The organism is Pedobacter sp. GR22-6, assembly GCF_037402555.1.
GTDB lineage: Bacteria > Bacteroidota > Bacteroidia > Sphingobacteriales > Sphingobacteriaceae > Pedobacter.
Map to the genome: position 1 here is coordinate 57672 of NZ_JBBEUC010000004.1, position 57671 is coordinate 115342.

Annotated in this window: 49 protein-coding genes and 4 tRNA genes (2 of these 53 cut by a window edge); 27 read left to right on the top strand and 26 right to left on the bottom strand. The window is 44.3% G+C overall.

Annotated elements, in window-relative coordinates:
• Nucleotides 1–495 carry the end of a TolC family protein gene (locus WAE59_RS18510; RefSeq protein ID WP_337857466.1) on the top strand. 936 nt of this gene lie to the left of the window's left edge, so 495 of the gene's 1431 nt are visible here — the last part of the coding sequence; the start codon falls outside the window, past its left edge; its stop codon occupies nucleotides 493–495.
• Nucleotides 496–560: 65 nt separating this feature from the next.
• Here the strand turns inward: WAE59_RS18510 and WAE59_RS18515 are convergent, their stop codons facing one another.
• From WAE59_RS18515 to WAE59_RS18545, 7 genes are all read right to left on the bottom strand, one after another.
• The gene (locus WAE59_RS18515) at nucleotides 561–1682 is read right to left on the bottom strand and encodes a TlpA disulfide reductase family protein (RefSeq protein WP_337857467.1); all 1122 of its coding nucleotides are present in this window, start codon (nucleotides 1680–1682) and stop codon (nucleotides 561–563) included.
• Nucleotides 1683–1701: 19 nt separating this feature from the next.
• Nucleotides 1702–3246 carry a PKD-like family lipoprotein gene (locus WAE59_RS18520; RefSeq protein ID WP_337857468.1) on the bottom strand — a complete coding sequence of 515 codons (1545 nt, stop codon included), beginning with the start codon at nucleotides 3244–3246 and terminating at the stop codon, nucleotides 1702–1704.
• Nucleotides 3247–3273: 27 nt separating this feature from the next.
• Nucleotides 3274–4119, bottom strand: a complete 846-nt coding sequence (locus WAE59_RS18525) for a DUF4843 domain-containing protein (RefSeq protein WP_337857469.1) — start codon at nucleotides 4117–4119, stop codon at nucleotides 3274–3276.
• A gap of 15 nt (nucleotides 4120–4134) precedes the next feature.
• Nucleotides 4135–5622 carry a RagB/SusD family nutrient uptake outer membrane protein gene (locus tag WAE59_RS18530; RefSeq protein ID WP_337857470.1) on the bottom strand — a complete coding sequence of 496 codons (1488 nt, stop codon included), beginning with the start codon at nucleotides 5620–5622 and terminating at the stop codon, nucleotides 4135–4137.
• Nucleotides 5623–5640: 18 nt separating this feature from the next.
• Nucleotides 5641–8976 (bottom strand): SusC/RagA family TonB-linked outer membrane protein, encoded by a 3336-nt coding sequence (locus tag WAE59_RS18535; protein WP_337857471.1) that lies wholly within the window; start codon nucleotides 8974–8976, stop codon nucleotides 5641–5643.
• Between the two features lie 163 nt (nucleotides 8977–9139).
• Nucleotides 9140–10306, bottom strand: coding sequence for a FecR family protein (locus WAE59_RS18540; RefSeq protein WP_337857472.1), 1167 nt, complete (start codon nucleotides 10304–10306; stop codon nucleotides 9140–9142).
• 60 nt (nucleotides 10307–10366) lie between these two features.
• Complete coding sequence (locus WAE59_RS18545) at nucleotides 10367–10954, bottom strand: RNA polymerase sigma factor (RefSeq protein ID WP_337857473.1); 588 nt, start codon at nucleotides 10952–10954, stop codon at nucleotides 10367–10369.
• A 351-nt stretch (nucleotides 10955–11305) separates the two neighbouring features.
• Here WAE59_RS18545 and WAE59_RS18550 point away from each other — a divergent pair, with 351 nt between their 5' ends.
• Entirely contained in the window at nucleotides 11306–11911 is a 606-nt protein-coding gene (locus WAE59_RS18550) for a 2'-5' RNA ligase family protein (protein WP_337857474.1), read from the top strand.
• A 40-nt stretch (nucleotides 11912–11951) separates the two neighbouring features.
• On the opposite strand, the gene WAE59_RS18555 is transcribed toward WAE59_RS18550, so the two are convergent.
• The 4 genes from WAE59_RS18555 to WAE59_RS18570 form a co-directional block, all read right to left on the bottom strand.
• Nucleotides 11952–12023 (bottom strand) — tRNA-Glu (locus tag WAE59_RS18555).
• Between the two features lie 41 nt (nucleotides 12024–12064).
• A tRNA-Met gene (locus tag WAE59_RS18560) sits at nucleotides 12065–12140 on the bottom strand.
• Between the two features lie 48 nt (nucleotides 12141–12188).
• Nucleotides 12189–12260: transfer RNA gene (locus WAE59_RS18565), tRNA-Glu, on the bottom strand.
• 41 nt (nucleotides 12261–12301) lie between these two features.
• Nucleotides 12302–12377: transfer RNA gene (locus tag WAE59_RS18570), tRNA-Met, on the bottom strand.
• Between the two features lie 110 nt (nucleotides 12378–12487).
• Between WAE59_RS18570 and era the strand changes: the two genes are divergently transcribed.
• Nucleotides 12488–13366, top strand: a complete 879-nt coding sequence (gene era, locus WAE59_RS18575) for a GTPase Era (RefSeq protein WP_337857475.1) — start codon at nucleotides 12488–12490, stop codon at nucleotides 13364–13366.
• Between the two features lie 47 nt (nucleotides 13367–13413).
• Nucleotides 13414–14715 (top strand): ribosome biogenesis GTPase Der, encoded by a 1302-nt coding sequence (gene der / locus WAE59_RS18580; protein WP_337857476.1) that lies wholly within the window; start codon nucleotides 13414–13416, stop codon nucleotides 14713–14715.
• A gap of 3 nt (nucleotides 14716–14718) precedes the next feature.
• On the opposite strand, the gene WAE59_RS18585 is transcribed toward der, so the two are convergent.
• Nucleotides 14719–16296, bottom strand: coding sequence for a S41 family peptidase (locus tag WAE59_RS18585; protein ID WP_337857477.1), 1578 nt, complete (start codon nucleotides 16294–16296; stop codon nucleotides 14719–14721).
• Between the two features lie 181 nt (nucleotides 16297–16477).
• Between WAE59_RS18585 and murQ the strand changes: the two genes are divergently transcribed.
• The 3 genes from murQ to WAE59_RS18600 are packed head-to-tail and all read left to right on the top strand — an operon-like array spanning nucleotide 16478 to nucleotide 18660.
• Nucleotides 16478–17290, top strand: a complete 813-nt coding sequence (gene murQ / locus WAE59_RS18590; RefSeq protein ID WP_337857478.1) for an N-acetylmuramic acid 6-phosphate etherase — start codon at nucleotides 16478–16480, stop codon at nucleotides 17288–17290.
• A gap of 2 nt (nucleotides 17291–17292) precedes the next feature.
• The gene (locus tag WAE59_RS18595) at nucleotides 17293–17862 is read left to right on the top strand and encodes a hypothetical protein (RefSeq protein WP_337857479.1); all 570 of its coding nucleotides are present in this window, start codon (nucleotides 17293–17295) and stop codon (nucleotides 17860–17862) included.
• A gap of 48 nt (nucleotides 17863–17910) precedes the next feature.
• Nucleotides 17911–18660: a Bax inhibitor-1/YccA family protein gene (locus WAE59_RS18600; RefSeq protein WP_337857480.1), complete on the top strand. Its 750-nt coding sequence runs from the start codon at nucleotides 17911–17913 to the stop codon at nucleotides 18658–18660.
• 76 nt (nucleotides 18661–18736) lie between these two features.
• Here the strand turns inward: WAE59_RS18600 and WAE59_RS18605 are convergent, their stop codons facing one another.
• A complete protein-coding gene (locus tag WAE59_RS18605; RefSeq protein ID WP_337857481.1) occupies nucleotides 18737–19357 on the bottom strand; it encodes a class I SAM-dependent methyltransferase in 621 nt (206 codons plus the stop codon).
• Between the two features lie 486 nt (nucleotides 19358–19843).
• Between WAE59_RS18605 and metH the strand changes: the two genes are divergently transcribed.
• From metH to WAE59_RS18620, 3 genes are read left to right on the top strand one after another with little or no spacing between them, the layout of a single operon-like run.
• On the top strand, nucleotides 19844–23503 hold the full coding sequence (gene metH / locus WAE59_RS18610; RefSeq protein WP_337857482.1) for a methionine synthase: 3660 nt from the start codon (nucleotides 19844–19846) through the stop codon (nucleotides 23501–23503).
• A 21-nt stretch (nucleotides 23504–23524) separates the two neighbouring features.
• On the top strand, nucleotides 23525–24478 hold the full coding sequence (metF, locus tag WAE59_RS18615) for a methylenetetrahydrofolate reductase [NAD(P)H] (RefSeq protein ID WP_337857483.1): 954 nt from the start codon (nucleotides 23525–23527) through the stop codon (nucleotides 24476–24478).
• A gap of 50 nt (nucleotides 24479–24528) precedes the next feature.
• Nucleotides 24529–24963 carry an META domain-containing protein gene (locus WAE59_RS18620; RefSeq protein ID WP_337857484.1) on the top strand — a complete coding sequence of 145 codons (435 nt, stop codon included), beginning with the start codon at nucleotides 24529–24531 and terminating at the stop codon, nucleotides 24961–24963.
• Here WAE59_RS18620 and thrC read toward each other — a convergent pair.
• From thrC to thrA, 3 genes are read right to left on the bottom strand one after another with little or no spacing between them, the layout of a single operon-like run.
• The gene (gene thrC / locus WAE59_RS18625) at nucleotides 24950–26254 is read right to left on the bottom strand and encodes a threonine synthase (protein WP_337857485.1); all 1305 of its coding nucleotides are present in this window, start codon (nucleotides 26252–26254) and stop codon (nucleotides 24950–24952) included. The genes WAE59_RS18620 and thrC overlap by 14 nt on opposite strands.
• A 6-nt stretch (nucleotides 26255–26260) precedes the next feature.
• Nucleotides 26261–27196: a homoserine kinase gene (locus WAE59_RS18630; RefSeq protein ID WP_337857486.1), complete on the bottom strand. Its 936-nt coding sequence runs from the start codon at nucleotides 27194–27196 to the stop codon at nucleotides 26261–26263.
• A gap of 2 nt (nucleotides 27197–27198) precedes the next feature.
• Complete coding sequence (thrA, locus tag WAE59_RS18635; protein ID WP_337857487.1) at nucleotides 27199–29646, bottom strand: bifunctional aspartate kinase/homoserine dehydrogenase I; 2448 nt, start codon at nucleotides 29644–29646, stop codon at nucleotides 27199–27201.
• 261 nt (nucleotides 29647–29907) lie between these two features.
• On the opposite strand from thrA, the gene rsgA reads away from it, so the two are divergent.
• From rsgA to WAE59_RS18655, 4 genes are all read left to right on the top strand, one after another.
• Nucleotides 29908–30828, top strand: a complete 921-nt coding sequence (gene rsgA, locus WAE59_RS18640) for a ribosome small subunit-dependent GTPase A (protein WP_337857488.1) — start codon at nucleotides 29908–29910, stop codon at nucleotides 30826–30828.
• Nucleotides 30829–30831: 3 nt separating this feature from the next.
• A complete protein-coding gene (gene dtd / locus WAE59_RS18645) occupies nucleotides 30832–31284 on the top strand; it encodes a D-aminoacyl-tRNA deacylase (protein WP_337857489.1) in 453 nt (150 codons plus the stop codon).
• 85 nt (nucleotides 31285–31369) lie between these two features.
• Nucleotides 31370–31696 (top strand): nucleotide pyrophosphohydrolase, encoded by a 327-nt coding sequence (locus WAE59_RS18650; RefSeq protein ID WP_337857490.1) that lies wholly within the window; start codon nucleotides 31370–31372, stop codon nucleotides 31694–31696.
• 4 nt (nucleotides 31697–31700) lie between these two features.
• Entirely contained in the window at nucleotides 31701–31925 is a 225-nt protein-coding gene (locus WAE59_RS18655) for a hypothetical protein (RefSeq protein ID WP_337857491.1), read from the top strand.
• Between the two features lie 34 nt (nucleotides 31926–31959).
• On the opposite strand, the gene WAE59_RS18660 is transcribed toward WAE59_RS18655, so the two are convergent.
• Together WAE59_RS18660 and greA are read right to left on the bottom strand one after the other, a co-directional pair.
• Entirely contained in the window at nucleotides 31960–32361 is a 402-nt protein-coding gene (locus WAE59_RS18660) for an HIT family protein (RefSeq protein ID WP_337857492.1), read from the bottom strand.
• Nucleotides 32362–32366: 5 nt separating this feature from the next.
• Nucleotides 32367–32840 (bottom strand): transcription elongation factor GreA, encoded by a 474-nt coding sequence (greA, locus tag WAE59_RS18665; protein WP_337857493.1) that lies wholly within the window; start codon nucleotides 32838–32840, stop codon nucleotides 32367–32369.
• Between the two features lie 189 nt (nucleotides 32841–33029).
• Here greA and WAE59_RS18670 point away from each other — a divergent pair, with 189 nt between their 5' ends.
• On the top strand, nucleotides 33030–34904 hold the full coding sequence (locus tag WAE59_RS18670; RefSeq protein WP_337857494.1) for a M1 family metallopeptidase: 1875 nt from the start codon (nucleotides 33030–33032) through the stop codon (nucleotides 34902–34904).
• Here WAE59_RS18670 and WAE59_RS18675 read toward each other — a convergent pair whose 3' ends face one another.
• Both WAE59_RS18675 and rsmA read right to left on the bottom strand, forming a co-directional pair.
• Complete coding sequence (locus tag WAE59_RS18675) at nucleotides 34905–35831, bottom strand: 2-hydroxyacid dehydrogenase (RefSeq protein WP_337857495.1); 927 nt, start codon at nucleotides 35829–35831, stop codon at nucleotides 34905–34907.
• Nucleotide 35832: 1 nt separating this feature from the next.
• The gene (rsmA, locus tag WAE59_RS18680; RefSeq protein ID WP_337857496.1) at nucleotides 35833–36615 is read right to left on the bottom strand and encodes a 16S rRNA (adenine(1518)-N(6)/adenine(1519)-N(6))-dimethyltransferase RsmA; all 783 of its coding nucleotides are present in this window, start codon (nucleotides 36613–36615) and stop codon (nucleotides 35833–35835) included.
• 99 nt (nucleotides 36616–36714) lie between these two features.
• On the opposite strand from rsmA, the gene pdxA reads away from it, so the two are divergent.
• From pdxA to WAE59_RS18740, 12 genes are all read left to right on the top strand, one after another.
• Nucleotides 36715–37794, top strand: coding sequence for a 4-hydroxythreonine-4-phosphate dehydrogenase PdxA (gene pdxA / locus WAE59_RS18685; RefSeq protein WP_337857497.1), 1080 nt, complete (start codon nucleotides 36715–36717; stop codon nucleotides 37792–37794).
• A gap of 65 nt (nucleotides 37795–37859) precedes the next feature.
• Entirely contained in the window at nucleotides 37860–38393 is a 534-nt protein-coding gene (locus WAE59_RS18690) for a YceD family protein (protein WP_337857498.1), read from the top strand.
• A 22-nt stretch (nucleotides 38394–38415) separates the two neighbouring features.
• Nucleotides 38416–38607, top strand: a complete 192-nt coding sequence (gene rpmF, locus WAE59_RS18695; protein ID WP_337857499.1) for a 50S ribosomal protein L32 — start codon at nucleotides 38416–38418, stop codon at nucleotides 38605–38607.
• Between the two features lie 98 nt (nucleotides 38608–38705).
• A complete protein-coding gene (gene plsX, locus WAE59_RS18700; protein ID WP_337857500.1) occupies nucleotides 38706–39647 on the top strand; it encodes a phosphate acyltransferase PlsX in 942 nt (313 codons plus the stop codon).
• Between the two features lie 8 nt (nucleotides 39648–39655).
• Nucleotides 39656–40645, top strand: a complete 990-nt coding sequence (locus tag WAE59_RS18705) for a beta-ketoacyl-ACP synthase III (RefSeq protein ID WP_337857501.1) — start codon at nucleotides 39656–39658, stop codon at nucleotides 40643–40645.
• Nucleotides 40646–40717: 72 nt separating this feature from the next.
• Complete coding sequence (gene accB, locus WAE59_RS18710; RefSeq protein WP_337857502.1) at nucleotides 40718–41194, top strand: acetyl-CoA carboxylase biotin carboxyl carrier protein; 477 nt, start codon at nucleotides 40718–40720, stop codon at nucleotides 41192–41194.
• Nucleotides 41195–41229: 35 nt separating this feature from the next.
• Nucleotides 41230–42570, top strand: a complete 1341-nt coding sequence (gene accC / locus WAE59_RS18715) for an acetyl-CoA carboxylase biotin carboxylase subunit (RefSeq protein WP_337857503.1) — start codon at nucleotides 41230–41232, stop codon at nucleotides 42568–42570.
• A 91-nt stretch (nucleotides 42571–42661) separates the two neighbouring features.
• Nucleotides 42662–43552, top strand: coding sequence for a twin-arginine translocase subunit TatC (gene tatC / locus WAE59_RS18720; protein WP_337857504.1), 891 nt, complete (start codon nucleotides 42662–42664; stop codon nucleotides 43550–43552).
• 45 nt (nucleotides 43553–43597) lie between these two features.
• Complete coding sequence (rpiB, locus tag WAE59_RS18725) at nucleotides 43598–44038, top strand: ribose 5-phosphate isomerase B (protein ID WP_337857505.1); 441 nt, start codon at nucleotides 43598–43600, stop codon at nucleotides 44036–44038.
• Nucleotides 44039–44051: 13 nt separating this feature from the next.
• Entirely contained in the window at nucleotides 44052–45659 is a 1608-nt protein-coding gene (locus WAE59_RS18730) for a M28 family peptidase (protein WP_337857506.1), read from the top strand.
• 110 nt (nucleotides 45660–45769) lie between these two features.
• Nucleotides 45770–47158: a LutB/LldF family L-lactate oxidation iron-sulfur protein gene (locus WAE59_RS18735; protein WP_337857507.1), complete on the top strand. Its 1389-nt coding sequence runs from the start codon at nucleotides 45770–45772 to the stop codon at nucleotides 47156–47158.
• Nucleotides 47159–47167: 9 nt separating this feature from the next.
• Nucleotides 47168–49144 carry an alpha-ketoacid dehydrogenase subunit alpha/beta gene (locus WAE59_RS18740; RefSeq protein ID WP_337857508.1) on the top strand — a complete coding sequence of 659 codons (1977 nt, stop codon included), beginning with the start codon at nucleotides 47168–47170 and terminating at the stop codon, nucleotides 49142–49144.
• On the opposite strand, the gene WAE59_RS18745 is transcribed toward WAE59_RS18740, so the two are convergent.
• From WAE59_RS18745 to sov, 6 genes are all read right to left on the bottom strand, one after another.
• Entirely contained in the window at nucleotides 49141–49758 is a 618-nt protein-coding gene (locus WAE59_RS18745; RefSeq protein ID WP_337857509.1) for a SprT-like domain-containing protein, read from the bottom strand. The genes WAE59_RS18740 and WAE59_RS18745 overlap by 4 nt on opposite strands.
• A gap of 18 nt (nucleotides 49759–49776) precedes the next feature.
• The gene (gene feoB / locus WAE59_RS18750; protein WP_337857510.1) at nucleotides 49777–51894 is read right to left on the bottom strand and encodes a ferrous iron transport protein B; all 2118 of its coding nucleotides are present in this window, start codon (nucleotides 51892–51894) and stop codon (nucleotides 49777–49779) included.
• A gap of 1 nt (nucleotide 51895) precedes the next feature.
• Nucleotides 51896–52114, bottom strand: a complete 219-nt coding sequence (locus WAE59_RS18755) for a FeoA family protein (protein ID WP_008240420.1) — start codon at nucleotides 52112–52114, stop codon at nucleotides 51896–51898.
• Between the two features lie 282 nt (nucleotides 52115–52396).
• Nucleotides 52397–52801 carry a VanZ family protein gene (locus WAE59_RS18760; RefSeq protein ID WP_337857511.1) on the bottom strand — a complete coding sequence of 135 codons (405 nt, stop codon included), beginning with the start codon at nucleotides 52799–52801 and terminating at the stop codon, nucleotides 52397–52399.
• A 3-nt stretch (nucleotides 52802–52804) separates the two neighbouring features.
• Nucleotides 52805–53185, bottom strand: a complete 381-nt coding sequence (gene gcvH / locus WAE59_RS18765; RefSeq protein WP_337857512.1) for a glycine cleavage system protein GcvH — start codon at nucleotides 53183–53185, stop codon at nucleotides 52805–52807.
• 92 nt (nucleotides 53186–53277) lie between these two features.
• On the bottom strand, nucleotides 53278–57671 hold the 3' portion of the coding sequence (gene sov / locus WAE59_RS18770) for a T9SS outer membrane translocon Sov/SprA (RefSeq protein ID WP_337857513.1). 2815 nt of this gene lie beyond the right edge of the window; only the last 4394 of its 7209 coding nucleotides appear in the window; its start codon lies off the right edge, out of view; the stop codon is at nucleotides 53278–53280.

Consider the following 57671-nt stretch of genomic DNA (forward strand, 5'->3'; position numbering starts at 1 on the left):
GTAAAGGTGGCAAGGGCAGAATTTTATCCTTCTTTAGGTATTTCTGCTGCATTCGGATTGCAAGCCTTTAACCCCTCCTATCTGGTAAAATTTCCAGAGTCGATGTTGTATTCATTAGCAGGGGACCTTGCCGGACCGCTAATCAATAGGGCTGGTATCAAAGCAGAATTCCGAAATGCGAATTTGCGTCAGCTGCAGGCAATGTATAACTATGAACGCGTTATTTTAAATGCCTATCTGGAAGTATCCACGCAACTCTCAGGCATCAATAACCTGCAGAGCAGCTATAACCTGAAAGCGGAGCAAGTCGCAGCGCTGAACAAGTCTATCGACATTTCCAATGACTTGTTTAAGTCTGCCCGGGCAGATTACCTCGAAGTCCTGATGACACAAAGAGATGCACTGGAAGCTAAGCTGGAACTGATAGAGACGAAGAAAAAGCAGCTCAGTGCTGCAGTAACAGTTTACCAGGAACTGGGTGGAGGCTGGAAATAATACTTAAAAACAAAGCTGCCTTACGAAGAGTAAAGCAGCTTTGTTTTTTCATAGGTAAATCTCTATTACTTAGTCAGATCCTTAATCTTGTTATAAAGCGTCTCTGCCCGAAGATTGGTGGCTACAACTTTGCCTTTACTGTCTACCAGCACATTCTGTGGGATGGCACGGATATTATAAAGTACTGCTGCGGGCTCCTTCCATCCTTTAAGGCTGGAAACATGGTACCAGGGCATGCCATCTTTTTCTATAGCTGCTTTCCATTTAGCTCCATCATCGTCCAGAGAAACACTAAATACAGTAAAACCTTTTTCCTTAAATGCATTAAAGGCTTTCACTACGTTCGGATTTTCTTTCCTGCATGGCCCACACCAACTTGCCCAGAAATCGACCAGTGTATATTTATTTTTGGTGATCACCTCTTTCAAGCTCAACTGTTTGCCTTCTGGGGTGGTGGATATAAAGTCCAGAAAAGGTTCTCCAGTCAGTTTCCCTTTGGTGGCCAGCAACCTTTCTCCAAATCGTTTGCCAAGGACCGTAGCTTTCAGTTCAGGGCTCAGCAACGCATAGTGCGGATAAGTGGTTTCATAATTTGCAAGCACTCCGGGCGCACTTTTATCTAAATAATAAAGTGAGATGTAAGAAGCGGGATATTCCTTTGCAAACTGATGGATGGTTTTGTTTCTGAAACTGGTGTAAGCATCCACCCCTGACATTACTTTGGTCAGGTAAGCTTTCTTCTCTTCTCCCTCCGGCATCTTTTTCCAGGCACTGATCGCATTGAAGAACTTGTCCTCTTCCGGTCTGAGCCTTTTTGCCAGTTGTTCATGCTCAACCGCCAATTTGGTGCCGCTGATGTTGGCGCGGTGAATGGAATCTTTCGCGGCCAGCTTTACCGTTCCCTCGGATAAAAACAGGTCAATTCTATCGCCATCTTCACGACCTCCCAGGCTCAATATGCCCACCGTAGCTGCGCTTACAGTGCCGGTCAATTTAAATGTCCCCTTTTTCACTACTACACTATCAGCTTTCTTGACTTCTGCATCTTCATAAAAAAGCTTGATGAATTTGCCCTCAGATTTCTGGTTTATTTTACCTTCAACAGTAAATGTCTGGGATTGGGAAAATGCCGACAGCGATACGAAAGAAAGCGCCAGAATGATCTTCGTTGATTTTATTAAGTTCATGTTCTTTATTTAAATTTATTTAGTTAACCGCTCTCCAGTTGATGTCTTTTATCTTAACCAGGCCCGACCAGCTACTTTTTAATGGTGCGGTCAGCTCTACTACATTTGGATTTGTACCCACCGTAAAACGACGCAAGGTTCCCTTCGTGGTAGCATTATAGGTGGCCACATAAAGGCTGTTCTGTAAATAATCTACCTGAGTATCAAATTTCAACATGGTAATCTGGTCGCCACCGGTCTGTGTATATTCATAGAACCGCTCATTTCCGGGGTTGTAATCGTAAGCATATAGCCGGTTACCCACTGCATAAAACACCACTGTTCTATTAGATGAAAAGGCGTAAAAGCTGGCTTTATCAAAATCTCTTGCAATCGGTGACACCACGTATGCTGCACGTTTTGCAGGAGTTGCTACTGCATAGAATTTATAGATGTGGTGCACATTGGCCGGATCTTTCATGATCGCAAAGGTATTGCCATTGGTAGAACCGCCATCTATGTTTCTGGTGTTTTCTGCATATACCAATTTTCGGCCGGTTGCGGCCTGGTTCCAAGGGAAGGGATCAGCGGGGGCATCCGTGAGGACTGTCGACGCTATACCCAATCCAAAATTCGAATAGTTGAGGAAACGCTGGTTTACGGTATCATACCACATTACAGTCGTCATGTTAGCTGTAGAATAGAGTAAATAAGGTGCAGCGGGAATCCGGACATTCTGTGCAGCAGCCACACGGTTAATGGGGTTGTTATAAAAATCTCCACCGTTGATTGCTAACCATGCGGCAAAAATATCTCCTGCTTTAGTCAACATCACCCGGTAACTAGTTGTACTGATATTACCTGCTGCCGTTCTGATCTGGGGCGCTATCACAATAGGATTGGAGGTTTGCGGATCTATAGTTTCAGAGGTGTACAAAAGTTTACTCATGTTATTGCCAGGTGTAGCTTTCATAGTCACGCGATCGAAATAGTAAGAGCCGCTCCTGGTCATGGTCCAAAGCTTCACGTACTCATCGAGCCCACCTCCGGTGTGTTGCATACTCACTGGCTCCCGAAGTCTTGGTAATCCGCTTTCAGAAAGAATATTTTTCAGGAGCAGGGTATCGTTTTGCATAGAGAGCATTTCTGCTTCGGCAAAGCCCTGTTCGTCTTCCCCCATGATCATCCAGCCGCGGGAGTATGGTGTCCCGATGGTTAGATCGGCATTTGCCTGCCACTCTACTCCAGTCTGCTTATCGCGTATGCGATAATACAGTTTGTAGGAGAGAGGCGCAAGAGTTACAGGGTAGTTCAGATCCTTGAAACGCCCGATGGTATCTATATTGAGTCCTTCTCTTGCCATCCAAAGGTAGCGGTACCTTGTGGTGTCCCCTCCGTCCATTGTAGCTGACAGGTTTGGCTTGATCCGCAGCGTATCAACTCCCCGACGGGCAGTATATGCACTATTAACGCCGGTTATCTTCACGTCGTTAATTTCATGATAATCATAGTTCCCCAGGTCCTTAGAGCAGGAACTAATCAATAAGGCAAAAACGAATAGAATGGTATATTGATATGTTTTCATGTTGATTTTCTATTTAAGGGTTAAGAATTAAGGAGCGTAGGGTACACCGATAATAGAGGTCCAAGGCACACTGCCCATCCACATTAACCTTCCGTCTGAGTCCAGAACCGGAGTTCCCGCGTCCTTAAGCCGTACAAGTATAGCAGTAGCATCACTTGCAATCCCTAGCATTCTTATCATCGGCATGTTCGTAGGGCTGGAAAAATCTTCGTATTTCAAACCCAGATACTGGTTCAGGAATTCCATTTTCTTTCTCGAAAAGATTCCGAACAGTCCAGATTCTTTATTTCCGGGTTGTATGGAACCAGACCATACAGCGGGAGTTACCATCATATCGCTTATCCTTACCGTATGAAGACTGGCGTCAAATTTGGGAACAACCGTTCCGGAGGTATATTCCGGTATGGCATCCCATTCCGGAAAAGACAAAGAAAAATGCTGGGTGGCCACTAAACGTAGGCCTACTGTTTTTATCCGATCCAGCAAATCCGGTCTTCGTTTAACTTTTAAGATGACATTGGTACTAATGGCCCCTGCGGGAATTGTCCAGTTTTCATTTGGGATGTTATAATGTTCCCCTAATATTGCAGTCGTTGAATCCGGGTTTATTTCTACACGAAATATACGGTCGTAATCCTTTACCGGACCTGTAATAGAGACGACTAGTGGCACATCTACTTCATCTTTTGTGAGTTGTGAGAATTCAACAACACTGAAAGGCTGGTAAGGCCAGCGGTTGGTCACAAATTGCCCCCCATGTCTTACAGCAAAGTAAACGCCCTCTTTGCCTTCGTAGCCCATAATGTCCTTTTCGCAGGCTGAGAATGAGACAAGCAAGTGAGCAAAAATCAGGTATATCAATATTCTTTTCATGCTTATATCTTTAAGTTATTTCCTTTGTGAAATTTCACTATCCGGTAGTGGAACCACGTAATTAGTTAATACCATCGCTTTAGTTCCGGTAACCGCTGCATGGTTTGGTATAGTCTGCTGAGCAGTACGCTTATAGAAATAAAACTGCTGCCCTTCACCGATCGTTTCTTTTCTAAACTCATTCATAATTGCAGTTTGCAGCGCAGCCGGTGTTGCTGGATTGAGGCTCAAACTATTACGGCTAGTCCTTACTTTGTTCAAATAAGTAATACCTGTAGCCAAATCCGGCTGACACTCGGCTGCAATCAGCAACACTTCCGACAACCTGATCAGCGGGAGCATAAATCTGCTGGGAACATTGGCCCCGTCTGCATATTTCAGATTCGTTAGTGCTGTGACAGTCCCTGATGAGGCATTCTGCCAGATCCGGCGACGGTAATCATTGGCATCGTCATACAAGGCATTTACACGACCCTCATTGGAGTCGCCGTTACTAAATGACAACTTATTGTTGTTGTCGAGATTGACATTAAACTGGCGATCAAACATCTGAAGCCGGTTGATATCATAGACCGCAAACATCACCTCCGTGGTAAAGAGGCGATCGGCAGGGATGGCCGGGATGTTGCCAGAAGCAGGTGTGCCTATAGCTCCGACGCTAGTGACATAGGGGAATACATTCTTTGTGCCCTGTACTTCATTTAACAGTGCTTCTGCCTCAATCAGCGCATTCACTTTATCGCCCTGCCACAGGTATGCCCTTGCCAATAGTGCTTTAGTTGCGTAGTAGTTTAGTCGATATTGCCTGTAATATAGATCATTAGGCCCTGAAGGGTTACTGCCATTTCTTACACCGGAAGTACGGATCGGATCGGTATTTTCAAGAAGCGCCAAAGCTGTTTTCAGGTCATCAGTAATCTGCTTCATCACCTGTTCGGCGCTCAGTATCGGCGAGATCTCAAAGCCGATTTTGCTTACATATGGAATGGCCGGTTTTGTCTTGTTTGCCTCAGTATAGATGGGGCCAAATAGGCGGAGCATATCCAGATGTAAAAAAGCACGAAGTGCAATGGCTTCCCCCTTGATCACACCGTAATAGGGCTCCGGCAATTTCTGACTCGGAGCATCACCACATTTTTCAATGATCACATTGCAATTGGCCACCAGCTCGTAGGCTTTTTTCCAGGCAGCTTCAAAGGTCGGCTTCACTTTGCCACTCGTGTATACAAAAGTGGTGTGGTCATAGTAACGGTGGGTAGAAGATGTGAGCACGTAGCATTGTGCAAGCACGTCTACGGCACCTGTTGTCATCTCCTGACCGTAGAGATCTTTATTGGCCATTTCTACATAGACGCCATTGATCGCTTTAGTATAGCCCGCGGGATCCACAAACAGCTGGTCTTCGCCCAAACGATCTGTAGGTTTTACATCAATCCATTTACTGCAGGATAGCGAAACCACACTAAGAAGGAGGCAAAAGCATATTTTATATTGTGTTTTCATCTGTTATATCATTAATTGTTAAAAGCGGACCGCGGCTGAAAAAGAAACAGAACGGGCAAAGGGATAGTCCAGACCACGTTCATTTTTGATTGTAGACACGTAGAATATGTCATTCATATAAGCTCTGAAAGTAATCGAAGAAGCCCGGACTGCCCTCAGCCAGGAAGCTTTGCTGGTTTCGTAGCCAAGAGAAAATGATTCTCCGACAAGCATATTGTTGTCGGCTACAAATCGTGACGACATCGGTGTATATTCTGTTGTTGAAATGGATTTGAAGCGTGCATTATCTCCTGGTTTCTGCCAGCGATCGTATAATGCGCGTTTGTCCTGGTTCAACACGACGCTTTGACTTCCGATATTTTCCACCTTATCATATAAGGTTTTCAGAAATTCCTGTCCACCTAAACGGTACCGTAAGTTGACCGAAGCCAGAAAACCTTTATACATAAAACTGGTGCCAATCACACCATCCAGACCTGGCCGGCTATTGCCTACCACTACCTCGTCCTCATAATTGTAAACAAAGGTCTGCTCATTGTTCTTGTTCAGAAAGATCTCCCTTCCCGTAGCTGGATCTATACCCAGGGAACGTACCGACCACAAATCTGTAGGACTTCCCCCATCGTAATAGCGGGTCATGTTCAGGCTCCTGTTGCCCAGGTTGAAATTATTCAACTGATTGCCCATTTTGCGGTATTCCACACGCTCGTGCCGCAGGTTTAGGTTTACACGCCAGTTCATATCGGTACGGTGCAACAGCGTGTAATCAGTAGTTAGATTTAAACCATTCGTCTGTTGTTCGCCAAAATTTTGCGCTACCCTTGCTATTCCAGTAGACGATGGAAGTGTGAGCAATATCAGCAGGGGATCGGTATTTTTCACAAAATAATCGACGGTAAGTCGGAATTTATTCTCCAGGGTACTGAAGTCCATACCAATATTCCGGTCGAGCGTAGTCTGCCAGCGCAGGTTGCTGTTTCCCATATTGCTGATGATGGTACTGGCACCAAATGGATTCCGGTTTTCATTGTTATAGCGGTAAATCCTCATTGAGATGTAATCATCAAAATTCTGATTTCCCGGGTTACCAATGGATCCTCTAAGGCGCAATTGGTTAATCCAACTATAGGAACTCAGGAATGATTCTTTATGCGCATTCCAGGCAAGACCGATCGACCATATATTCGAAAATTGCCTGCTCGATCCGTAAATTGAGGATCCATCAGAACGTAATGTAGCATCCAGCAGGTAGCGTTGATCGTACGAATAACCCGTGTTCATAAAGAAACTGGCACTACGGCGTTTAGATTCCTGGTATCCTGCACGCTGGCCTGCTCTATATCCCAATGCAAAATTAGGATTGGAAAACTCGTCATCAATAAAACCGCTCACACCGAAACTACTTTGGTTGCGAACGTTCTGTTCCATACGCATCCCCGCCACTGCATTGATCATGTGCTTAGCTGCGAACTGTTTACCGAAAGTAAGACTCAGATCACCATCATAGTTTACATTTTTTCCATTGCTTTCATCGTACTTGCCCCTTTGCAGAACATCCGTTTGCATAAACTCGGTATTAAATGGCGACCTGAATATTTCATCTTTCGTTCTCAAACTGCGGAGGCCGAAACGTGCACGCGCACGCAGCGACTCCATAAGGCGCCATTCCGTCTCGAAGTTGTTAGTGAAACCTTCAGATTCAGAGGTGTTGATGTTCAGGTTGCTTTGATTGTATAGCGGGCTGTATATTGGTGCTTCATTTCCCCCGCGAGCCTTAAAATCTTCCAGTATCATCCTTACATTTCCCTGCTCGTCATATTTCCGGTAATACGGGTTCGCACGCGAAAAGTCAGAGAATGGCTGCGGTTCGCGGTTTGCTACTACATTATCAATACTTAAGGTATTCGTAAATGAGACATTCCCTCTTCTGTACAGCAAACGTACGTTCCCATTGGTGGCAGTTCTATCCGAGCCTTTCATCACACCAGGGGTGAGGCCGTAATTCAGGGAGACACTATAGCGAAGGTTAGCATCACCACCTTCCGCGAACAAAGTATGTCGCTGTGCCATAGTTGTTCTCAATGGTTCATTGGCCCAGTAGGTATTCACTCCGCTACGCACTTCCTTCAAGCGGGCAAAATAATTGGCCTCACTGGCAGGATTCGCACCAACAATGATGTCACCATCTGCATTCAGCAAGCCATAAAACAGTGATAAGCGCTCAAACTGCAGTTTCTCCTCTCCATTCATCAGGTTGTAATCCGTCAGATCTGCAAAGTTGACAGTGGAATTGAAATTATAATTTATCCTCAATGAACCTGCCGCAGGCCTCTTGGTTTCTACAACCACTACGCCATTAGCGGCTTTCGAGCCGTAGATCGCACTGGCAGAAGCATCTTTCAGTAAAGTTATAGATGCAACGCGATCCATACTTAAATCGCTGATAATTGCCAGGGTAGTTTCAAAGCCATCCAAAATAAACAAGGGCTGGTTTGGATTTGAGCTGAACTCATCAGTCAGCCCGATCACACTGCTCTTTCCCCGTATTTCTATATCCGGCAGGCGGTTTGGATCAGATCCAAACTGGTTATTGTCAATCACGGCAAAGGCAGGATCCAGGGTTTTTAAACTCTGGATAATGCTCTGATTGCCGACAATTTGCAGGTCTTTGGCAGTATACCTTGCAGAAGAACCGGTGAAACTTTCGCGATCACGCTGATAGATCCCTGTAACCACCACTTCATTCATCGCTTCATTGTCGGGTTCCAGTTCAACATTCAGTATTTCCTGTTTCTGATAAGTAACTTCCTGTGTGGTCATTCCTATATAACTGAAAACCAGTGTCTGCTTTTGTTCAGACAAAGGGATGCTGATCCTGTATTGTCCTTTTTCATTAGTCATGCTGGTCAGACTACTGCCCTTCAGTTTGACGGTAGCCCCTGCCAAAACCACTCTGGTTTCCGAATTGCGGACTGTACCATTAAGTAGCTGCTGCTGTACAGCTTGTGGAGCAGCAGCAGCTGTGTTGCCCGGTTGCGGACTGGAGAGCGAAATGGTCCTGTCTTCGATGACATAATCTAAGAGCTGACCTTCAGTCACCTTGTTCAAAAATTGCCGCAAGGGCATATCCTTAACATCAACGCTGATTGGTCTGGCAGATTCAATTATTTTTTTTGTCCCAAAGACAGTGTAGCCACTTTGTTTTCTAATGGCATCGATTACCCTCTCAAAAGGTATATTTCGCCCTTTAAGTGTAATCTGTTGCGAGTAGCTGGCTGCACTCACCGACATAAATCCAGTGAGCATTAAGCACATGATGGTCTTCATCACTCGTGATAAGTAAATTTTAATCATTAATTTTAACGTTGGTTTGGTTGGTGCAAATGTTTGCTTGTACGTTTAATGCTGACTATAGCCAATCAAATCATTAAGGGAAGGATGGCGGTCCTTTCCTTTTTTTGTTTTGGTTTAGTCTCTGTGTAGGTTTAGTAAGATTTATTTCATATCGCTTTTGGGGTTAATGGTTTATATTATTTTTTCCTTTGATGATTAATTTTCTTCTGGCTACATCAAGCTTATAGTCAATTTCAGCCACATCCAGTATCCTTAAGACCAGACTTATCTTCTGGTTACGGTAAGCATCCCCTATCAGTTCTTCTTCCGGTATGCGGCTTTCATAAACGATATCAAGGTCGTACCAGCGACCAATCTCATTCATGGTTTCTTCAAATGTTTTTCCATCGAAACTAAATTTTCCATCGCGCCATGCGATATAATTAGCCGGATTCACCTGTTTCACACTGGTCTTACCGAAAGTAGTACTTGCCTGCTGATTGGGCATCAATACAATACGGTTTCGCTGATCACTCACCAAGACCTTTCCTTCCACAAGCGTTGTCTTACTGGTTTCCTGTTCGGGATAGGCTGTGATGTTAAACTGCGTGCCAACAACCTCCACTTCCTGATGTTTACTGAGTACTTTAAAAGGTATTTTCTCCCCATTTGCGCGATAAGTAGACTTCACATGAAAGTAGGCTTCCCCCTCCAGCTCGACAATACGTTCTTCTGAAGCAAAATGTAAGGGGTACTTTATGGTCGATTCCGCATTGAGCCAAACTTGCGTACCATCTGACAAGGTGATACTGTAAGTCCCCCCGCGCGGAGTATGTAGTACTAATAGTCTATTTGCATCACCCGGCTCATTTAAATTGATGTCTTCCACCGGAGTGCCATTGGTATAGGTGATTTTCTCCCCGGCTATGATCCCCGCCTGTGAAGTACTCAGCGAAATGGTCCTGCCATCTTCCAGTGTAAGTGTTGCTTTATTGCCACCTGGTTGTATGCTGGTATGAACTAAATCTGAATTCCTTACCGGCACCTTGTGCTCCAATACCATCCAGGTGCCTAATGCAATAAGCAAAACCGCCGCAGCTGCAGCCATCCAGCGAATACTGAATATAGGTTTCTCTGATTGTATTGTTTCTGCTGCTACTTTAGAAAGCAGGCCGGACAATATGCGTGATTTCACATCATCCGCAGATTCATCTAAGTCTAAAGGAATGATTACCTGTTGGTCATCATGGCTGTTATACCACTCCAACAACGCCTGCATTTCCTCAGGATTAATACTTCCATTGTTAAATTTAAATACTAAAAGTTCTATATATTCGGTACTATAAGACATTCTATTTGCTTTTCTAACTATATAGACAGCAAAACCTCGAAGCAGGGTGAGTGACTTTGATTAATTTTCGAAGAAATAGATAAATAAAAGTGTAGTCAGCATACCGATATTGCCTTGAATATCTTTATTCGCCTTTTTCAGGTGTGATTTAACCGTATTTTCCGAAAGATTTAATTTCTCTGCAATTTCCTTGTTTGAAAAACCTTGCTGACGGCTGAGTTTAAAAACAAGCTGGCATTGAGGTGGAAGTGCATTTATTGAATTGTCTATCTGTGCCTGCAGTTCCCGGATCATCAATTGCCGCTCTGGAGAGAGTAAATTAATGTCTTTCACAGGATCATAATTTTCTGACTTCAGACGTTCCCGGTGGCGCTGTTCCAGGATATTAAAGGACTGGTTGCGGATAGCACGGGAAAGATAATTTGCTAACTCCAGCTTAGAGAGCGAAAAATCATGGCGCAGTTTCCAGAGTTTATACAGAACGTCCTGAACACATTCCTCCGCCTCTTCCTGGTTCCCCAGACGATTAAAAGCCACTGCCAGCATTTTGTCCCAGTACCTGTCGTAAATTTCGATCAATACACGCTCGTCGCCACCTTGCATCAGTTGCACCAACTCTTGATCCCCATATGCCTTGTACTGCGCCATTACTATATACCCTCGTTTACAAATATATAATTTTCAATGTTTTATACACCGTCCGAATTACTGGCTTGAAAAAATCAATTTTTCTCTAAAAAATGATAGCACATAAAAAAGCCGCTCTTTTCGTAAAGCCGCTTGGCGTGAGAAAGGGAAATTCTTTGAACAATCAACGGTTTTTATTCAGATTACAAAAGAAATAAGATCAGATTAAATGTGGCCCACTTCAGATGAGAATGATTGAAAATTTATAAATAAATTTCACAGAGAAAAAGATTCACATGCTTTAAATACTAAATTAATTAGTAATTTTATACTGATTATAAAAATATTAGTATTTAATTTACATTAATAGTTATGGAAATCCTACTCAATGAATATCTGCTCATCATTTCACCGGATGAAAATATCGATAAAGAACTGATTAAGATCAAGTGTGAATTCCGGGATAACTATGGCTGTACTCACGCAGCCCAATTAAAGCCACATTGCACCCTGTTGAATTTTGCACAATATCAGAACATGGAAAATCACCTGATCGAGAGGTTTGATTTACTCGCCAGATGCTTTTCACCAGTAAAGATCACACTCGATGGCTTTGGACAATATCCCTTTCACACCATCTACGGTAAAGTGGAAGATGATAAAAAGCTCAGCAAAATGGTAAAAATCATGAGATTGAAACTCAAACCAGTACTAAAAGGATTCGAAACATTCAAAACAACCTATATGTCAGATCCACATTTGACCATTGCAAGACGCATGACTGAAGCACAATTTGATCAGGCTTGGACGGAATGGAAAAAAAGAAAATTCAGTTCGAGCTTTAACGCAGCCAATATCCTGCTGCTTAAAAGACCCATTAATGAAATCGACTTTCAGCCACAAGGGAATTACAAAGAAGTAAAACATTTCGAACTTACGGGTCAGGAAGAAAAAGAAGAACAGCTTACCCTGTTCTGAAAACAAAAAACCCACTCTACTTATCGTAAAGTGGGTTTTGTAGCCCGTAGGGGAATCGAACCCCTGTTTCCAGAATGAAAATCTGGCGTCCTCACCCCTAGACGAACGGGCCATTAATGTAAAGCGACTCACATATCTGCTTATGCCTTACTTTGGTAGCGGGGACCAGACTCGAACTGATGACCTTCGGGTTATGAGCCCGACGAGCTACCAACTGCTCCACCCCGCACTATATCTTTTCATAAAAAACCCGCTTAGCTTCTGCAGAGCGGGATCGTAGCCCGTAGGGGAATCGAACCCCTGTTTCCAGAATGAAAATCTGGCGTCCTCACCCCTAGACGAACGGGCCATTAATGTAAAGCGACTCACATATCTGCTTATGCCTTACTTTGGTAGCGGGGACCAGACTCGAACTGATGACCTTCGGGTTATGAGCCCGACGAGCTACCAACTGCTCCACCCCGCACTATATACAATTCTTTAGTTTTCGTTAAGTACTTAACTCTTCTTCCGAATTGGAATGCAAAGATATAATTCGTTTCTTTGTGCTGCAAATTTATTTTAAAAAATATTTCCATGTCGCACAAAGCAGGTTTTGTTAGTATTATCGGTAAGCCAAACGTTGGCAAATCAACCCTTATGAATGCCCTGGTGGGCGAAAAGCTATCTATCATCACACCCAAAGCTCAGACCACCCGTCACCGCATCTTAGGGATTGTCAATGAAGAAAATTACCAGATTGTATTTTCTGACACCCCAGGCATCATCGTTCCCAAGTACGGACTGCAGGATTCCATGATGAGCTCTGTAAAGGGAGCACTGGTAGACGCTGACCTTTTGCTCTTCGTTACCGACATCAATGAACAGCACGACGAGAACGACGTGTTGGAGAAAATCACCAATACCACCATTCCTCTAATCGTGCTGATCAATAAGATCGACAATGCCACACAGGAACAAGTCGATGAAAAGATTGCCCACTGGCAGGAGAAGCTTAACCCTAAGCACATATTTGCCATTTCTGCATTGCACCAATACAACCTGGAAGGCATCATGAGCACTGTGCTGGAATTCCTCCCGGAGCACGACCCTTTCTATGATAAGGAAGACCTCACCGACCGTCACCAACGCTTTTTTGTATCAGAGATCATTCGCGAAAAGATCTTTACCAATTACCAGAAAGAAATACCTTACAGTACAGAAGTAATCATCACTTCCTATAAAGAAGAAGAAAAGATCACCCGCATCAGCGCTGAAATCATCGTAGAACGTGATTCTCAAAAGAACATCCTGATCGGTACAGGAGGCAGTATGCTAAAAAAAGTAGGTACTGAAGCCCGTAAAGACATTGAGAAGTTCTTAGACCAAAAAGTCTTCCTGGAGACCTTCGTTAAAGTGATCCCGGACTGGCGCAGTAAAAAGAACTATCTAAAAAGTTTCGGGTACGAAAATTAAGCGTACCTTTGCAACCCCTTAATAATTAATACAATTCACAATACACCATGAGTAATATTATCGCAATCGTCGGAAGACCAAACGTAGGCAAATCTACCCTCTTTAACCGCTTGACAGAAAGCCGTAAAGCCATCGTTGACGATTTTAGCGGAGTTACCCGTGATCGTCATTATGGATCGGCAGAATGGACCAACAGGCAGTTTACTGTAATTGACACAGGGGGCTATGTAGCCAATTCTGAAGATGTATTTGAAGCGGCTATCCGTGAGCAGGTCATCATCGCTATTGAAGAAGCGACAGTTCTGCTCTTTATGGTAGATGTAACTACCGGCATTACAGATTTGGACGACGAGATCGCTCAACTGCTAAGAAGAAGTAAAAAACCTGTTTTCACTATCGTTAACAAAGTAGACAATACACAACTGCAAAATGAAGCATCTGTATTCTATAGCTTTGGCCTGGGCGAGATCTACCCGATCTCTTCCATGACCGGTTCAGGAACAGGAGATCTGCTTGACGAAGTGATTACACATTTCGAAGACCTCCCTGAAGAAGAAAACGCTTTACCTAAGATTACCATCGTAGGTCGCCCCAACGTAGGGAAATCCTCTCTGATCAATGCCCTCATTGGTAAAGACAGGAACATCGTAACCCCTATCGCAGGTACTACACGTGATTCAATCCATATTCACTACAACCAGTTTGGACATGAATTCATGTTTATCGATACCGCTGGTCTGCGTAAGAAAACCAAGGTAAAGGAAAATATAGAGTTTTATTCTGTAATGCGTACCATCAAGGCCCTGGAAGAAGCAGACGTAGTGGTATTGATGATCGATGCCGTAGAAGGCCTGGAATCACAGGATGTGAACATTTTCCACCTTGCTGAAAAAAACAAAAAGGGGATTGTGATCCTCGTCAACAAATGGGATCTGATCGAGAAAAACAACAAGACAGTCAATGTCTTTGAAGAGCAGATCCGTCAGAAGCTGCAGCCATTTACAGATGTGCCCATCATTTTCACTTCTGTGGTCAACAAACAACGGATTTTCCAGGCTATCGAAGGTGCATTAGAAGTATTCAAAAACAGGGGTAAGAAAATCCCTACTTCCAAATTGAATGACGTGATGTTGCCAATTATTGAAAAATATCCACCGCCGGCACTAAAAGGTAAATACATTAAGATCAAATACATCACGCAGATCAACGGAACGTCACCAATGTTTGCTTTCTTCTGTAACCTGCCACAATACATCAAGGAGCCTTACAAACGTTTCATTGAAAATAAGCTGCGCGAGAATTTTGATTTTAGCGGAGTACCAATCCAGATCTATTTCAGACAGAAATAATATTTACTGCAGGCTATTAATAGCTTGCTTCACTACAGCATCACTTAGGTTGAGCGCCTTGTAATAGCCAGCATCACCTAAGTGATACTTACACAACAATACCTTGATATCATTTAGGATAAGTGGCTTCGCAGCGGCAAGTTGACGAGGCTCCACCACAATGTTATCATTCTGAATGTATTTTACCAAATCCTTGAAATCGGCCTCGCTGATGGTAAAATTTGCCAGGTTCTGCTCCAGATAAGCAGGAGTATAGCGATTTGCCAGCACATCATACACAAAGTCCAGCAACACCTTTTTGGCAGCCAGGGTATTATACAACCTGTTATAGCCTGAAGTATCCAGTTTAACGTAAATGTCCGGCTGTATACCACCCCCAAGAAAAGCCTTGCTTTTGATACTATCCTTTCTCAGCATCTTACCAGAGGTTAGTTCACCATCGTTATAGCGGCTTTCCAATTCGTTCTGATAAGCCCTGTAGCCTTCTTTATAAGATTTCTGAATACTTCTTCCTGAAGGGGTGTAATACCTTGCAATGGTTAGGTTCAAAGCAGATCCATCGCCAAAAGGAAATTGTTCCTGAACCAGGCCCTTACCAAAGGAACGGCGGCCAATGATGAGCCCCCGTTTCAAATCCTGCACAGCACCGGCCAGAATTTCACTAGCCGACGCAGAGTTCTCATTGATCAGCACCGCCAGTCTGCCATCTTCAAACTCTCCACCACCGGTAGCGACATAATCCGTTCTTGGTTCATGTTTACCTTCCGTATACACGATCAGTTTGTTCTCCTGTAAAATCTGATTAGCAAGGCCCGTGGCTGCAGTGAGGTATCCACCCCCATTATCCCTAAGGTCCAGCACCAGTTTCTTCATACCATCAGCTTTCAGCGAACGCACGGATTCGATAAAGTCCTTATCTGTCTCTGCACCAAATTTACTAATGCGCACATATCCCACATCAGAAGTCAGCATATACGCTGCATCAATACTACTCACCTTTACGCGGTCACGCATCAAGGTGAAAACTGCAGCCTGACTGTTACCGGGATGTATGATCGTCAATTTTACCGGGGTACCCTTGCGACCTTTGATTTTACCCATCATTTGTTCACGGGGCAAGGCCTTACCGCTCACATAGACAGTATCTATTTTGAGTATCTTATCTCCTTGCCTGATTCCCGCGAGGTAAGCTGGCCCGTCCTTCACCACGTTGGTCACCAATAGCGTATCTTTTAAAATGTAATATTCAATTCCCACGCCGCCAAAGTTACCGCTCATACTTTCGGCAAACTCACTGGCCTTCGCAGGGGGTAGGTACATGCTGTGAGGATCTAGCTTGTGGAGCAGACTGTCTATAGGCAAATGGTTTAGCGTATCGGCATTCACATCATCTACATAATTTCTATTGATGATATGAATAATCTCGTCCACCTTATCTGCATTGGTATCCGCATACTGCACCGTCCTTTGAACCTGGTATCCCTGGTCCTTTAAGAATTTATACCCAAGGAACATTCCGCCAATTAAAGTAACAGAGTAAGTAAGGGCAATCAGGACGTTTATACGGGTGCTGTTTTTCATTATTTTAGACGGAGTAAAGTTATGAAATTACGCTGTCATTTAATTCATTAACGGGCAATCATTTTTATTGTTTTCGTTTTTTCGTAATGCCGTGTAACTTCTCCCCTATTTTACCGTTTAATCAAAAATGAGATTTCTTGTTTAAAAAGAAAATCACGAATTTTATAGAAATTTTAGAGCGATGATTAGAGTAACCGAGCAAGAGTCCAGATACCGCGACATAGATCAAATGTCCGCCCTGGAAATTCTGGAAGGGATCAACAGAGAAGACCAGTCAGTACCCCTGGCCGTGGAAAAAGCAATTCCTCAGATTGAACACTTGGCTTCCGGAGTGGCAGAACGAATGGCAAAAGGCGGCAGGTTATTCTATATTGGAGCTGGTACCAGCGGACGACTGGGCGTAGTAGATGCTTCAGAGTGTCCTCCCACTTTTGGTGTACCCTTCGACTGGGTCGTAGGCATCATTGCCGGCGGCGATACAGCTATTCGCAGAGCTGTAGAAAATGCAGAAGATGATGAACAACAAGCCTGGGTCGATCTTCAGGCCTTCAATATCAATGAAAAAGATTGTCTGGTCGGCCTTGCAGCATCCGGCACTACACCATATGTTGTGGGCGGATTGAACACCGCACGTGCGCATGGTATCCTTACCGGCTGTATCGTTTGTAACGAAGGCGGACCAATTGCGGCAGCAAGCGACTTCCCTGTTGAAGTCGTAGTGGGTCCGGAATTTCTCACCGGCTCTACACGCATGAAATCCGGCACTGCGCAAAAACTGGTGCTCAACATGCTCAGCACTACGGTTATGATCAGACTGGGGCGCGTTAAAGGAAATAAGATGGTCGACATGCAGCTTACCAACCACAAATTGGTAGACCGTGGCACACAAATGGTTATGGACGAATTGAATATCGATCACGAGCATGCAGCAGATCTGCTCATCCGCTACGGTAGTGTACGTAAGGCAGTAGATGCCAGCAAAGCAGCCCATTAACTATGCACGAAATTGAACCTTACTACCTCTGGCGCGACGATTACATTGCCGCTGAAGACGAGCGTTCCCCTTTTTACAATACCGAATACTCTGAGTTTTACTTCGACAAGCAACTGTACAATTTCCTGATTCACCCACAATGGGACGATTTTGGTTCCAGTACCATGTACATTAAAGTGCTCTTTGCGGATTATGAGCGTCAGTATGCCATTATAGAATTCATCGGGGAATGGAACGATGCCATTAATAACGACATCATGCTGCTTAAGAGAGAGATCATAGAGCTCATGATTGACGAAGGCATCAACAAATTCATCCTCATCGGAGAAAATGTCCTCAACTTTCATGCATCCGAAGACGTCTACTACGAAGAATGGTTTCAGGATGTAGAAGATGGATGGATTACCGGCATCAATTTTCAAGATCATGTGATTAATGAGTTCCGGAACAGCAATATCGACTACTACATCAACTTCGGTGGCCAACTTGACGATTTGGCATGGAGAACCCTCAAACCTCTTCAATTTTTCAAAAAAGTTGAAGAAATCCTGACAAAAAGGCTTGGGGCATAGCTTTTGCTCTAATCAAACAATTACTATCTTTAAATAAATTTTAAACAAATGGATAATAACAATAATTACGACTGGGCACAGAAATCAGTTTTTGTGGAAAACCAAACTGGCGTAGTTGCCAAAAAATTCTTTGCAAGCGTATTCCTATGGATGTTTGTAGCACTTAGTGTATCTGGAGGTGTCGCTTTCTATATTTCAGCCAATACCGAAATTCTCCTTAACTTTTTCAATGCTGAAACAGGAAAACCAAACATCCTCGGATGGGTGGTGATGCTGGCTCCATTAGGCATTTCTTTGTTGATGAGCGGAGGAATGAGCAGATTTTCTTATGGCACTATAATCGGGCTGTTTGTATTGTTTTCTGCGGTATTCGGGATCACTTTGAGTACAATATTATTAAGTTATACTTCTGCATCTGTCATCAGTTGTTTTATTGGAGCTGCCGGTATATTCGGAATTATGGCAGTACTTGGTTATACTACTGATGTAGACCTAAGTAAGTTTGGCCCAATCCTCATGGTTGGTGTCGTTGGTCTTATCATCGCTAGTGTTGCCAATATCTTTATCCAAAGTGAAGGTTTCAGTTTAGTAATGGCTTTCTTTGGTATTGCTATTTTCACAGCCCTTACTGCTTATAATGTGCAAATGTTAAAAAGGATTGGTGAAGGGATTGAGGAAAGTGGTGCAAAAATGGACGCTGATGCCAAAAAGTTAGCAGTAATAGGAGCTATGTCACTCTACATCAGCTTCATTCAGATTTTCATCTACCTATTGAGGATTTTCGGAGACAGGAGGTAATCAATCCGCATCAAAAAAATTAAAACAGGCTGCATCTGAAAAGGTGTAGCCTGTTTTAATATCAGGCATTCACCAATCAGCGTTTCTTGCATTTAATTAAAAAGAAGGGCTGACTTTCATTGATCTCGATTACTTCAAATAATCCGAACTCCCCAAACTCATTAAAGATCGAATCTGTATCATAGAAGAACATATTGATGCCCTCGAATATTTCATAACGATCCTGGCTCACAAATTTACCCTGACCATAGCTATGTGCATCCTTCGATATAACTGTAAAAATCATATACCCTCCGTCCAATAATTGATCGTAGCAATCGCGAATCAGTTTATTCCTTTCCACTCGGTCCAGCAAATGGATCAACGCATAGCAAAATATACCGTCATATTGATTCGAATCAAACGGCATATCGGTCACAGAGCCATGATGAATGACGATATCTCCACCATAATGTTTTCTTGCCATCTCTATAGCCGTCTTTGAGATCTCAATTCCCGTTACCTCGATCTCATTTTCTTTAAAAATTTGCGCATTTCTGCCATAACCAATACCCGGGATCAGGATTTTTTTTACTGATTGTGACACAAAAAAATCTTTTGTCAATACTGCTGATTTCGAAGGCTTAAAACCCCACATTTCTTGCTTTTCTGTAAAACTCGATTCCCAAAACTCTGGCTTTTCAACATTGCTTCCCATAATACCTTGGCTTGTTGCAACAAAGTTACATCTTTTAATTTGTCTTGAGTCTGCACCATTAGAAATATTTAGCTATTCGGTACAATAGAGGTAAGCCTTCTATAGGATTGAAAAGGGGTTTAGATATGATTTGTAAGGGTTACTATACTCCATTTCCTTACAAATCATATCTAAACCCCTTTTCAAATACTTACCAGTTAGGATTAACATTATTATGGCTGAATCGTCGCGACTCTAAATTATCTAACATCCATTTACAAAATTTAATTCCTTTTGACAAGATAAATTTCAAGCTCAGTGCAATTTTATAGGGTTTCATCATCGATTTTTTGGAATTGATTTTTCTTTGTTGCATTTTTGCACTGCTTATAGAATGGTACGGATGGGCCGCTCGTCATAGCTTTGTATGTAATAGGTTCGGCACTTGTTTTGGTTCAGACCACTATCAAAAATAGCTTATTGCATCCTCATATGATTTTTTTATAAATGACTATCAGAGAAGAATTAGAAAAAAGAATCCTGATCATTGATGGTGCAATGGGCACCATGATTCAACGCTACACCTTAACTGAAGAGGATTTCAGAGGCCAGCGCTTCAAAGATCATCCATGCGACGTAAAGGGAAATAACGATTTGCTCAACCTCACCCGCCCGGACATCATCAAAGCCATCCATACCGAGTACTTAAAAGCCGGAACGGATATCATTGAAACCAATACCTTTAGCACACAACGCATCTCACTGGCCGATTACCAGATGGAGGAACTGGACTATGAAATGAGTTTCGAGGGCGCTAAGATTGCAAAGGAAGCAGTGGATGAGTTTATGAAAGCGAACCCTTCACGCAGGTGCTTCGTCGCAGGTGCTGTAGGTCCTACCAACCGAACACTCTCCATTTCACCGGACGTAAACGACCCTGGTTTCAGGGCACTTACTTTCGATGAACTGGTAGATGCTTATTACGTACAGATCCGTGGACTGGTAGATGGTGGGTCCGACTTATTGCTGATCGAAACGATTTTCGACACACTGAATGCCAAGGCAGCAATCTATGCCATTAAAAAATATGAAGCTGTCATTGACCGCAAAATAGAGATCATGATCTCGGGTACCATCACCGATGCTTCGGGAAGGACGCTGAGCGGACAAACTGCGGAAGCATTCCTAAATTCGGTAATCCACGCCAATCCTTTGAGCATAGGGTTCAATTGTGCCCTGGGTGCAAAAGATATGAGACCGCACATCGAAGAGCTTTCTGCGAAAGCTGGATGCTATGTCTCGGCTTATCCAAATGCGGGTTTACCGAATGAATTTGGAGCATATGACGAGATGCCGCATGAAACTGCACATTTGGTGGAAGATTTCATCCAACATGGTTTTGTCAACATCGTAGGGGGATGCTGTGGCACTACTCCTGAGCATATTGGATGTATTGCCGAAAAAGCAAAAAATGTAGCCCCAAGGAAGATCCCGAAAATTGAACCACACATGAGGCTGAGCGGTTTGGAGCCAGTGACATTGACGCCAGAGAGTATCTTCGTCAACATCGGGGAACGCACCAATATTACGGGCTCACCTAAATTCTCAAAACTGATCCTGAGCGGCGATTTTGAAGCTGCATTAACTGTAGCCCGCCAGCAAGTGGAAGGGGGTGCACAGGTGATCGACGTGAACATGGACGAGGGAATGATCGACTCTGAGGCGGCCATGACCAAGTTCCTTAACCTGATCGCTTCTGAACCCGATATCTCCAAACTGCCCATCATGGTCGATTCTTCCAAATGGACGGTCATCGAAGCGGGACTAAAGTGCCTGCAGGGCAAAGGGATCGTAAACTCGATCTCACTGAAAGAAGGGGAAGATAAATTCCGCGAAAGTGCACGTAAGATCATGACTTATGGCGCTTCCGTGGTAGTGATGGCTTTCGATGAAAATGGTCAGGCCGACAATTATGAAAGACGTGTGGAGATCTGTAAAAGGTCTTACGATATACTGGTCGATGAAATTGGCTTTCCGCCACAGGACATCATCTTCGATCCGAACATCCTTACGGTTGCGACAGGTCTGGAGGAACACAACAACTATGCGGTTGATTTCATCAATGCTACACGCTGGATTAAGGAAAACCTCCCTTATGCACGCGTAAGTGGTGGGGTCTCGAATATTTCCTTCTCTTTCCGTGGCAACAACACGGTAAGGGAGGCGATGCACTCTGCTTTCCTGTACCATGCCATCAAAGCTGGTCTGGATATGGGGATCGTAAACGCAGGGATGCTGGAAGTTTACCAGGAAATCCCACCTGAACTATTGGTACTGGTGGAAGATGTATTGCTAAACCGCAGGGATGATGCAACGGAACGCCTGGTAGAATTTGCGGATACCATCAAGACAAAAGGTAAAGAGATCGTCAGAAATGAAGAATGGAGAAACGGAAATGTAGAAGAACGGCTTTCTCATGCACTGGTAAAAGGAATCATTGAATACCTGGATGCCGATGTGGAAGAAGCACGACAAAAATATGCACGCCCGATCCAGGTGATCGAAGGACCACTGATGGATGGAATGAACATCGTAGGTGATCTTTTTGGTGCCGGAAAGATGTTCCTGCCACAGGTGGTAAAATCTGCCCGTGTGATGAAAAAGGCGGTGGCTTACCTCCTGCCATTCATCGAACAGGAAAAACTAGATAACCCGGACCAGGACCAGAATTCTTCTGCCGGTAAAGTACTCATGGCAACTGTAAAGGGTGATGTACACGATATCGGCAAGAACATTGTCGGTGTGGTACTCGCGTGTAATAACTTTGAGATCGTAGATATGGGGGTGATGGTTCCTGCACAGGACATCATCAAAAAAGCCAAAGAGATCAATGCAGATATCATTGGATTGAGCGGACTGATCACACCTTCTCTGGATGAGATGGTGCATTTTGCGAAAGAAATGGAGCGCGAGGGTTTCACCATTCCCCTGATCATTGGAGGTGCTACCACTTCCAGGATCCATGCTGCGGTGAAAGTAGCACCGAATTATTCCGGCCCGGCCATTCACGTACTGGATGCTTCCAGAAGCGTAACTGTATGCAGCACATTGATGAACAAGGATACCCGTGATGAATATATTGCCGGCATCCGCATGGAATACGATAAGGCGCGTGAAGCACACCTAAACAAGCGGTCTGACAAGCGTTTCAAAACTTTAGAGGAAGCGCGTGCAGATAATTTTAAGATAGATACCGCATTGGTGGCTCCTGCTCCTGCATTTACCGGGACAAGGGTCTTTGAAGATTATCCACTGGAAGAGCTTGTGCCTTACATCGACTGGACGCCATTTTTCCAGACCTGGGAGCTGCGTGGCAGCTATCCGCGGATACTGGAAGATAAAACTGTGGGCGATGAGGCACGTAAGTTGTTTGAAGATGCTAAAGTGTTACTGACACGCATTGTAGATGAGAAATTACTAACAGCAAAAGCAGTGATCGGTTTCTGGCCTGCGAATGCAGTAGGCGACGATATTGTGTTGAACGTGGAAGGTAAAGAAGTGCTAATCCACACCCTACGCCAGCAGGCGGAGAAAGTAGCGGGACAGCCCTATTATGCGCTTTCGGATTTCGTAGCACAGAAAGAAACAGGGGTTCCGGATTATTTCGGAGGTTTTGCACTTACTACGGGGATTGGTTGTGATGAATTGGTAGCAGAGTTTGAGGCGGTATATGACGACTATAACAGCATCATGGCAAAGGCTTTGGCCGATCGTCTGGCAGAGGCATTTGCAGAACGTATGCACGAGATGGTCCGTAAAGATTTCTGGGGATATGCGAAAGATGAAAACCTGACCAATGAGGAGCTCATCAAGGAAGAATACGTAGGGATCCGTCCGGCACCTGGTTATCCCGCTTGTCCGGAGCACACGGAAAAAGGCACATTATTCGAACTATTGGATGCAGAGAACCGCATTGGCCTCAAGCTGACGGAAAGTTATGCAATGTATCCTACCGCAGCAGTAAGCGGCTTTTACTTCGCCCACCCGCAATCTAAATATTTTGGCTTGGGTAAAATCACCAAAGATCAGATCGAAGACTATGCGGTAAGGAAAAACATGCCGATAGAAGAAGTAGAAAGATGGCTGAGCCCAAATCTTGCCTATTAATTACCAGACAGACCGAAAACCATGAAAATTACAGACCATATAAAAAACGCAGCGAGTAAAACCTTATTCTCATTTGAACTTTTACCTCCCATTAAGGGACAGAGCATTCAGGGCATCTTTAATGCCATAGACCCGCTCATGGAGTTCAATCCTCCTTTCATAGATGTAACTTACCTGCGGGAAGATTACATCTATAAACAACACGCCAATGGCCTACTGGAAAAAGTAGCTTACCGCAAACGCCCAAGCACCGTGGCCACCTGTGCGGCGATCATGAATAAATATAAAGTGGATGCGGTACCGCACCTGCTTTGCGGTGGTTTTACAAAGGAAGAGACGGAGAATGCCCTGATCGACATGCAGTTTCTGGGCATAGACAATGTGCTGCTTCTGCGTGGTGATGCCCGCAAGAGTGACAGTTCTTTCATCCCAACACCAGATGGACACGCTTATGCTTCTGAACTGGTACAACATGTAGCCAACATGAACCGTGGTCAGTACCTGCACGATGACATGGCGAATGAAAAAACTGATTTCTGCATTGGGGTGGCTGGCTATCCGGAGAAACACTTTGAATCACCTAACCTGGATACAGATTTCAAACACCTGAAACATAAAGTGGATATGGGCGCAGAATTCATTGTTACACAAATGTTCTTCGACAATAAGGCTTATGCTGCTTTTGTCGAAAAATGTAGGTCGAACGGTATCAATGTACCCATCATCCCCGGACTCAAGCCGATCACCAGCAGCAAACAACTTGTCAGCCTGCCTAAGATCTTTCACCTGGACATTCCATTGGAACTGACGGAAGCCATACAGGCCTGCAAATCGGAAAAAGAGGTGAAAGAAGTGGGCATTGAATGGATGATCAACCAATGTAAGGAACTGAAGGCAATGGGCGCACCGGTGCTGCACTTTTATACAATGGGCAATCCTGAACCGACTAAAAAAATTGCGCAGGGGGTATTCTGATTTTTGGAATACTCTTTGTATCTTACCTATCTCATCAAAACGATTAGATTATGAAAAGACTGATGATCCTGGCATTTTCTGTAGTTTGCCTGCTGAGTGCATGTACAACGATGAAACCAGGAACGATAGGAAACGGCGGTTTATCGCAATTGAGTGGAACCTGGGAACTGGACTACATTTCGGGACCAAGAATCGCATTCAATGGCTTATATCCGGGAAAGAAACCTACTATCAAATTTGAGGTAGCAGAAAAAAGAATCAGCGGAAACACCAGCTGTAATTCGTTTTCCGGAGCACTGGTAGCTGATGATAGCACCATCAACTTCAATGCCCCCCTGGCTATGACCAAAATGGCCTGTCCCGGTGAGGGCGAAACTACCTTCCTGGAAATGCTCAAAAAAGTTGGTTCTTACAGCATCAGTAACGATACCACCCTCAATTTTATGATGGGTGATATCGCTATCATGAGATTTAATAAGAAGTAAGGTATTTTTTAAATGATTCGAAGCTGGCATCCATCCGGGTAGCCAGCTTTTCTTTTTTACTTAAGGCGGCAACCTGGTCCGGGATTTCAATTTTGCCTTTCATCTCTTCAGGAAACACATCCGGAAATTTGCAGGCATGGGCAGTTGACAGAAATATACCTGCATAGTCACCTGGATTTGCAGATTGATACTCCCTAAGTGCCAGCCAGGCAATGGCCGTATGCGGGCAAGCTATATAATCATACTGTTGATAGATATCTTTCATCGCCTTAAGAGTCTGATCATCTGTATAAGCAGCTGCGCTGACCACCGTTTTTAGTTCGGCCTCATTGCTGCTAAACAAATTCATAATCCTTACCCAATTGCTCGGAGCACCTACATCCATTGCGTTGGCATAGGTCTGCACGGATGGCCTGGCCTCATAAATCCCGGTTGAAAAAAAGCGCGGTACAGTGTCATTAGCATTGGTCGCTGCGATGAATTGCTTCACCGGCAAGCCCATTTTATAAGCCAACAGACCCGCTCCGATATTTCCAAAATTGCCACTTGGTACCGCAAAAACGACATCTGTTTTTCCCCGTCTTTTCAACTGCGCATAGGCATTGAAGTAGTAAAAAGTTTGTGGAATCAGCCTGGCAATGTTGATGGAGTTGGCCGATGTGAGGCGCAAGCGCTGGTTCAGTTCCTCATCTGCAAAAGCTTGTTTAACGAGTGCCTGACAATCGTCGAAGGTACCATCCACCTCAATCGCATGGATATTGCCTCCATTGGTGCAGAGCTGCAGTTCCTGGATTTCGCTTACTTTTCCTTTTGGGTAGAGAATGGTCACCCTGGTATTGGGTACATTCAGGAAACCCAGCGCCACCGCGCCGCCGGTATCTCCGGAAGTGGCCACCAGCACATCCAGCATTTTTTCACTTTCTTTTAAAAAATATCCCATCACTCTGCTCATGAACCTCGCCCCAAAATCCTTAAAAGCAAGAGAGGGGCCATGGAACAGTTCGAGTACATAGGTATCTTCACTGAGTTCGACCAGAGGTGCTTCGAAGTTGATCGCGTCATCAATAATCGCCTGCAGATCTTCCAATGGAATGGCATCTTTCATCAGGACAGACGCTACTTTATAGGCAATCTGCGAAAAGCTGAACTTATCAATTTGATCAATAAACTCCTGATCCAGTTCCGGGATATAATCGGGCATGTATAGTCCTTTGTCCAGTGGCATGCTGTTGAATACCGCAGTTTGGAAATCTGTCCGGAGTTCATGGTTATTGGTGCTGTATAATTTCATGTTGTTTTAGTCTAATATGATCGGTCCTTTTTTATTTACTTCCGACACAAAGGACAGGCTGTTAATGTTTAAGTTTTTCAGGTGTTGCTGTAATTTCGCTGTAATCGTCCTGGCGATATCGGCGTCCCTGGTAAGGGCAAAAACTGATGGTCCCGAACCGGAAATACCGAAACCGATTGCTCCGCTTTCGAGGGCTATAGATTTCATGACAGCGAAATCCGGAATGAGGATCGACCGTGTGGGCTCCACCAGGATGTCAGTCATGCTCCTTCCGATTAGGTCGTAATCCTTGAGAAACAATCCGCTTACCAAACCTGCCACATTACCCCATTGGGTCACTGCATCCTTCAGGAGCACCTTAGAGCGGATCATCTGCCTGGCATCCTTGGTGGGCACATCTACCTCCGGATATACTACCGCAGCATGCATGTCTTCAGGAAAAGGCAAACTAATGATGTCCAGCGGTTCGTAGCTTCTAATGAGCACAAAGCCTCCCATTAGTGCAGGAGCCACATTGTCTGCATGCCCATAACCACAGGCCAACTCCTCTCCTTTCATGGCGAAGGGCACAAGCTCACGATTAGTCAGCAAGTTATCGAACAAAGTATTCACTGCGAAGAGTCCCGCTACTGTACTGGCAGAACTGGAACCCAAACCGCTTCCGATAGGCATTTTCTTATGCAGTTCAATGTCTATACCTGTATCTGGTTTGCCGATGTGGTTCAGGTAATGCTGCACACTGGCACTTACCGTATTTTTATCAGGATCCAATGGCAGCTTGCCATCATCGCCCGTAATTTTAGAGATGCTGATCCCTTTGCCGCCTGTAAGGCGCATGATCACTTCGTCACCCGGTTGGTTGACGGCAAAACCCAGTACATCATAGCCGCAGACTACATTGGCTACGGTAGCGGGAGCAAAAACTTTAATAGAGTCGTTCATGATTATCTTTTACCTACGTTTATAATATCTGCGAATACACCCGCAGCAGTGACTTCGGCTCCTGCACCCGGACCTTTGACTACTAATGGGCGTTCTTTATACCGGTTGGTACTGAAGGAAATGATGTTGTCGCTACCCGAAAGGGTGAAGAAGGGATGATCCTCCCCTACCATCTGTAGGTTGATGGATACCTTGCCGTCTTCCAGTTTGCCGATGTAACGCAAGACCTTACCTGTTGAAGAAGCTTGTTCTTTCAATCCTTCAAAATAAGCAGCATTGTTTTCCAGTTCTTTGTAAAAATCTTCTACACTGGTCGCGGCCATACAAGAAGCCGGCAACATATTCTCCAATTCGATGTCTTTCTCTTCCAATGGATATCCCGCATCCCTCGCCAGAATGAGCATCTTGCGCATGAAGTCCTTGCCATTGAGGTCATCGCGTGGATCCGGCTCGGTATATCCCTTATCCTGTGCTTCCTTCACAATCTCATGAAACAGCACTCCCTCTTTATAATTGTTAAAGATGTATGAAATGGTTCCTGAGAGAATGGCTTCGATACGGCCTACCTTATCGCCACTCAGCATCAGGTCACGCAGTGTGCGGATGATCGGAAGACCTGCACCTACATTTGTTTCATAGAAAAAGTCGACGCCATAGGTCCGGGCAGCCTGCTTGAAAGCGGCGTATTGTTCGTATTCTGCCGAATTGCCAATCTTGTTGCAGGTCACGACCGAGATGCTGGACTGCAGAATATCCAGATAGTATTCTACCGGATTGTGACTCGCAGTATTGTCCACAAACACACAGTTTGGCAGGTTCATGGATTTCATTTTCTTGATAAAATCGGGAAGGCTAGCCCTGGTCTGTTCATTTTCCAGTTCTATTTCCCAGGTATTGAGGTCTATGCCATTTGGATTAAGGTGCATTTTACGGGTGTTGCTGATGCCCATTACCTTTACCTGCAGATCATTCTGATTGGCCAGAAATGGCATTTGTTCCTGTAATTGATGAAACAAGGTTTTTCCGATATTACCCGTACCCAGGCAGAACACGTGCAACGTCTTTTTGAGATCGGCATAAAAAGCATCGTGCACCGCGTTTACGGCTTTAGAAAGGTCAGTTTTAGAGATGATCACCGAAATATTATACTCTGAAGAACCCTGTGCAATGGCGCGTACATTGACGCCATTTCTGCCCAGGGCACTGAACAACTTACCGGACATACCTGGCGTACGTTTCATATTTTCGCCCACGATGGCCAGTACAGAGAGGCCGTTTTCCACTTCCGGGTATTCCAGCTTTTTGGCCTGCAGCTCGAGTTCAAATTCCTTGTTGATCAATGACAGGGCTTTCAGGGAATCTGAAGGCTTAACTGCAAAAGTGATGCTGTGTTCGGAGGAAGACTGGGTGATCAGCACCACGTTTACCTGCTCTCTGGAAAGCAATGAAAACAACCGTCCTGCGAAACCCGCCTTACCGACCATACCGCTTCCGGAAAGGTTGAGCACACTGATCTCGTCGATAGAAGAAATTCCTTTGATGGGCAAACTGGATGGACTGATGCCATGCCTGATGTAGGTACCAGCAAAGTCGACGTTAAAGGTGTTCTTGATGACGATAGGGATTCTTTTCAGAAAAGCCGGGATCATGGTTGGCGGATAGATTACCTTGGCACCAAAATAAGAAAGCTCCATGGCCTCAGTATAACTGAGTTCAGGTAGAGAGAATGCTTTTTTGACCATCCTCGGATCGGCGGTTAGCATACCGTCTACGTCGGTCCAGATCTGTATTTCCTCAGCCTGAAGTGCGGATCCCCAGATAGCGGCGGTATAGTCGCTGCCTCCCCTGCCAAGTGTAGTGACACGACCTTCATCATTACTGGCGATAAATCCAGTTACGAAAAGTAGTTGATCTACATGCGCCGACTGGAAATCGCGGATCAGCATTTCCGTTAAGTTGGTATTCACTTTTGCCTGTCCGAAATTGCTATCTGTCTTCACCAATAGTGACCCGTCCACAAATAATACTTCCGGAAACTGCTGTTTAGCGATGTGGCTGACCATAGCAGTAGAGCAACGCTCACCATAACTCAGGATAAGGTCTTTGGTTTGATTGCTCAGTTCACGCAGGTTATATACCGATTGCAGGATATCTTCAAGTTCATTAAAATAAATCTTTAATTTGGTAAGCACCGGGTTTTGTGCGCCAGCCGGAAGTAAAGCACGAATCACTTGAAAATGTTTCTCTTCTACTGATTGGAGTGCTTCAGCATAGTCTTTAAGGCCTCTGGCATCCTCCGCCATTTGCAGGAGAATATTGGTGACGCCCCCCATTGCCGATAAAACCACCACGGGATTTCCATGGGACTTTTCTTGTTTAACGATATCGATCAATGCGCTGATGCTTTCGGCTGAACCGACGGATGTACCTCCAAATTTTAAAATATTCATAGTATTCGGTTAAAAAAAAAGCGCCTTCCTGGTTAGAGGAAGGCGCTTTTTTGTGGTTTTTATGTTCTTTCAATTAACCCATTAGCTTACCTTCCTCCGAGATATCCCGGTGGTGGTTGTGGTAATGGTTGTAATTGATAAAATGTTGTTCATTGTTTTTGTTACATTGCTGTGCTGTAAAGTAAAGTTATATTTTTCTTATTAGCAAGAGATTATAAAAATATTTAATTGAAAAGGTAATTCTTACCTTTACGGCAGTATATGCAAGGATTAGTTATAAAATCGACGGGGAGCTGGTACCAGGTACATGCAGTAGATGGACTGGATTATGATTGCAGGATCAAAGGGAAGTTCAGGATTCAGGGTATTCAGACGACCAATCCCATTGCTGTAGGAGATCAAATAGAATTTGAACTGGAGCCCAACTCCGACAAAGGCGTCATCCACAAACTGCATGACCGGAAAAACTACATCATCCGGAAATCCATCAACCTTTCCAAACAGGCGCAGATCATTGCAGCCAATATGGACCAGGCTTTCCTGGTGGTCACCTTAGCCTCCCCACGTACTTCACTGGGTTTCATTGACCGCTTTCTGGCCACTGCCGAGGCCTATGACATCCCTGCAGTATTGATCTTCAATAAACTCGACCTCTTCCATGAAGAAGGTTTGGCTATTTTAGATGAATATAAAAGCATTTACGAAAACATTGGCTATCCCTGCTACTCGGTATCGGCTTTAGAGGGCACCAACCTTTCCTTGATCGAAAGCCTGCTCAAGGATAAAACGACCTTGTTTTCAGGGCACTCTGGCGTAGGAAAGTCCAGTCTGATCAATGCACTGCTTCCTGGTCATGACATCAAAACAGGGGAAATATCTGAAGCCAGTGACAAAGGACAGCACACCACCACCTTTGCTGAAATGCACACCCTGCCCTTTGGCGGTTACCTGATCGACACTCCCGGCATTCGTGAACTGGGTATTTTCGACATCCGTCCGGAAGAACTGAGCCATTATTTTCGGGAAATGCGCGCCCTGATAAATGAATGCAGGTTCAACAATTGCAGGCATGTGAATGAGCCCGGCTGCGCAGTACTGCAGGCCGTAGAGCACGGGGAAATAGAGATCAGCAGGTATGAGAGCTATCTGAGCATCTATCATGGCAATGAAACCAGGGCTTAATTAATGAGAGTAGTTATCCAACGAGTATCAGAAGCAAAGTGTGTAGTAGATCAACAAATCACCGGATCCATTGGCCCCGGATTGCTGGTTTTACTTGGTATAGAAGATGATGATACGCAGGAAGACCTGGAATGGCTGGCTGGAAAAATAGTGAACATGCGGATTTTCGGTGATGAAAATGGCCTGATGAACAAAGCCCTGGCTGACATTGACGGGGATATCCTGCTGATCAGCCAGTTTACCTTGTTTGCAGCAACAAAAAAGGGCAACAGGCCTGGATTTACCCGGGCAGCCAGACCAGATAAAGCCATCCCTCTTTATGAGGAAATGATGCGGAAGCTTTCGGCTTTGCTGCAAAAGCCTGTACAAGCTGGGATTTTTGGAGCAGATATGAAAATTAGTTTGCTGAATGATGGCCCGGTAACGATTTTAATGGATACCAGGAACAAGGAGTAAAATTCATATTCCCCAAATATCACTATATTTAGCGAACGTATTCCCCAAATATGAGGTATTTTAAGCCCTTACCCCCCCACACCTTATGACCATCAAAGAAGCACAGGAAACCGTAGACCAATGGATCAATACCACAGGGATCCGCTATTTTAATGAACTGACCAACACTGCCATCCTCATGGAAGAAGTAGGAGAAGTAGCCAGGATCATGTCGAGAAAATATGGAGAACAGTCGTTTAAGAAAAGTGATGAAGCGGTAGACCTGGGTGATGAAATGGCCGATGTGCTGTTCGTGTTGATCTGTCTGGCCAACCAGACCGGGATAGACCTGACCGAGGCGCTGGAAAAGAACTTAGTGAAGAAAAACATCCGCGATGCGGAAAGACATAAAAACAATCCAAAACTCTTGTAAGAAAATGCCCGAGATCGTCTTAGCCTGCGTAATGCTCATTCCACAGATCGTAGCGGGCATATTGGCCAAAAGTATGGGAAGAAACTTTTGGTTCTGGTTTTTCATTTCTTTTATACTGCCAATCGTTTCCCTCGTCATCCTCCTGTTCCTGAAAAACAAGCAACCTGAAGATGAAAACACCGGCTATGAATTGGCAGACCATGTAAAAAACAAAAAAAGCAGTACCTAAGGAGGCACTGCTTTTTTTCCGCTGAGAACCAAGTTTAATCTAAAGTCAGGGCTGCCTTGATTTTCAATGCCGCCGCTTCCAGTTCTTCCTGGCTGGGTGTTAACTTCGCTCTGCTGAAGTTCATATCGCTCACATTATTCATCGGAATCAGGTGGATGTGCACATGCGGCACTTCGAGACCAATGACCGCCACTCCGACTTTCTTACAGGGGAATGCTTCTTTAAGACCTGTTGCCACAATCTTTGCAAACAAAGTCAGTCCAAAATAGTTTTCCTCGTCCATATCGAAGATATAATCGATTTCCTTCTTGGGGATAACCAGTACATGGCCCGGCACTAATGGATTGACATCCAGGAAAGCCAGGAACTCTGTAGTCTCTGCCACGATATGTGCAGGAATTTCACCGTTGACGATTTTTGAAAAGATGCTTGCCATAAGCGTTATCTGCTGATCTCTAATATTTCAAATTCGATTTTTCCGGCAGGCACCTGGATTTCCGTTGTATCGCCTACAGATTTGCCGAGTAAACCTTGCGCAATCGGGGATTTAACAGAGATTTTTCCTGTTTTCAGGTCGGCCTCAGACTCTGCTACCAATTGGTAGGACATCGTAGCACCATTCTTTACGTTCTTGATCTTTACAATAGAAAGTGCCAGCACTTTAGTCAGATCCAATTTGGACTCATCAATTAACCGGGCCGTTGAAAGTGTATTTTCCATCTTGGAAATCTTGGCTTCATGCAGGCCTTGCGCTTCCTTTGCAGCATCATATTCCGCATTCTCAGAAAGATCACCTTTATCTCTTGCCTCAGCTATTGCTTTGGATATTTGCTGCCTTCCGGTAGTCTTTAAATACTGCAATTCTTCTTTCAGTTTATCTAAACCTTCCTGGGTATAATATGTTACCTCTGTCATCGCTTAATATTTTTATTAGTTAGTCTAAAAAACAAACAAGACTACATCGGTTATTAGCCTACATAGTCTTGCTTCATTGGAAACGAAGATAATCGGGTAATACCACAAAACCAAATTATTGTAACTAAAATGATGAAGTACTGAGAAAAACTGAGTTTAGATTAGCTTTGCATGACTATGCGAATGACTATGCACCTGAAATCCTTGAAAATTTCTTTTTTCATACTCCTTTTTGCGGCGACAACGCAGGCCCAGGAGCTATATATGCCCAGAAATATCAAAAATGCTTATGAAAAAGGAACACGGTCCAGGGATGGCAAACCTGGAAAGAACTACTGGCAAAATGAAGGAAAATATGACATCAGCCTCCAGGTAGATGCCAATAGTAAACTGATCAGCGGAACAGAAACCATTCGCTATTCCAACAATAGCAGAGATACACTAAAATCTGTAGTGATTCGCTTTGTAAATAACATTCATAAACCGGAAGCACCACGTTCAGGTACTGTGAGCAAGGATTTCCTGAGCAGCGGACTAAAATTGACTGTATTGAAAGTAGACGGCATGGCGATTAAAGTCGACAGTGAAGGCTGGGAAACGGTAACAGAAGTAAAGCTCCCTAAGCCCTTGCTACCCGGCAGTATTAATACATTTGAAATGACCTGGAGCTATCCACTTTCCAAGCAAAGTGGCCGAGAAGGCCAGATCAATAATACCACCTTCTTTGCAGCCTATGCTTATCCCAGAATTTCGGTATACGACGATTATAACGGTTGGGACCGGGTAGCACATACCGACAGAACTGAGTTCTACAATGATTTCAACGATTATAAATTAAGGGTGAAAGCACCTAAAAACTATGTGGTATGGGCTACGGGTGACTTATTGAACCCTGACGAAGTACTGAGTCCCATGGCCGCAAAACGCTATAAAGCTTCTTTGATTTCGGATCAGGTGCTGCACATTGCCGATGCCAACGAGATGAAAAAAGGACTGGTGACGGCACAGAATGCATGGAATAACTGGAAGTTTGAAGCGCTTCACATCTGTGATGTGACTTTTTCCCTAAGCAGTACTTATGTATGGGATGCTGCCAGTGTGGAAGTAGATACTAAAACAGGTCGCCGGAGCAGCGTGCATGCTGCTTATGATGCCAGTGCAAAAGATTTTTCCCATGCGGTGAAGTGGGGACAGGAAGCCTTAGCCTGGTTTTCGAACAATTGGCCGGGTGTCCCATACCCTTTCTCTAAAATGACTGCCTTCCAGGGATATGCCGACATGGAATATCCAATGATGGTGAACGATTCCAGTACACCTGATCTGGAATTTTCCCAGTTTGTACTGAACCATGAGATCGCACATACTTATTTTCCTTTCTACATGGGCACCAATGAAACCCGTTATGCCTTTATGGATGAAGGTTGGGCCACTACACTGGAATACCTCATCGGAATCTATCAGCTAGGGAAAGACAGAGCAGCAGAAAACTACAAAAATTTCAGGGTAAAGAAGTGGATCTATGACCCCTCTACAGAACAAGATCAGCCCATCATTTCGATGTCAACACAGGTCTCCGGGCCTGGCTACGGCAACAACGCCTATGGCAAGCCTTCCTTAGCTTATCTAGCGCTTAAAGACATGCTGGGTGACGACTTATTTGCTAAAGCATTGAAAACATATATGGAACGCTGGAATGGAAAGCACCCGATTCCATGGGATTTTTTCTTTGCCATGAATGAAGGCAGTGGCCAGGACCTGAACTGGTTTTGGAACAATTGGTTTTTCAGCAATAACTATATAGACCTGGCTATAGAAAAGGTAACGATAAAGGGAAATGACTATACACTCTTGCTGAAAAATACAGGGGGTTTTGCTGTACCTTTTGATCTAGAAGTGACCTATAAGGACGGCGAAACGGCCTTAATCCATCAGACACCAATAGTATGGAAAAACAGTGGGCAACAAGCCAGTATAAACCTAAAGCTAGGTGACTCTGTACAGTCGATCGTTTTAGATACTGGCATCTTTATGGACGCCAATCCCAAGGACAATAGCTGGAAATAACTAAAGTAATTGCAGTTTTTCTGCAAGTACTTCGGAGATTTTACGGTAAGAATCGAAGGTCCAGCCTCCAATATGTGGTGTGAGTAATACTTTGTCAGATTGCGCCAATTCCGCATACCAGTCCTGCTGTCCAAGGGCCGGAAATTTTTCTGTTTGCAGTACATCTAATCCCGCGCCCAATATTTTGCCTTGTCGAATCGCATCCATTACAGCTTTGGTATCGACCACTTCGCCCCTCGCAGTATTGATGAAAAAGATCGGCTTTCGGAAATGAAAAAAGTATTCTTCATTAACCATTTGCCGGGTTTCGCTGGTTAAAGGAATGTGCAAACTCAAGACGTCACTGAATTTGACGATTTCCTCCATGCTTACTTCTCTGGCGAATTCATCTGAAAATCCCGTTTTATATTTGTCATAGGCCATTACATGTACCCCAAAACCGGAAAGTCTTCTGGCAAAGCTCTGCCCCATGTGTCCGTAGCCAATGATTCCCACACTCTTGCCTTTCAGTTCGTAGCCTCTATTGCCTTCCCTGTCCCAAATTCCGTTTCTGATCTCCATATCCGCTCTGCGGAAATTGTTCATGAGTGAGAGCAACATCCCTAAAGCGTGCTCAGCTACGGCATCGCGATTGCCTTCAGGAGCATTGAGCAATTGGATCCCTTTCTGTGAGGCATAAGCTTCATCAATGTTATCAAGTCCGGCTCCTGCCCTGGCGACAAACTTCAGGTTGATGCCCAGATCAAGAAGTTCCCGGTCAATCAAAAATTTGGTACGCACTGCGATGCCTTGATAATTACTTATAACTTCCAATGTTTCCTCTCGGCTGATCAATGGCTGGTCATCTACTTCGTAGCCCATTTCAATAGCAGCTTGCTTAAATGCCGGATGCAGATCATCCACGATCAGGATTCTTCCTCTGTTCATATTACTGGGAAAGTTGTGTTAAATGTTGTGTAAGTACGATGAAATCGGCGACAGTAAGCTGTTCAGCCCTTTTGTCGAAGAAGATATGGTCATCCATTTTATCTTTTGGAACTACACCAGAAAGGGCATTCCGGAGGGTTTTCCGACGCTGGTTGAAACCAGCCTTCACGGTACGCCAGAATAGTTTTTCGTCGCATGGCAAAGTATCAGTTTGGTTTCGACTGAGCCTGATCACACCTGAATTGACTTTTGGTGGGGGATTAAAAGTGCCGGGCTTTACGGTAAATAAGTATTCAATATCGTAGTAAGCCTGGATCAGTACACTCAAAATTCCGTACTCTTTGGTTCCAGCCTTAGAAGCACAGCGCTCCGCTACTTCCTTCTGGAACATTCCGACCATCTCTACTACCTGACTTCGGTTTTCCAAAATCTTGAAGAGGATCTGAGAAGAAATATTGTAAGGGAAATTGCCAATAATGGCATATTTACCTGAGAAAATGGCTGAAAGATCCAGGGCAAGAAAATCTCCGTTGATGAGCCTGCTGCCTAGCTGTGGATATTTTTGCTGCAGAAAGTGGTAAGACTCAACGTCGATATCTATGAGGTGCGTTTCCAGATCGGTGCATTCCAACAGGATGTCGGAAAGGATACCCATGCCCGGCCCTACTTCCAGCACCTGGTGGTACTGATCGGTATGTACCAGGCCGTTGACGATCTTCGCTGCAATGTTTTTATCGGTTAAAAAATGCTGCCCTAAATGTTTTTTTGCCTTTACCAAACTCATAACCCCTGATTTAAAAGCTGCTAAATTATTAAAGTTTTACTAGTATCGGACTAACATTAGGTCGAAAATCTGTAATTTGCGCTAAATTTTTATTTGAAGATGAGCGATAAAATCAAAATTGGCATTAGTATAGGTGATGTAAACGGCATTGGGCTGGAAGTGATTCTAAAAACCTTATCAGAGGCTAAGATCATGGATTATTGTACGCCAATCGTATATGGCCATACCAAGGTTGCTTCTTATCACCGCAAAGCACTGGGCATTAATGACATTACATTCAATGTAATCAACAATGCCGAGGCAGCAAACCCTAAAAAAGCCAACCTGATCAATTGCTGGGAAGAAGATGTAAAAATTGAACTGGGCGTAGCCAATGAAACTGGCGGAAAGTATGCATTGCTTTCCCTGGAGAAGGCAACTGAAGATCTGATCAACGGCGAGATAGATGCCATGGTAACTGCACCGATCAACAAACACAATATCCAATCGGAGACTTTCAGTTTCCCCGGGCATACAGAGTACCTTCAGGAAAGGAGCAAAAGTAAAGATGTACTCATGTTCCTGATGAACGATACGCTCCGTGTAGGTGTGGTAACGGGACATATCCCTGTAGCAGAAGTACCCAAAAGCATCACTAAAGAAAAAATTGTAAGAAAGCTCCAGTTGATGAACGAAAGCCTGAAAAAGGACTTCTGGATAGAAAAGCCAAAAATTGCTGTACTGGGACTGAACCCACATGCGGGCGACAATGGTTTACTGGGGAAAGAAGAGCAGGAAATCATCATTCCTGCCATACAGGAGGCTTTCGACAAAGGCATCATCACCTTTGGCCCTTTCCCGGCAGATGGTTTTTTTGGCAAAGGCAGTTATAAACAATTCGATGGCATACTGGCTATGTACCATGACCAGGGGCTGATCCCTTTTAAAACTATCGCTTTCGGCTCCGGTGTCAACTTTAGTGCGGGGCTCAATATCGTGCGCACTTCACCTGACCATGGAACGGGCTATGATATTGCAGGTAAAGACCTTGCTGACCCATCCTCATTTATGGAAGCCATTTTTGCGGCCATACATATTGTAAAAAACAGGAGGGAACAGGAAAGCCTATTGAAAAATCAATTGCGTACGGGAGGTAAAATCGTAGAAACTGCATTTGATTTGAAGGATGATGCAAATTAGGATTAAAAAGAGTTTGCAATGAATAAAATTAATTCCTACATTTGCGGGCTAAAATTTTGTTACAATTGAATACATTAAAACAATTTTCAATCCCCTTTACAGGCTTAAAAATTGGCAAACATCAGTTTGATTTTGACATTGATAACAGCTTTTTTGATGCTTTTGAATACTCTTTAGTTAAAAAAGGAAGTTTAGAAGCCAGGGTTGAACTGGATAAACAGGAGACCATGCTGATCCTTCAGTTCCATATTACAGGAACTATTGTATTGGACTGCGACAAATGTTTAGCTGAATTTAATTCGCCTGTAGAAATAAATGAAAGGCAGATCGTAAAGTTTGCCGAAGATGAACTGGAGAGTGATGACCTGGAAATCATCTCCCTGAGTAAAAAGGAAAGTGAAATTGAAATTTCAGGCCTGATTTACGAATTCATCACTGTAGCCGTCCCCTACATTAAAATATGTGAGGAAAATGGTGATGGAGAAACAAAGTGCGACCAGGAAATGATAGTAAGACTGGAAAGTCTAGCTGTTGGAACAAAAGAAGAACAACAAGATGATGAGGACCCACGTTGGGCCGCATTGAAAAAATTAAAATAAAATAATTAAATAAAAATCAGCAATGGCACATCCAAAACGCAAGGTTTCTAAAAGTAGAAGAGATAAAAGAAGAACTCACTATAAAGCAGAAGCTCCTTCTTTAGCTACTTGTCAAACAACAGGTGCAATCCACACTCCACACCGCGCATATAACGTTGATGGTAACTTGTACTACAACGGCAAATTGGTAATTGAAAGCACTTCAATAGGTTAATTTTCTGAAAAATAGTTTGTGTTTTAAGTCTTTGAAAGTTTAACTTTAGCGACTGGAAACAAGGGCAATTTTGCCTTCTACACAAACTGATTTTTACTATGAAAATAGGTCTCGATATAATGGGCGGAGACTATGCTCCTAAAGCAAATGTTTTAGGAGCAATAGCTGCCCATCCTTTATTATCTCCCGATGAGCAGATCGTGCTGATCGGTGATACTCATCAGATTAAAACCCTGCTGTCAGAAAACGGATTTGATCCGGACCTCTTTGAATACGTTCATACAGAGGAGGTGATCGGCATGGGCGAACATCCCACCAAGGCAATTCTTCAAAAGCCAAACTCAAGTATTTCTGTAGGATTCAATTTACTCAAAGAAGGTAAATTAGATTCTTTTGCCAGCGCCGGAAATTCAGGCGCTATGCTCGTTGGTGCTGTTTTCAGTGTAAAAACGATCCCCGGAATCATCAGACCTTGCATTACGACTTTCCTTCCTAAACTCAGCGGAGGCCTCGGCCTGATGCTGGACGTTGGTGCAAATGCGGACTGTAAACCGGATGTGCTCCTTCAGTTTGGCGTGTTGGGTAGTCTCTATGCAGAATATGTAATGCAGATCAACAACCCTAAAGTGGCCCTGATGAATATTGGGGAAGAAGATGAAAAAGGTAATATGCTCAGCATGGCTACATTTCCCCTGATGAAGGATACCCAGTTGTTTAACTTTGTGGGCAATGTGGAAGGTCGGGATCTGTTTAACGATAAAGCAGACGTGATCGTTACAGATGGTTTTACTGGAAATGTGATGCTCAAGTTAGCAGAATCATTTTATGTACTGACACTCAAAAGAGGCCTGAAAGATGAGTTCTTTGACCGGTTCAATTACGAGAACTATGGTGGAAGCCCGGTTCTGGGTGTCAATGCACCCGTCGTTATTGGTCACGGCATATCCAGTCCGACTGCCGTGAAGAACATGATTCTACAGTCGAGGGATATGGTAACTACTGGCTTGGTAGCTAAAATACAAGCTGCATTTAATAATTAATAGATAAGATGAGTAAAATTCACGCTGCGATTACGGCTGTTAATGGCTACGTCCCTGAGTACGTACTTACGAACAAAGAGCTGGAATCAATTGTAGACACAACTGATGAATGGATCACTTCCAGAACTGGCATCAAAGAGCGCAGAATATTAAAAGGTGAAGGACTAGGTACATCAGACATGGCTGTTCATGCAGTCAATGGCCTTCTGCAAAAACGGGGGATCACTGCTGAGGAGATTGAACTGATTATCTTTTGCACCACTACTCCCGACCTTCCTTTTCCGGCATCCGCCAATATCCTTGCAGATAAGATCGGAGCAAAAAATGCCTGGGGTTATGACCTGCAGGCCGCTTGTTCAGGTTTCATTTATGGCCTTTCTACAGGTGCTCAATTCATCGAGTCCGGTAAACATAAAAAAGTATTGGTGGTGGGTGGCGATAAAATGTCGTCAATCATCAACTACCAGGACCGTACGACCTGCATCATCTTTGGTGATGGCTGCGGAGCGGTACTTCTCGAACCAAACGAGGAAGGCCTGGGCGTAATGGACTCTATCCTGAGAAGTGATGGCGCAGGCCGTCAGTTTCTGCATCAAAAGGCTGGCGGATCAGCCAGACCCGCAACACACGAGACTGTAGATGCCAACGAACACGTAGTTTACCAGGAAGGACAGGCCGTTTTCAAATTTGCTGTAACCAATATGGCCGATGTAGCAGCCGAGATCATGGAGCGTAACAACCTGACATCCGATGATGTGAAATGGTTAGTACCTCATCAGGCCAATAAACGCATTATCGATGCCACAGCCTCGAGAATGGGAGTCGGTTCTGAAAAAGTAATGATCAATATACAACGTTATGGCAATACTACCAATGGGACTATTCCATTGTGCTTATGGGAATGGGAAAGTCAACTAAAAAAAGGCGACAACATCATCCTGGCGGCATTTGGAGGAGGATTTACCTGGGGCTCAGTGTACTTAAAATGGGCTTATTGAGCTTATTAAAATAATTAATCATAACTTAGTTGATTCTAAAAACATATTGTTTTCTTAAAATAACACCAAAAAATGGATATCAAACAAATTCAGGAACTTATTAAATTTGTTTCTCGTTCTGGCGTAAATGAAGTCGCTATCGAGCAAAAAGACTTCAAGATAACGATTAAAACTGCCCAAACACCAACCGTAGTTCAGGCTACTATTCCGGCACCATTGGTTACTTCTGCAATCCCTGCAGCAGCTGCTCCACAGCCTATAGCTCCTACTGAAGCAAAACCTGCGGCTGCTACTGAAGATAATTCCAAATACATCACTATAAAATCTCCAATGATCGGTACTTTCTATCGTTCAGCCAGTCCTGAAAAGCCGTCATTCGCAAATGTCGGTGATGAGATCAGCACCGGAAAAGTAATCTGTATCATTGAAGCGATGAAATTGTTCAATGAGATCGAAAGTGAAGTATCAGGCCGGATTGTAAAAGTACTTGTTGAAAATGCTTCTCCGGTAGAATATGATCAACCTTTGTTTTTAGTAGAACCAATTTAATATTTGCTTTAAGCAAATAACACCATATCGAATATATGTTTAAAAAAATATTAATTGCCAACAGGGGCGAGATCGCGCTGCGTATCATCCGTACCTGTAAGGAAATGGGCATCAAAACTGTAGCAGTGTATTCAACTGCCGACAGAGAAAGTTTGCATGTGCGTTTTGCAGATGAAGCTGTATGTATTGGTCCGCCACCAAGTAAAGATTCTTACCTGAGCATTCCAAACATCATATCTGCAGCTGAACTAACCAATGCTGATGCCATACATCCTGGTTATGGTTTTTTGTCGGAAAACGCAAAATTCTCTTCTGTATGCCGCGATTACGGGATTAAATTCATTGGCGCAACACCGGAGCAAATTAATTCTATGGGCGATAAGGCTTCGGCCAAAGAGACCATGAAGAAAGCAGGTGTCCCTACGATTCCTGGTTCAGAAGGATTGTTGGAAAGTGTGAAAGAGGGGATCAAACTCGCTAATGAAATTGGCTATCCTGTGATCTTAAAAGCTACTGCCGGTGGTGGTGGCAGAGGTATGCGTGTGGTATGGAAAGATGAAGATTTCGAGAACGCATGGGACAGTGCAAGACAAGAATCGGGTGCAGCATTTGGAAATGACGGTTTGTACCTGGAGAAATATATTGAAGATCCGCGTCACATTGAAATACAGGTTATCGGTGATCAATATGGTAAAGCTTGTCATCTTTCTGAGCGTGACTGTTCTATCCAGCGCCGCCACCAAAAACTGGTAGAAGAAGCCCCCTCTCCTTTTATGACCCCTGAATTGCGGGAGAGAATGGGTGAAGCTGCCATCAAAGGTGCAATCGCTGTACAATATGAAGGTGCAGGAACCATTGAATTTTTGGTCGACAAACACCGCAACTTCTATTTCATGGAGATGAATACGCGTATTCAGGTGGAACACCCGGTAACGGAAGAAGTAATTAACTACGACCTGATCAAAGAACAGATTAAAGTAGCATCCGGTGTACCGATCTCCGGAAAAAACTATATGCCTGATATGCATGCGATCGAATGCAGGATCAATGCTGAAGATCCGTTCAATAACTTCAGACCTTGTCCTGGAAAGATCACTAATTTTCACTCACCCGGTGGCCATGGTGTAAGGGTTGATACGCATGTTTATGCAGGTTATCAAATCCCTTCCAACTACGACTCCATGATTGCAAAATTAATCTGTGTGGCCCAAACACGGGAAGAAGCGATCAGCACAATGGAGCGTGCCTTGAGTGAATTTGTAATTGAAGGTATAAAAACTACCATTCCTTTTCATTTGAAACTCATGAAAGACCCTAACTTCAGAGCGGGTAATTTTACCACGAAATTTATGGAGACTTTCGAATTTTCAGAATAGATTCAAAATAGAAAACTATTTATCATATTTAAAACGTAAATACCATTCTGAATAAAACAAGAATGGTATTTTTGTTTACATAATCACATACATGAGCGATAAAAAGAAAAGAGACCTGATAGGTGCCATAAAAGAAAAGGGAAAGACACTGGAAGCCGAAATGTCGTTCTTCGACCACATTGATGTATTAAGAAAACACTTATTGAGGGGGCTGGCGGTAGTTGTCCTGTTAACCATCGGGGCCTTTTGGTTCTCCGATTTCATTTTCAGTGAAATCATTATGGGGCCTAAAAATCCGGACTTCTGGACTTACAGGATGATGTGTAAATTAACTGCAGCATTTCCCAACCTCATCAGTTCAGATTTTTGTATCACCCATATAGATGCCAAGATCATCAATACAGAAATGGCCGGGCAATTTACGCTGCAGATCAACTCCTGTGTGATGATGGGCATTATTCTTGGAATCCCTTATCTATTATTCGAAATTTGGCTATTTATTAAGCCTGCATTACACGATAAGGAACGTAAATCGGCAAGCGGTTTCGTTTTCTTTGCCTCTGTACTGTTCTTTATAGGACTCATGTTTGGTTATTTCATCATTTGCCCGCTTTCAGTTAACTTCTTAACCAACTTCACAGTAAGTCCGGATATCGAAAATACATTTACCATATCTTCTTACCTATCTTCAGTAGCGACATTGACCATCGGATCAGGAATCATCTTCCAACTTCCCGTGGTGATCTATATCTTGTCTAAAATTGGCGTGATGACACCTGCATTCATGCGAAGTAGCAGAAGGTACGCAGTGGTGATCATCCTCATCATTGCAGCGGTAGTGACGCCTACTCCAGACATTATCACCATGCTGGTGGTAGCCTTGCCGCTCTTTTTACTCTATGAAGGCAGTATTTTCATCTCAGCAAATATTGAAAAGAAGAGAAATAAAGAACTATATGGTGTTAGCAAGGTAAATAGCTAACAAAATCTTTACGTTAACTGGTTATTATTCTATATATTTTTGAAAATGTCGACAGACCAAACAATAAAAATTGCAATCGGTGCAGATCATGCCGGATTTGACTACAAAGAATTGCTAAAATCACATTTAACGGGTTATGAAGTCAAAGACTTCGGGACTTATTCTGCTGATTCGGTAGATTACCCTGATTTTGCACATCCTGTAGCAGAGGCTGTAGAGCAAGGTGCTTATACATTTGGCGTTCTCGTCTGCGGAAGTGCGAACGGCGTGGCCATTACGGCCAATAAACACCAGGGGATACGTGCTGCGATCTGTTGGCTGGATGAACTGGCTGCACTTTGCAGGCAGCACAATAATGCCAATGTAATCTGCATACCTGCAAGATTTGTTTCAGAAGATCTGGCCAAACAGATGGTTACTACTTTCATCAATACCGAATTTGAAGGTGGGCGCCACGCTGGAAGGGTCGGAAAAATATCATGTTAAACCAATAGACCTCATGAAAAAAAACCTTTTACACACTAGTCTTGCCCTATTGATGATGGGCTGCAGCGCAGTTGCCCAAAACAAAGACGCCATCAAATTTAGTCAGACCATTACTAAAGACAATGCATACAAACATTTGTCTGTGCTTGCATCGGATGCTTATGAAGGCAGGGAGACTGGGAAAAAGGGCGGCTGGATGGCAGCCGATTATATCAAAAACTATTTTAAAAGTCTGGGCCTTAAGGGACCTGTTAGTGGGGAGTACTTCCAGCCTATTGATATGGTGACTTATAGCCTTTCCCAAATACTGACCATAGAGGGACAACCTGTTGAAGCCATCAAAGATTTTTACATCTCTCCCCAATTGGTGTCTGCAAAGGGTTTTACATTTAATGCCAATCCGGTGCTGTTTGCTGGCTATGGGCTGAACCGAGAAGGATACAATGATTTTGAGGGGCAGACGATAACAGGCAAGGTGGTCATGATCTTCAAGTCGGGTGAACCTGATGGATCCAATGCAGGAGGCAGCAATCCCAGAAATGCCAATTCAGCTTTGAATGCCAAAATCAAATACCTTACTGAACAAAAAGCTGCTGCTGTACTCGTGGTGGACCCGGTAATAGACAATATGCCGGAGAACCTGAAGAGTTACCTCCTTTCTGAACAAATGGTCATGAAAACAGCAGAAAACATACAGCGGATGAACATCCCACAAGGATTACCTGTAGTAAACATCAGCACTGCTGTAGCTAATAAAATCCTTGCGGCAGGTTCCACAAGCATAGATGCAGTGAAAAAGAAAATCACAGATAGCAAAAAACCCGCAAGTCAACTCTTGAATATCACAGTCTCTCTGTCTGCCAACAAGGTTGAGAAAAAAGTGAGGGCAGAGAATGTACTTGGCTACCTGGAAGGCTCTGACCCTAAACTTAAGCAAGAGGTATTGGTGATTACCGGTCACTACGACCACATCGGTATTACTCCGGAAGCTAAAGGTGAAGATAAAATCAATAACGGAGCAGATGACGACGGTTCTGGTACCACTGGCGTACTGATGATTGCTGAAGCTTTTGCAAAAGCGAAAAAAGCAGGTAAAGGCCCAAAAAGGAGCATCCTGTTCATGACCGTTACTGGCGAAGAAAAAGGGCTACTGGGTTCAGAATGGTATTCTGAGCATCCTATATTCCCCCTGGCAAATACAATTACCAATTTAAACATTGATATGATCGGACGTGGCGATAAAGACCACGCCAGCGATAACAATTTTGTATATATCATTGGTTCGGACATGTTGAGCTCAGATTTGGATCGGGTTGGTAAGAAAGCCAATAAGGACTATGTGAACATTAACCTCGATGAGCGCTACAACAACCGTACAGATCCCAATCGTTTCTACTACCGCTCAGACCACTATAATTTTGCAAAACACGGTATTCCGGTAATTTTCTATTTTAACGGCGTACATGATGATTATCACCAACCGAGTGATGAAATCAGTAAAATCGATTTCCCCATGCTGGCTAAACGCGCAAAATTAGTCTACTTTACCGCATGGGAACTGGCGAATGGACTGAAGCGCCCACGTGTAGATAAAAATGACGACGGTACACCTAAACAATAACCTGAAAACATCGATTAGCCTGTTCTAAAAAGACAGGCTTTTTTATGACCAGTGCTTTGTAATGTTTTTATTTCTGTTGAATACTTCCTTAGTTTTCTCTAAGTTTGAGCATGACTAAGATTGCTGAAGATTTTTTGATAAAGGCGGATGAGAAAGCTTTCGATTTAGGACATCGCAAAACTATAAACCACAACATTGGAAAATATAATGTTGCTGTAGAGCGGGGGCTTTCGAAATTCGAAAACCTGGAAAATTCCAAAAAGAAGGCCCATGTGATCAAATGGCGTGTAATGGAAAACCTGGATAAGTACCTACCGGAATTTGAATCCAATTTCCAGCGCCGTGGCGGTAAAGTCATTTGGGCAAATGATGTCAATGAAGCACAAAAAGAAATCCTTAACATCATCAATAAGGCAGGGGGCAAAACAGTTATTAAGTCAAAATCCATGACCACTGAGGAAATTCACCTCAATGAATTCCTTGGAAAACATGATATTGAGTCTCTGGAAAGCGATCTTGGAGAATATATCGTCCAACTGTTAGGTCAGCACCCCTACCACATTGTTACCCCTGCCATGCACCTGAGCAAGGAAGAGATTGCCAAACTCTTTCATGAGAAATTCGGCACTCCTATAGATTATACACCTGAACAACTTACACAAAAGGCACGTGAACTCCTGAGGGAGAAGTACTTAAAAGCAGATATTGGCATCAGTGGCGGAAATTTCCTGATTGCCGATACCGGCAGTATTGCACTGACAGAAAATGAGGGCAATGCAAGGCTCTGCACTACCTTTCCTAAAATTCACATCGCCATTGTGGGGATTGAGAAAATCATTCCATCCATGGCTGATCTCGACTTGTTCTGGCCACTCTTGGCCAGCCACGGCACCGGACAAAACCTGACGGTTTACAACACCATACTGAGCGGACCGAGAAGGGGAGATGAAACAGACGGCCCCGAAGAGATGTATGTGATATTGCTGGACAATGGCAGAACCAACTTACTCGCTCAAAAGGACCAGCGACAGGGCCTCTATTGTATCCGCTGCGGCGCTTGCTTAAATGCCTGCCCAGTTTACAAAAATATAGGCGGACATACTTACGATACGACTTATAGTGGTCCTATCGGCTCCATCATCACCCCTCATTTGAAGGGGATGAAGGACTTCAAACACCTCAGTTATGCCTCCAGCCTCTGTGGGAAATGCTCCGAAGTATGCCCGGCCAAAATAGACATCCACAAAATGCTCTTGTTAAACAGGCGCGATGCTGCAACTCAGCATGAAAATACCAAAACCGAAGAGCTTGGCTGGAAGATCTGGAAAACAGGTATGCTCAAAAGATCGCGAATGGATATGCTGGGTGGAAAGATCAAAAACTTCTTCCTCAAAACCTTATTTAGAAAAATCTGGGGCAAATACCGCAATATGCCGGTCATCGCTCCAAAATCTTTCTCTAAACTCTGGGAAGACCATCAAAAAGAAAAAAACGCTTAACAGTGCATTATGATCTTCGATAAAAAGGACAAAAGCAACGCTACTCTGCTTCAACTGTATCAGCAATTGCTTTATCCACGCATGATCGAAGAAAAAATGCTCATTTTGCTCCGGCAGGGACGCATAGGAAAATGGTTCTCGGGCATCGGTCAGGAAGCCATCGCAGTCGGTAGTACTGCCGCAATGGAAAGTGATGAATATATCCTACCCATGCACCGCAACCTCGGAGTTTTTACCAGCCGAAACATTCCCCTGGAAAAATTGATGGCCCAATGGCAGGGGAAACTTCAGGGCTTTACTAAGGGGCGCGACCGCTCCTTCCATTTCGGAACCCAGGAACACAAGGTCATTGGGATGATTTCTCATTTGGGACCGCAGATGGCATTGGCTGATGGCATCGCCCTCGCAGACCTCATCGCGGGCCGAAAAAAGGCAACCATGGTTTTCAGCGGTGAAGGTGCAACCAGTGAAGGCGATTTTCATGAAGCCGTCAACGTCGCCGCAGTGTGGAACCTTCCCGTCATTTTCCTGATAGAAAACAACGGCTATGGGCTCTCTACCCCCACAAATGAGCAATTCAAATGCAAAAATCTGGTTGATAAAGCTATAGGTTACGGCATTGAAGGACACCAGGTGGATGGCAACAATATCTTAGAAGTGTATGATCTGATTGAGCGGCTGGCGCGACAAATGCGCAATGACCCCAAGCCTGTCCTGGTAGAATGCCTTACGTTCCGCATGCGCGGACATGAAGAAGCTTCCGGGACTAAGTACGTTCCCCAGGAATTAATGGCTCAATGGGCAGCTAAAGACCCGTTAAGGAATTACGAGAACTACCTCATCGAGCAACAAGTACTTGACGAACAACTCATCGCTGAAATCAAAGCTCAGTTTAAAATACAGATCGAACAGGAAATAGAAAGTGCTTTCCAGCAGGAAGAACCCCTACCCAATGCAGCAACCGAACTCGCTGACATGTATCATCCTTACGATTTGCCTGCAATGCCCCCCTCAAAAGCCATAACGGAAATGCGCTATTTAGATGCCATTACTGACGGCCTCAGGCTAGCCATGCAGCAGCATGAAAACCTGGTGATCATGGGACAGGACATTGCGGAATATGGAGGCGCCTTTAAAATCACTGAGGGCTTTGTAAAGGAATTCGGAAAAGCGAGGGTGCGAAATACACCAATCTGTGAATCTGCTATCGTTGGTGCTGCACTGGGCCTTTCCATCAATGGATTTAAAGCAGTGGTAGAAATGCAGTTTGCCGATTTCGTAAGCTGTGGTTTCAACCAGATTGTAAACAACCTCGCCAAAACCCATTACCGCTGGGGAGAAAAAGCAGATGTGGTCATCCGTATGCCTACAGGCGCGGGAACGGGGGCCGGTCCTTTCCATTCTCAAAGCAATGAGGCCTGGTTCACCAAAACACCTGGTTTGAAAGTAGTTTACCCTGCCTTTCCAGAGGATGCAAAAGGGCTTTTGCTGGCTGCCATCCATGACCCAAATCCGGTGATGTATTTTGAACACAAATACTTATATAGAAGTAACAATGGAGCTGTACCAGAGGGTCTTTATATTATAGAAATCGGCAAAGCCAGGCTGCTGAAAGAAGGAACTGAACTCAGCATCATCACTTACGGTCTGGGTGTTCACTGGGCATTGTCCTATCTGGCCGACAATCCTGAACGCTCCGTCACTCTGGTTGACCTGCGAAGTCTGCAGCCATGGGACCAGGAATGTGTCGCAGCGGCTGTTAAAAAAACCGGTAGGGTGCTGATTTTACACGAGGATACGCTCACTTGTGGATTTGGTGCAGAAATAGCTGCCTGGATCGGGGAACATTGCTTTCAGCACCTTGACGCTCCCGTAATGCGCTGTGCCAGTCTGGACACGGCAATTCCCATGAACAAAATACTGGAGGATGATTTCCTGGCCAAGAGCCGCCTCGCAGAAAGCATCAGCAAGCTACTCGCTTACTAAGTACCCGTTGCTGCAAGCATGACTTCTGCCAAGGGGTTAAAAAGATAGATATTCCCATTGTCCAGGCAAAGGCAGCGGTAGCGTTTCCTCAACCTTTCTCCTTTTTTAAAACGCCTTCCATCCTTGATCTGGAAAACGGTATCCAGAGGCAATTCCTCCAAACGGGATATGGCATCATGCTTCACATCATATTTCTTTAGTGCCCTTGAGAGCTTCAAATCTGTACAGCTGGCGGCCGATGGATTATGGAGATAGCTGACAATGGCCTGCTGGACATCCTCCGGAAAGATCTGCTGATCAATAAAGGGAACCATCATTCTCTTGAAGTTCCGCTTCCATTCCTCGCCATGCGGCTTCACTTTATTCTTATGGTCATTCCAGGTCAGCAAATGTGCAAATTCATGTACGGTAGTGACCAGAAAAGCATAGGTATTGAGGTTATTGTTCACAGAAATTTTGTGCCCAGCACCTTTAAAAGGATGCCGGTAATCGCCTAATTTGGTAGCCCTGTTGCGGGAGATCTTAAATTCACATTGGAAATAATCAATCCAGCGCGCAATGATCGGCGCTGCTGCCTCAGGCATGTACTGTGCTAAGATCTGCTTTTTTTCCACCTTACAAAGGTAAACAATTTACTTCAGGAGCTGATACGCAATCAATGCCGCTACATAGGCCATCACGGTCATATACACCAGCTGAATCACCGGCCATTTCCAGGATTTCGTTTCACGGTATACTACAGCAACGGTACTCATACATTGCATCGCAAAGGCATAGAACAACATCAGTGAGAGTCCGGTAGCAAAGGTAAAAATCGGCAATCCCGTCTGTGCATCTTTGGCCACACGCATTTTATCGCGTATTGTACCCACTTCTTCATCACCGCCCTCTACACTATAGATCGTAGCCATTGTACCTACAAAAGCCTCCCTTGCGGCAAAGGAAGTAATCAGTGCGATCCCGATCTTCCAATCATAACCGAGTGGCCTGATGGCAGGCTCTATAAAATGTCCCAATACTCCGGCATAGGAGTTTTCCAGCTTTTCTGCGGATTTATCTCTTTCCAATGTGGAGATCTGTACACTGTCCTGCTGCGCTTCAATCTTTGCATATTTCTGTTCGATCTGCTCAAATCTATCGCCGGGACCGTAACTCGCCATCACCCAAAGTATGATAGAAATTGCAATGATGACCTTCCCTGCTTCGAGTACAAAGGTCTTTGATTTCTCATACATGGTAAACAAGACATTGCTCCACCTCGGCATGCGGTATACCGGCAGCTCCATGATGAAATACGAACGCTCCTTGGCCTTAATGATGAACTTCATCACTACTGCCACCAGGATGGCCGCCAGAATGCCAATGATATACATGGACATTAAAGCGAGTCCCTGCATATTGATAAAGCCCCATACCTTCTGATCGGGCACTACCAGTGAGATCAATAACGTATATACCGGAAGACGTGCAGAACAACTGACCAAAGGGACCACCATAATGGTAATGATACGGTCCTTCCAACTCTCTATATTCCTTGCACTCATGATGGAGGGAACCGCGCAGGCCAGACTCCCGATCATCGGGACTACCGACTTACCACTGAGTCCAAATTTGTGCATGATCTTATCCATCATAAAAGTAACCCTTGCCATATAGCCTGTATCTTCCAAAATGGAGATAAAAGCAAAAAGTATGGCTATCTGGGGTATAAAGATCACAACGCCCCCCAATCCTGCAATTACCCCGTCCAGTAACAGATCGGTCAATACCCCCGGAGGCAGTTGCTCATGGCCAAACGCTGTGAGCCAGGCAAACGAAGTCTCGATCAGATCCATGGGATAAGAAGCCCAGGAGAAAATGGAATTGAAGACAAAGAACAGGATGGCAATGAAAATCAGGAAACCCCAGAATTTATTGGTAAGAACCCTGTCCAGCCTGTCGCTGACTACAAATTTGCGCACAGCGCCGGTATCTTCTACAATGCCACTGAGCACTGTACCCAAATAGCGGTAACGTGCTATCGTTTCCGCGGTTTGTATCCTCGATGTATCAAAATGATGATTTTGCCTGATTTGCTCGAGTCCGCTACGTTGTGCCGCTGAAAGGAAATCTATATGCTCATGCTGGTGTAAAACCTGCAGTGCATAGTAGTCGTTGTCGGTCCCGATCAGTTTCATCGCTTCTGCAATGGCTTCCGGTGCCAGAACTTGCACATCCACTTCTTTGGCCTGAGTAGGAATCGCTGTCGTATTGGCAATGGCTTGTTTCAGCTCATTCAGGCCCTTATTGCTTCTGGCAGCAATAGGCACTACCTGTATCCCGATCCGTCGCGACAGCTCCGTTACGTCAATGGCTATGCCCTCTTTACTGGCCATATCGGTCATGTTCAGTGCCAGCAGCATCGGAATCCCGAGATCAGCTACCTGCGAATATAAAAGCAGGTTCCTCCGCAGGTTGGTCGCATCTGCAACCAGGACTATGACATCTGGAAAACTGGGATTCTCTGCATGTGCCAGTACCTGGAAAACGATGCGCTCATCCTTACTTTTTGGATAAAGACTATATGTACCCGGCAAATCTACTATTTCGGCTGTCCTGCCATCGGGCAACTTGCTATAGCCAACCTTTTTATCCACGGTAATTCCCGGGAAATTTCCAATTTTCTGATTTAACCCGGTGAGCAGATTAAACAGCGTAGATTTACCGGTATTGGGATTTCCAACCAGTGCTATTTTTAAATCACTTGCCAAACTATTGCTGTATTATGATGATAGACGCTTCGTTCTTCCTCAAGCAGAGCTGATAACCAGCCACACGGATTGCAATGGGGCAACCCAAAGGGGCAAAACGTTCCACTTCTACAACCTCTCCCGGCAGGCAACCCATTTCCATTAATTTTACCGACATATCCAGGTCTGTAAAAGATACTATAGTGCCGCGTTCTCCAGGATTGAGTTGTGAAAGTTTCATCTCGTATTCAATTATATTTTATGATTCGGAATTGATTTTATCCCCATTTCCGACCGCACGCAATTTAGCCTTAATTTATAACAGTTCCAAATAATAGCACAGGATATAGCGCGCACGGAAACCCATCTGATGGATAGAAAAGGCGGTATAACCGTCATGCCACCGTAACAAAAATATCAGCGTTGCGGATAGGCGCGGTAACTGACCGGCGGACATTTGCATCCTCCATTAAATATAGCACAACCGCTACTCATGGCCACTAGAAACAACAAAACCAATACACTAGTTCTTCTTTTCATTATAATTGCTTTTATGTAAGAGAATGTAACTAAAAACCCCCATAAATACACCGATCATGTCGCAACCAAAATCCCACCATTCCGCAGACCTGTAAGTGAAAAATTTCCACTGTAAAAATTCAATGACGGCACCCAAAGATGCTGTAGCGAGGATGATCTTAAATATAGTCAGCGAACGGAAACTGTAATTGTGCTGATGCCTGATCTTACCGTAAAACAGAAATATGGTGAGTACAAAGAAAAAGCCCAGGTGCACCATCTTATCAAATCCTTCAAAAAAAATGCCTGATCCATTACTATCAGGCATTTTCATATTGCAAAGGATCAAAATAAAGATGGTCCATACAATGGCCCATCCCTGATATTTTAATACTTGAAATTTATTCATCAATTAAGCGCCAACCAGTGCTTTGTACGCATCTGCATCCAATAAACTGTCTACATCAGCAACATCCGACAAGCTCACTTTCACCATCCAGCCCTGTCCATAAGGATCAGAGTTTACCAACTCAGGGTTGTCATTCAGCGCAGCATTCGTTTCCAAAACAGTTGCAGTTACCGGCATAAAAAGATCTGAAACAGTTTTCACAGCCTCAACTGTACCGAAAACATCATCCTTACCTACTTCATCACCCACCGTATTGATGTCGATATACACGATATCTCCTAACTCACGCTGAGCAAAATCGGTAATACCAACATAAGCCTCATTGCCTTCAACTTTAACCCATTCGTGGTCTTTAGTGTACTTTAATTCTGATGGAAAATTCATTTTTCTAAGTTTATTTGTCGTTAGTTATTTCTTAAGGCCACACTACTGACCTGCACGTTCAAAGGTAATTAATCTGGGCCTTTATAACAATCCTAATTCAGTGTAATCCTCAAACTAAATCCGAAATTGCTGAAGGATGTATTAAAAGTTTGCGAAGTATAAGGTTTAGTCACATTGGAATCGTAAAACAGCCTGATGTTGAACCGCTGGTTCAGGATATAATCCACACTTGGCCGCAGCGTAATGTTCTTTGCTCCGGATGATACCTCAGCTTCTGTTACATCAGCCCGGTAGATCACCGTCTTATTGTCACGTAGGGCTACATCCAGCTTAAAATCCATATTGTTGTCCGTTTTTAAGCCTTTAAACAGACCAAAGGGGAACCTGAATTTATTGGTGCGGTAGCCCAAACCAAAGACCATATTGTTTTCCGACAATTGGGCCAGCTGACTGTTCGACAGACTCAGCCCAAGCAATCTTGATCTGCCCAGCTCAAAATTTGCAGTCAGGTTGTTCTTGAACCTGGTGTCTATCCCGATCAGCGGAGAAAACTGTTCTGCAATGGTCACCTGAGAATACTGATATTCCGGCAGGAAGTTACCATTTACATCTCTGCTGCTCACATGTCCATTGCTCTCCTGATACCTGATCAAAGAATTGAAACCATTGATACTGTATACCGATCTATAGGAATGCCTGATGTCAATTGAGGTAAAGCGTTCCGCTAAAAATCCAATCCTGGTCAGTCCCCTATAATTCAACCTCCAATTGGGCAGTGGAATTCTGGGCATGGAATTCAGGTTCGAAGAACCGGCATCTTTACCCGTATAGGCAGCTATAAAGGATGCCACCACCACGTCTTGTGAACTCTTATCGTAGCCATTTGCAAAACCGCCAGATGTACCCGATGAATTCGGATTGGCCGCACCCAAACGCTGGGAGATCACCTGCCTGTTCTCCATAAATTTATTGAAGCGACCAGAGAGTGTACTGCCCGACTGGTCCGAAAATGCAGTCTTCAAGGTAATGAAGGACACGCTATAATCACCAGTGGTATATGGACTCAGGTTTTCAAATCCCCTGCTGCTTTCATCATACCTGAAATTGGTAGAATAGTTGAGCGTCCTGTTTTTATTGGCCGACAAAGTAATACTGAGGTCTCTTATGGGTTCTATTAAACTGGTAAAACTCAGATCTTCCCGAAGGGTATTGATGTAGAGCTGGCTCTGCAGCGTATCTATAGTGATCCAGCCGTTGTTCACCGCCATGCTACGGATATCGCGCTGACTTCCAAAAACAAAGCCCAGTCCGGGTGCTCCGGTCACGTTATCTATACCAAAGTAATTGGTTTTAGGCAGGTAGCCAGGCATGAAAATCCCCTTGGTCTGTGTAAAGGCACCAACCACGTTTTTTACACTGGTCAGTAGTCCGACCAAAAATCCGGAACCGCTTTGCTGGTCTGGAGAAGCCGTGGCCATTCCGGCTTTCCTCACAAAGCCAAACTTGTTGTACAGGCTGGCCAGGTTCAGATTAGGGTTGAGCTGTATGACCCTGGAGTTCTGAATCGTGTTCCCCAGATTGATCAACGGATTTCTTAGGGTAGATAGTGGCTCCGTCTGCCAGTTGAAACTTGTTCCGTAACGTGTTGTCACATTTACCCAGTCCATTCCAGGGATTTTATTCAAAGGCAGGTTATAGGTCACATTCATATTATGGCTATAGTCTGTAGTTCTGCCGAGGCGCTTCAGGTTCTGCCACAGCGTATCTCTCTTCATCCCTTCTATCCTTCCCTCTGGTTCATCAATAATGGAATAATTGGTTGCATCAAAGTCGAGGGTCAGCGAACGGGTGAAGTTCCAGGAAATGCCGTACACCCTGGTTACCAGGAAGTTCTTATTGAATGTGGTATTGATTGGAATGGCATTATTCGGATCATTGTTGCGCAGACTGTTCTCTGAATAATAACGGTCCAGGTCGATCCTGAAATTGATGGAATTTGGCAACAGGCTAAAATTGATATCTTTCAACAAAGCGAGCTTATTCGATTTGATCAGCTTCTCCAAGGGCTGGATGCTCTTCGATTGTCCGGCATAGTTATAAGCCAGCGAAGCTCTGTAGGTCTGTTGTATATTGTTCTGATTGATGAAATCTCTATGCGCAAATTTGGTATAAGCATAGCTCGCATTCAGGTTTTCTACATCCCATAGCTGCGGCTTCTTATCTGGATCTGTACGCTCCTTGCGCACATTGGTAAAACTGATGCTGTTCCTTTTTGTATAGTCTTGCGCATAGTCCAGTATTTCTTTACGCTCCGCTTTAGTGGCTACATCCAAAGCTTTCTTCAGTTCGATATCTGGTGTCCTCGGGTCATATTGTGGGGTACTGATCTGGGTCGAATAACTCACAAACATCGGGATCCTGAGGCCTGATTTTTTCGGCAGGAATTTACCCAGTTCCATACTGGAGGAAATGTCAAAGAATACATTGTCGGCCCGGTTTCTTTCACTGACCCGTTTTTCAAGTGAGCCGAAGCCTATGGTCGATTTGCTACCTGATACATTCACATCTGCAAAATCGGCCAGTTGTGCATTCATCCGTGCTGTGGCGGCCCAACCTCCCCTTTCGTCAAACTCGGTCAGGCGCAGTTCATTGAACCAGACCTGCGCATTTTTATCCAGCCCATCATCTCCCAATGGGTTGGCTCCATTTCTGAGCGGGTTTTTTACACCCAGCATGTACACCCTCACTTTACTCATATCGGGCTGCCCTTTCACAATGATGGATTTACCGTTTTCGACGTACTCAAATGGAATGTTTATTGGCCAGGGCTGACCGTTTAATAAGGCTTTGTTCCTGGCCAGTTTTGCATTTTGCAGCAACTCCAGTTCAATGTCCAATTTATTTTGATCTGGCCAGATTGCATAAGGGTCACTGGTTCCGGGATTGGTCACTTTCAGTGGCTGCGAATATTCATAATAGTTGTCCTGGTTGTCTACACCAATGCGCAGAAATGCACTTAAGTCGTTGTCATTCAAAACGGTATTACCCAGTGCTTCCGCATGGATGTACATCTCCAAACGTTTGTAAGAACGGAAATCGTTCAATGCAGTTTTAAATGCAGCCCTTCCATAACCATCTCTCAGGTTGCGGATGCTCACCGCCAGCGACTGCTCATTTTGACGGGTATCTCCCCTGTAGTTGCTAAAATCTCTTTCTCTTTCAATACCTGGAGGAACCACGTAAGGTATAGGTGTACGCTTGCCATTTTCTTCAATATTTACGGTGGCAACTTCTATGGTGGAGTTGTCCGGATTGGCTGGCAAAAGTGCGGGATCAGCGATCACCTGTGTGGCATCATTATTGGCATTGTATTGCCTCCACTCACCTCGCACCAACTGAATCTTTCCAAACCTCAGTACAGTGGTATCGGCAAAATTGGTCATAAACATCCGCACAAAACGGATAGATTTAAAATCCTGGATATTACCTACCTTCTGCTGATACTGGGCCAGGGGGATCCTGATCTGGTACCAGGTCACCGGCTGTGTCTGCCCATTGGCCAGCTTTACCTGCGAAGTAATTTTATCGGTCACAAAGTTCTGGCCTACCATCAGATCGCCGGGACGCATCGATACTTTGTACTGAAAGTACTCGTCAGACTGGGTCATGTTATTGTCCCTGTTGATGTCTTCACCGTCCGGCAATGACGTAGAGGCCGAATTTTCCACGCCAAAATCTTCCTGGCTCTGCTGAGGGGTTTTCGAATTGCCCTCAGGACCATTATAACGCTGATAGCGTTTTAAAATTCCTGCATTCTGCTGGTCAAGGTCTCTGCTCCGGTAATAGGAATAGTCATCTGAAGAAGGGTCATTATCTAGCTCTGCTGCCGCATCGGGATTCAACTGCGCCTTGATCTGTGCTATCGCAGTAGCAAATTTAGTACGCTCATCAGCATTCGATAACCCATCCAATCCTACGTCCTGTATTCTTCTGGCATTCGGATCATTGTCAAAAGCCTGGATCACGGGCTGCAATTTAGGGACACGGCCCCAATTGGTTTCCTCATATTTCGTAGGGTCCCCGTCTGCAGGCAGTCCATTTTCCAATGATTTTCTACCATCCTTTAAAATGTCTTCCGAAATATTACCCAGGTTGAAATACAGATCACCACCTGCTGAATTGGGTTTGTAGATGTTCGGATCCATCACCCACAATTCAATAAACTCAATGTTCAGGGCCTCAAAATCATTGGCTTCTATCCTCCTAAACAAACCTCCCCAGCGGGATCTCGGATTGTTCAGCAGTCCATTGGAACTAAAACCTGTTGGGGTAAAATTATAGGGTCCCCTTACCGTCGGATAAAATGCAACATCCAGGGTCGGCAGCGTAATGGCCTGGCCTGTACTGATCTCTTTAAAAGGGAAAACTTCCTGTTCTATAATCTCCCGCACATAGTGGTTGGACAACTCATTCCTGTTGTTCCTTA

Bases quoted from the DNA above. Each gene is read 5' to 3' on its own strand.
- WAE59_RS18515 (WP_337857467.1), bottom strand. From the start codon at position 1,682: ATGAACTTAATAAAATCAACGAAGATCATTCTGGCGCTTTCTTTCGTA.
- WAE59_RS18520 (WP_337857468.1), bottom strand. From the start codon at position 3,246: ATGAAAACATATCAATATACCATTCTATTCGTTTTTGCCTTATTGATT.
- WAE59_RS18525 (WP_337857469.1), bottom strand. From the start codon at position 4,119: ATGAAAAGAATATTGATATACCTGATTTTTGCTCACTTGCTTGTCTCA.
- WAE59_RS18530 (WP_337857470.1), bottom strand. From the start codon at position 5,622: ATGAAAACACAATATAAAATATGCTTTTGCCTCCTTCTTAGTGTGGTT.
- WAE59_RS18535 (WP_337857471.1), bottom strand. From the start codon at position 8,976: ATGATTAAAATTTACTTATCACGAGTGATGAAGACCATCATGTGCTTA.
- WAE59_RS18540 (WP_337857472.1), bottom strand. From the start codon at position 10,306: ATGTCTTATAGTACCGAATATATAGAACTTTTAGTATTTAAATTTAAC.
- WAE59_RS18545 (WP_337857473.1), bottom strand. From the start codon at position 10,954: ATGGCGCAGTACAAGGCATATGGGGATCAAGAGTTGGTGCAACTGATG.
- WAE59_RS18550 (WP_337857474.1), top strand. From the start codon at position 11,306: ATGGAAATCCTACTCAATGAATATCTGCTCATCATTTCACCGGATGAA.
- era (WP_337857475.1), top strand. From the start codon at position 12,488: ATGTCGCACAAAGCAGGTTTTGTTAGTATTATCGGTAAGCCAAACGTT.
- der (WP_337857476.1), top strand. From the start codon at position 13,414: ATGAGTAATATTATCGCAATCGTCGGAAGACCAAACGTAGGCAAATCT.
- WAE59_RS18585 (WP_337857477.1), bottom strand. From the start codon at position 16,296: ATGAAAAACAGCACCCGTATAAACGTCCTGATTGCCCTTACTTACTCT.
- murQ (WP_337857478.1), top strand. From the start codon at position 16,478: ATGATTAGAGTAACCGAGCAAGAGTCCAGATACCGCGACATAGATCAA.
- WAE59_RS18595 (WP_337857479.1), top strand. From the start codon at position 17,293: ATGCACGAAATTGAACCTTACTACCTCTGGCGCGACGATTACATTGCC.
- WAE59_RS18600 (WP_337857480.1), top strand. From the start codon at position 17,911: ATGGATAATAACAATAATTACGACTGGGCACAGAAATCAGTTTTTGTG.
- WAE59_RS18605 (WP_337857481.1), bottom strand. From the start codon at position 19,357: ATGGGAAGCAATGTTGAAAAGCCAGAGTTTTGGGAATCGAGTTTTACA.
- metH (WP_337857482.1), top strand. From the start codon at position 19,844: ATGACTATCAGAGAAGAATTAGAAAAAAGAATCCTGATCATTGATGGT.
- metF (WP_337857483.1), top strand. From the start codon at position 23,525: ATGAAAATTACAGACCATATAAAAAACGCAGCGAGTAAAACCTTATTC.
- WAE59_RS18620 (WP_337857484.1), top strand. From the start codon at position 24,529: ATGAAAAGACTGATGATCCTGGCATTTTCTGTAGTTTGCCTGCTGAGT.
- thrC (WP_337857485.1), bottom strand. From the start codon at position 26,254: ATGAAATTATACAGCACCAATAACCATGAACTCCGGACAGATTTCCAA.
- WAE59_RS18630 (WP_337857486.1), bottom strand. From the start codon at position 27,196: ATGAACGACTCTATTAAAGTTTTTGCTCCCGCTACCGTAGCCAATGTA.
- thrA (WP_337857487.1), bottom strand. From the start codon at position 29,646: ATGAATATTTTAAAATTTGGAGGTACATCCGTCGGTTCAGCCGAAAGC.
- rsgA (WP_337857488.1), top strand. From the start codon at position 29,908: ATGCAAGGATTAGTTATAAAATCGACGGGGAGCTGGTACCAGGTACAT.
- dtd (WP_337857489.1), top strand. From the start codon at position 30,832: ATGAGAGTAGTTATCCAACGAGTATCAGAAGCAAAGTGTGTAGTAGAT.
- WAE59_RS18650 (WP_337857490.1), top strand. From the start codon at position 31,370: ATGACCATCAAAGAAGCACAGGAAACCGTAGACCAATGGATCAATACC.
- WAE59_RS18655 (WP_337857491.1), top strand. From the start codon at position 31,701: ATGCCCGAGATCGTCTTAGCCTGCGTAATGCTCATTCCACAGATCGTA.
- WAE59_RS18660 (WP_337857492.1), bottom strand. From the start codon at position 32,361: ATGGCAAGCATCTTTTCAAAAATCGTCAACGGTGAAATTCCTGCACAT.
- greA (WP_337857493.1), bottom strand. From the start codon at position 32,840: ATGACAGAGGTAACATATTATACCCAGGAAGGTTTAGATAAACTGAAA.
- WAE59_RS18670 (WP_337857494.1), top strand. From the start codon at position 33,030: ATGCACCTGAAATCCTTGAAAATTTCTTTTTTCATACTCCTTTTTGCG.
- WAE59_RS18675 (WP_337857495.1), bottom strand. From the start codon at position 35,831: ATGAACAGAGGAAGAATCCTGATCGTGGATGATCTGCATCCGGCATTT.
- rsmA (WP_337857496.1), bottom strand. From the start codon at position 36,615: ATGAGTTTGGTAAAGGCAAAAAAACATTTAGGGCAGCATTTTTTAACC.
- pdxA (WP_337857497.1), top strand. From the start codon at position 36,715: ATGAGCGATAAAATCAAAATTGGCATTAGTATAGGTGATGTAAACGGC.
- rpmF (WP_337857499.1), top strand. From the start codon at position 38,416: ATGGCACATCCAAAACGCAAGGTTTCTAAAAGTAGAAGAGATAAAAGA.
- plsX (WP_337857500.1), top strand. From the start codon at position 38,706: ATGAAAATAGGTCTCGATATAATGGGCGGAGACTATGCTCCTAAAGCA.
- WAE59_RS18705 (WP_337857501.1), top strand. From the start codon at position 39,656: ATGAGTAAAATTCACGCTGCGATTACGGCTGTTAATGGCTACGTCCCT.
- accB (WP_337857502.1), top strand. From the start codon at position 40,718: ATGGATATCAAACAAATTCAGGAACTTATTAAATTTGTTTCTCGTTCT.
- accC (WP_337857503.1), top strand. From the start codon at position 41,230: ATGTTTAAAAAAATATTAATTGCCAACAGGGGCGAGATCGCGCTGCGT.
- tatC (WP_337857504.1), top strand. From the start codon at position 42,662: ATGAGCGATAAAAAGAAAAGAGACCTGATAGGTGCCATAAAAGAAAAG.
- rpiB (WP_337857505.1), top strand. From the start codon at position 43,598: ATGTCGACAGACCAAACAATAAAAATTGCAATCGGTGCAGATCATGCC.
- WAE59_RS18730 (WP_337857506.1), top strand. From the start codon at position 44,052: ATGAAAAAAAACCTTTTACACACTAGTCTTGCCCTATTGATGATGGGC.
- WAE59_RS18735 (WP_337857507.1), top strand. From the start codon at position 45,770: ATGACTAAGATTGCTGAAGATTTTTTGATAAAGGCGGATGAGAAAGCT.
- WAE59_RS18740 (WP_337857508.1), top strand. From the start codon at position 47,168: ATGATCTTCGATAAAAAGGACAAAAGCAACGCTACTCTGCTTCAACTG.
- WAE59_RS18755 (WP_008240420.1), bottom strand. From the start codon at position 52,114: ATGAAACTTTCACAACTCAATCCTGGAGAACGCGGCACTATAGTATCT.
- WAE59_RS18760 (WP_337857511.1), bottom strand. From the start codon at position 52,801: ATGAATAAATTTCAAGTATTAAAATATCAGGGATGGGCCATTGTATGG.
- gcvH (WP_337857512.1), bottom strand. From the start codon at position 53,185: ATGAATTTTCCATCAGAATTAAAGTACACTAAAGACCACGAATGGGTT.